Annotated in this window: 56 protein-coding genes and 2 tRNA genes (1 of these 58 only partly in view); 44 read left to right on the top strand and 14 right to left on the bottom strand. The window is 72.1% G+C overall.

The genetic code is table 11. The features are described 5' to 3' along the window. From FKN01_RS26910 to FKN01_RS26900, 3 genes are all read right to left on the bottom strand, one after another. On the bottom strand, positions 1–105 hold the beginning of the coding sequence (locus FKN01_RS26910) for a DUF742 domain-containing protein (RefSeq protein WP_018521347.1). Its footprint begins 303 nt before the window's first position; the window shows 105 of its 408 coding nt (coding positions 1–105); the start codon lies at positions 103–105; its stop codon lies beyond the left edge, outside the window. 127 nt (positions 106–232) lie between these two features. Then, positions 233–646 carry a roadblock/LC7 domain-containing protein gene (locus tag FKN01_RS26905; RefSeq protein ID WP_143625015.1) on the bottom strand — a complete coding sequence of 138 codons (414 nt, stop codon included), beginning with the start codon at positions 644–646 and terminating at the stop codon, positions 233–235. A gap of 9 nt (positions 647–655) precedes the next feature. Beyond that, positions 656–4,456 (bottom strand): nitrate- and nitrite sensing domain-containing protein, encoded by a 3,801-nt coding sequence (locus FKN01_RS26900; RefSeq protein ID WP_143625013.1) that lies wholly within the window; start codon positions 4,454–4,456, stop codon positions 656–658. Positions 4,457–5,039: 583 nt separating this feature from the next. Between FKN01_RS26900 and FKN01_RS26895 the strand changes: the two genes are divergently transcribed. The 6 genes from FKN01_RS26895 (at position 5,040) to FKN01_RS26870 (ending at position 8,627) form a co-directional block, all read left to right on the top strand. Beyond that, complete coding sequence (locus tag FKN01_RS26895; protein WP_143625011.1) at positions 5,040–5,228, top strand: hypothetical protein; 189 nt, start codon at positions 5,040–5,042, stop codon at positions 5,226–5,228. An 89-nt stretch (positions 5,229–5,317) separates the two neighbouring features. After that, positions 5,318–6,094, top strand: coding sequence for a fumarylacetoacetate hydrolase family protein (locus FKN01_RS26890; RefSeq protein ID WP_143625009.1), 777 nt, complete (start codon positions 5,318–5,320; stop codon positions 6,092–6,094). Next, positions 6,087–7,559 carry a glutamate--tRNA ligase gene (gene gltX, locus FKN01_RS26885; protein ID WP_143625007.1) on the top strand — a complete coding sequence of 491 codons (1,473 nt, stop codon included), beginning with the start codon at positions 6,087–6,089 and terminating at the stop codon, positions 7,557–7,559. Before FKN01_RS26890 ends, gltX begins: the two co-directional genes overlap by 8 nt. 91 nt (positions 7,560–7,650) lie before the next feature. Further along, positions 7,651–8,370 (top strand): HAD family hydrolase, encoded by a 720-nt coding sequence (locus tag FKN01_RS26880; protein WP_143625005.1) that lies wholly within the window; start codon positions 7,651–7,653, stop codon positions 8,368–8,370. An 85-nt stretch (positions 8,371–8,455) separates the two neighbouring features. Further along, positions 8,456–8,527, top strand: a tRNA-Gln gene (locus FKN01_RS26875). Between the two features lie 27 nt (positions 8,528–8,554). Further along, a tRNA-Glu gene (locus tag FKN01_RS26870) sits at positions 8,555–8,627 on the top strand. Positions 8,628–8,802: 175 nt separating this feature from the next. On the opposite strand, the gene ndgR is transcribed toward FKN01_RS26870, so the two are convergent. Then, positions 8,803–9,519 (bottom strand): IclR family transcriptional regulator NdgR, encoded by a 717-nt coding sequence (gene ndgR, locus FKN01_RS26865; RefSeq protein ID WP_026237628.1) that lies wholly within the window; start codon positions 9,517–9,519, stop codon positions 8,803–8,805. Between the two features lie 174 nt (positions 9,520–9,693). Here ndgR and leuC point away from each other — a divergent pair, with 174 nt between their 5' ends. The 4 genes from leuC (at position 9,694) to FKN01_RS26845 (ending at position 12,848) form a co-directional block, all read left to right on the top strand. Continuing rightward, the gene (gene leuC, locus FKN01_RS26860) at positions 9,694–11,121 is read left to right on the top strand and encodes a 3-isopropylmalate dehydratase large subunit (protein WP_143625003.1); all 1,428 of its coding nucleotides are present in this window, start codon (positions 9,694–9,696) and stop codon (positions 11,119–11,121) included. A 2-nt stretch (positions 11,122–11,123) separates the two neighbouring features. Then, a complete protein-coding gene (gene leuD / locus FKN01_RS26855) occupies positions 11,124–11,717 on the top strand; it encodes a 3-isopropylmalate dehydratase small subunit (protein WP_143625000.1) in 594 nt (197 codons plus the stop codon). A gap of 104 nt (positions 11,718–11,821) precedes the next feature. Further along, complete coding sequence (locus tag FKN01_RS26850; protein WP_143624998.1) at positions 11,822–12,049, top strand: hypothetical protein; 228 nt, start codon at positions 11,822–11,824, stop codon at positions 12,047–12,049. A gap of 142 nt (positions 12,050–12,191) precedes the next feature. Further along, positions 12,192–12,848, top strand: a complete 657-nt coding sequence (locus FKN01_RS26845; RefSeq protein WP_143624996.1) for an HU family DNA-binding protein — start codon at positions 12,192–12,194, stop codon at positions 12,846–12,848. Between the two features lie 99 nt (positions 12,849–12,947). Here FKN01_RS26845 and FKN01_RS26840 read toward each other — a convergent pair whose 3' ends face one another. Both FKN01_RS26840 and cofC read right to left on the bottom strand, forming a co-directional pair. Beyond that, positions 12,948–13,151: a hypothetical protein gene (locus FKN01_RS26840; protein WP_018102423.1), complete on the bottom strand. Its 204-nt coding sequence runs from the start codon at positions 13,149–13,151 to the stop codon at positions 12,948–12,950. Positions 13,152–13,160: 9 nt separating this feature from the next. Next, positions 13,161–13,841, bottom strand: coding sequence for a 2-phospho-L-lactate guanylyltransferase (gene cofC, locus FKN01_RS26835; RefSeq protein WP_143624994.1), 681 nt, complete (start codon positions 13,839–13,841; stop codon positions 13,161–13,163). 162 nt (positions 13,842–14,003) lie between these two features. On the opposite strand from cofC, the gene FKN01_RS26830 reads away from it, so the two are divergent. The 3 genes from FKN01_RS26830 (at position 14,004) to FKN01_RS26820 (ending at position 17,000) form a co-directional block, all read left to right on the top strand. Next, positions 14,004–14,756 (top strand): 1-acyl-sn-glycerol-3-phosphate acyltransferase, encoded by a 753-nt coding sequence (locus FKN01_RS26830; protein ID WP_143624992.1) that lies wholly within the window; start codon positions 14,004–14,006, stop codon positions 14,754–14,756. After that, entirely contained in the window at positions 14,753–15,763 is a 1,011-nt protein-coding gene (locus tag FKN01_RS26825) for an NAD(P)H-dependent glycerol-3-phosphate dehydrogenase (RefSeq protein ID WP_143624990.1), read from the top strand. The genes FKN01_RS26830 and FKN01_RS26825 overlap by 4 nt, the downstream gene beginning before the upstream one ends. A gap of 79 nt (positions 15,764–15,842) precedes the next feature. Next, positions 15,843–17,000, top strand: a complete 1,158-nt coding sequence (locus FKN01_RS26820) for a D-alanine--D-alanine ligase family protein (RefSeq protein WP_143624989.1) — start codon at positions 15,843–15,845, stop codon at positions 16,998–17,000. A gap of 47 nt (positions 17,001–17,047) precedes the next feature. Here FKN01_RS26820 and FKN01_RS26815 read toward each other — a convergent pair whose 3' ends face one another. Together FKN01_RS26815 and FKN01_RS26810 are read right to left on the bottom strand one after the other, a co-directional pair. After that, positions 17,048–17,533, bottom strand: a complete 486-nt coding sequence (locus FKN01_RS26815; protein ID WP_185992998.1) for a DUF3515 domain-containing protein — start codon at positions 17,531–17,533, stop codon at positions 17,048–17,050. 20 nt (positions 17,534–17,553) lie between these two features. Next, complete coding sequence (locus tag FKN01_RS26810) at positions 17,554–17,787, bottom strand: Lrp/AsnC family transcriptional regulator (RefSeq protein ID WP_143624987.1); 234 nt, start codon at positions 17,785–17,787, stop codon at positions 17,554–17,556. 240 nt (positions 17,788–18,027) lie between these two features. On the opposite strand from FKN01_RS26810, the gene FKN01_RS26805 reads away from it, so the two are divergent. Both FKN01_RS26805 and thiD read left to right on the top strand, forming a co-directional pair. Continuing rightward, positions 18,028–18,999 (top strand): thiamine-phosphate kinase, encoded by a 972-nt coding sequence (locus tag FKN01_RS26805; protein WP_143624984.1) that lies wholly within the window; start codon positions 18,028–18,030, stop codon positions 18,997–18,999. A gap of 10 nt (positions 19,000–19,009) precedes the next feature. After that, positions 19,010–19,819 carry a bifunctional hydroxymethylpyrimidine kinase/phosphomethylpyrimidine kinase gene (thiD, locus tag FKN01_RS26800; protein WP_143624982.1) on the top strand — a complete coding sequence of 270 codons (810 nt, stop codon included), beginning with the start codon at positions 19,010–19,012 and terminating at the stop codon, positions 19,817–19,819. 82 nt (positions 19,820–19,901) lie between these two features. On the opposite strand, the gene rpmB is transcribed toward thiD, so the two are convergent. Continuing rightward, a complete protein-coding gene (gene rpmB / locus FKN01_RS26795) occupies positions 19,902–20,087 on the bottom strand; it encodes a 50S ribosomal protein L28 (protein ID WP_026171429.1) in 186 nt (61 codons plus the stop codon). A 280-nt stretch (positions 20,088–20,367) separates the two neighbouring features. On the opposite strand from rpmB, the gene FKN01_RS26790 reads away from it, so the two are divergent. The 9 genes from FKN01_RS26790 (at position 20,368) to mutM (ending at position 29,462) form a co-directional block, all read left to right on the top strand. After that, positions 20,368–22,005, top strand: a complete 1,638-nt coding sequence (locus tag FKN01_RS26790; protein WP_143624980.1) for a DAK2 domain-containing protein — start codon at positions 20,368–20,370, stop codon at positions 22,003–22,005. 63 nt (positions 22,006–22,068) lie between these two features. Further along, positions 22,069–24,333 (top strand): ATP-dependent DNA helicase RecG, encoded by a 2,265-nt coding sequence (gene recG, locus FKN01_RS26785; protein WP_143624978.1) that lies wholly within the window; start codon positions 22,069–22,071, stop codon positions 24,331–24,333. A 112-nt stretch (positions 24,334–24,445) separates the two neighbouring features. Further along, positions 24,446–25,030 (top strand): 16S rRNA (guanine(966)-N(2))-methyltransferase RsmD, encoded by a 585-nt coding sequence (rsmD, locus tag FKN01_RS26780; protein ID WP_143624976.1) that lies wholly within the window; start codon positions 24,446–24,448, stop codon positions 25,028–25,030. A 26-nt stretch (positions 25,031–25,056) separates the two neighbouring features. Beyond that, positions 25,057–25,536, top strand: coding sequence for a pantetheine-phosphate adenylyltransferase (gene coaD / locus FKN01_RS26775; protein WP_185992999.1), 480 nt, complete (start codon positions 25,057–25,059; stop codon positions 25,534–25,536). A 110-nt stretch (positions 25,537–25,646) separates the two neighbouring features. Further along, positions 25,647–26,699: an ATP synthase F0 subunit B gene (locus FKN01_RS26770; RefSeq protein WP_143624972.1), complete on the top strand. Its 1,053-nt coding sequence runs from the start codon at positions 25,647–25,649 to the stop codon at positions 26,697–26,699. Positions 26,700–26,890: 191 nt separating this feature from the next. Further along, entirely contained in the window at positions 26,891–27,499 is a 609-nt protein-coding gene (locus FKN01_RS26765) for a DUF177 domain-containing protein (RefSeq protein WP_073963736.1), read from the top strand. A 2-nt stretch (positions 27,500–27,501) separates the two neighbouring features. Then, positions 27,502–27,675, top strand: a complete 174-nt coding sequence (rpmF, locus tag FKN01_RS26760; protein WP_003965982.1) for a 50S ribosomal protein L32 — start codon at positions 27,502–27,504, stop codon at positions 27,673–27,675. 19 nt (positions 27,676–27,694) lie between these two features. Next, entirely contained in the window at positions 27,695–28,519 is an 825-nt protein-coding gene (gene rnc / locus FKN01_RS26755) for a ribonuclease III (protein ID WP_026171428.1), read from the top strand. An 82-nt stretch (positions 28,520–28,601) separates the two neighbouring features. Beyond that, positions 28,602–29,462, top strand: coding sequence for a bifunctional DNA-formamidopyrimidine glycosylase/DNA-(apurinic or apyrimidinic site) lyase (gene mutM / locus FKN01_RS26750; RefSeq protein ID WP_143624970.1), 861 nt, complete (start codon positions 28,602–28,604; stop codon positions 29,460–29,462). Here mutM and FKN01_RS26745 read toward each other — a convergent pair. Beyond that, complete coding sequence (locus FKN01_RS26745; protein WP_143624968.1) at positions 29,459–29,860, bottom strand: helix-turn-helix domain-containing protein; 402 nt, start codon at positions 29,858–29,860, stop codon at positions 29,459–29,461. The genes mutM and FKN01_RS26745 overlap by 4 nt on opposite strands. Before the next feature lie 98 nt (positions 29,861–29,958). Then, positions 29,959–30,972: a CAP domain-containing protein gene (locus FKN01_RS26740; RefSeq protein ID WP_185992997.1), complete on the bottom strand. Its 1,014-nt coding sequence runs from the start codon at positions 30,970–30,972 to the stop codon at positions 29,959–29,961. 142 nt (positions 30,973–31,114) lie between these two features. Here FKN01_RS26740 and FKN01_RS26735 point away from each other — a divergent pair, with 142 nt between their 5' ends. From FKN01_RS26735 to FKN01_RS26715, 4 genes are all read left to right on the top strand, one after another. Further along, positions 31,115–31,396, top strand: a complete 282-nt coding sequence (locus tag FKN01_RS26735) for an acylphosphatase (protein WP_026242487.1) — start codon at positions 31,115–31,117, stop codon at positions 31,394–31,396. A gap of 436 nt (positions 31,397–31,832) precedes the next feature. Then, positions 31,833–32,042, top strand: a complete 210-nt coding sequence (locus FKN01_RS26725) for a hypothetical protein (RefSeq protein ID WP_018102403.1) — start codon at positions 31,833–31,835, stop codon at positions 32,040–32,042. A 227-nt stretch (positions 32,043–32,269) separates the two neighbouring features. Then, complete coding sequence (smc, locus tag FKN01_RS26720; protein WP_143624966.1) at positions 32,270–35,842, top strand: chromosome segregation protein SMC; 3,573 nt, start codon at positions 32,270–32,272, stop codon at positions 35,840–35,842. Positions 35,843–35,943: 101 nt separating this feature from the next. Then, positions 35,944–37,368, top strand: a complete 1,425-nt coding sequence (locus FKN01_RS26715; RefSeq protein ID WP_143624964.1) for a sugar porter family MFS transporter — start codon at positions 35,944–35,946, stop codon at positions 37,366–37,368. Here the strand turns inward: FKN01_RS26715 and FKN01_RS26710 are convergent. Next, on the bottom strand, positions 37,365–38,744 hold the full coding sequence (locus FKN01_RS26710) for a cytosine permease (RefSeq protein WP_143624962.1): 1,380 nt from the start codon (positions 38,742–38,744) through the stop codon (positions 37,365–37,367). The genes FKN01_RS26715 and FKN01_RS26710 overlap by 4 nt on opposite strands. Positions 38,745–38,868: 124 nt before the next feature. Here FKN01_RS26710 and ftsY point away from each other — a divergent pair, with 124 nt between their 5' ends. Continuing rightward, positions 38,869–40,068, top strand: a complete 1,200-nt coding sequence (gene ftsY, locus FKN01_RS26705) for a signal recognition particle-docking protein FtsY (protein WP_143624960.1) — start codon at positions 38,869–38,871, stop codon at positions 40,066–40,068. Between the two features lie 81 nt (positions 40,069–40,149). Here the strand turns inward: ftsY and FKN01_RS26700 are convergent, their stop codons facing one another. Continuing rightward, a complete protein-coding gene (locus FKN01_RS26700) occupies positions 40,150–40,812 on the bottom strand; it encodes a bifunctional DNA primase/polymerase (protein ID WP_143624958.1) in 663 nt (220 codons plus the stop codon). A gap of 361 nt (positions 40,813–41,173) precedes the next feature. On the opposite strand from FKN01_RS26700, the gene FKN01_RS26695 reads away from it, so the two are divergent. The 5 genes from FKN01_RS26695 (at position 41,174) to ffh (ending at position 48,861) form a co-directional block, all read left to right on the top strand. Then, positions 41,174–42,646: a hypothetical protein gene (locus FKN01_RS26695; RefSeq protein WP_143624956.1), complete on the top strand. Its 1,473-nt coding sequence runs from the start codon at positions 41,174–41,176 to the stop codon at positions 42,644–42,646. A gap of 376 nt (positions 42,647–43,022) precedes the next feature. Continuing rightward, entirely contained in the window at positions 43,023–44,372 is a 1,350-nt protein-coding gene (locus FKN01_RS26690; RefSeq protein WP_143624954.1) for an ammonium transporter, read from the top strand. After that, positions 44,369–44,707, top strand: a complete 339-nt coding sequence (locus FKN01_RS26685; RefSeq protein WP_018102395.1) for a P-II family nitrogen regulator — start codon at positions 44,369–44,371, stop codon at positions 44,705–44,707. Before FKN01_RS26690 ends, FKN01_RS26685 begins: the two co-directional genes overlap by 4 nt. A gap of 51 nt (positions 44,708–44,758) precedes the next feature. Further along, positions 44,759–47,212, top strand: coding sequence for a [protein-PII] uridylyltransferase (locus FKN01_RS26680; protein ID WP_143624952.1), 2,454 nt, complete (start codon positions 44,759–44,761; stop codon positions 47,210–47,212). Between the two features lie 98 nt (positions 47,213–47,310). Then, positions 47,311–48,861 (top strand): signal recognition particle protein, encoded by a 1,551-nt coding sequence (ffh, locus tag FKN01_RS26675; protein WP_143624950.1) that lies wholly within the window; start codon positions 47,311–47,313, stop codon positions 48,859–48,861. A 69-nt stretch (positions 48,862–48,930) separates the two neighbouring features. Here ffh and FKN01_RS26670 read toward each other — a convergent pair whose 3' ends face one another. Continuing rightward, complete coding sequence (locus FKN01_RS26670; protein WP_143624948.1) at positions 48,931–49,776, bottom strand: class I SAM-dependent methyltransferase; 846 nt, start codon at positions 49,774–49,776, stop codon at positions 48,931–48,933. 515 nt (positions 49,777–50,291) lie between these two features. Here FKN01_RS26670 and FKN01_RS26665 point away from each other — a divergent pair. The 10 genes from FKN01_RS26665 to lepB (FKN01_RS26620) all read left to right on the top strand — a co-directional run. Further along, positions 50,292–50,885 carry a hypothetical protein gene (locus FKN01_RS26665; protein WP_018521397.1) on the top strand — a complete coding sequence of 198 codons (594 nt, stop codon included), beginning with the start codon at positions 50,292–50,294 and terminating at the stop codon, positions 50,883–50,885. A gap of 157 nt (positions 50,886–51,042) precedes the next feature. After that, complete coding sequence (rpsP, locus tag FKN01_RS26660; protein WP_143624947.1) at positions 51,043–51,477, top strand: 30S ribosomal protein S16; 435 nt, start codon at positions 51,043–51,045, stop codon at positions 51,475–51,477. A 2-nt stretch (positions 51,478–51,479) separates the two neighbouring features. Beyond that, complete coding sequence (locus tag FKN01_RS26655) at positions 51,480–51,719, top strand: RNA-binding protein (RefSeq protein ID WP_005311361.1); 240 nt, start codon at positions 51,480–51,482, stop codon at positions 51,717–51,719. Positions 51,720–51,798: 79 nt separating this feature from the next. Continuing rightward, positions 51,799–52,386 carry a ribosome maturation factor RimM gene (gene rimM / locus FKN01_RS26650; RefSeq protein ID WP_143624944.1) on the top strand — a complete coding sequence of 196 codons (588 nt, stop codon included), beginning with the start codon at positions 51,799–51,801 and terminating at the stop codon, positions 52,384–52,386. After that, positions 52,386–53,207 carry a tRNA (guanosine(37)-N1)-methyltransferase TrmD gene (gene trmD / locus FKN01_RS26645; protein WP_143624943.1) on the top strand — a complete coding sequence of 274 codons (822 nt, stop codon included), beginning with the start codon at positions 52,386–52,388 and terminating at the stop codon, positions 53,205–53,207. The genes rimM and trmD overlap by 1 nt, the downstream gene beginning before the upstream one ends. Positions 53,208–53,335: 128 nt before the next feature. Next, on the top strand, positions 53,336–53,686 hold the full coding sequence (gene rplS, locus FKN01_RS26640) for a 50S ribosomal protein L19 (RefSeq protein WP_073963715.1): 351 nt from the start codon (positions 53,336–53,338) through the stop codon (positions 53,684–53,686). Positions 53,687–53,731: 45 nt separating this feature from the next. After that, a complete protein-coding gene (gene lepB, locus FKN01_RS26635; protein WP_143624941.1) occupies positions 53,732–54,514 on the top strand; it encodes a signal peptidase I in 783 nt (260 codons plus the stop codon). Further along, on the top strand, positions 54,507–55,568 hold the full coding sequence (gene lepB, locus FKN01_RS26630; protein ID WP_143624939.1) for a signal peptidase I: 1,062 nt from the start codon (positions 54,507–54,509) through the stop codon (positions 55,566–55,568). The genes lepB (FKN01_RS26635) and lepB (FKN01_RS26630) overlap by 8 nt, the downstream gene beginning before the upstream one ends. Beyond that, positions 55,450–56,376 (top strand): signal peptidase I, encoded by a 927-nt coding sequence (lepB, locus tag FKN01_RS26625; protein ID WP_143625023.1) that lies wholly within the window; start codon positions 55,450–55,452, stop codon positions 56,374–56,376. Before lepB (FKN01_RS26630) ends, lepB (FKN01_RS26625) begins: the two co-directional genes overlap by 119 nt. Beyond that, the coding region (gene lepB / locus FKN01_RS26620) for a signal peptidase I (RefSeq protein ID WP_143624937.1) at positions 56,373–56,733 on the top strand (361 nt) is incomplete at its 3' end. The genes lepB (FKN01_RS26625) and lepB (FKN01_RS26620), both read left to right, overlap by 4 nt.

Genomic DNA, 56,733 nt, shown 5'->3' with positions numbered 1-56,733 from the left:
GCCGGTCATGGCGTACGGACGGACCAGCGGCTGGTCGCCCTCACCTTCGTACGACGCGTGACTCGACGCGCCGTACGGATCGGGTGAGGCGGGTGGCGGGGTCATGAATCCTCCGGGCGTGACAGCAGGGTGTCGGCTTGCCGTCTGAAGGGGCCGGTGGGGGGCTGTAAGCGGCCGGACGGTCGAGGGTGGGTGGTCGGGTTGATCGTCTGTGTCACTGGTTCACGGCCGCCTAGTGGAGCAGGCTGCCCTGGAGCTCCGCGCGGAGGTCCGGGGTCAGGACGGTGCCCGCCCGGTCCACCAGCAGGGCCATCTCGTAGCCGACCAGACCGATGTCGGCGTCCGGGTGGGCCAGCACGGCCAGCGAGGAACCGTCCGAGATGGACATCAGGAACAGGAAGCCCCGCTCCATCTCCACCACGGTCTGGCTGACGGCGCCGCCCTCGAAGATCCGGGAGGCGCCGGCCGTCAGCGAGGTCAGCCCGGACGCGACGGCCGCCAGCTGGTCGGCGCGGTCGCGCGGGAAACCTTCGGACATCGCCAGCAGCAGCCCGTCCGCCGAGACCACCACCGTGTGCGACACCCCTGGGGTGTTGTCCACGAAGCTGGTGATCAGCCAGTTCAGATTCTGTGCGGCCTGACTCATCGGGCTCAACTAACGCTCCTGCTGGTGAGTGGGGCCGAGGGGGAAGCTACCGGTCTGACCGCTGCCCGCCTGACGCCCCTGCTGGATGCCCCGGCGGAGATTGGTCAGACGGCCGCGCACGTCATCGGGCGCGCGCGAGACCTGCGGACCGGACTGGTTGTTCTGCTGCTGGGCGGCGCCCGGCACCAGGTTGGCGCGCGGGACCCGGCGCGGCAGACCGGAGGTGGTGATACCGCCCGCCGCGGGCTTCTTCACCCGCTCCGCCTGCCGGACGATCTCATCGTTCGGCGACGCCCGCCAGGCGCTCGCCGCGCCGCTGTCGCCGAGGGTCCGCTGCGGCGCGGGAGCCGCGGGCTCCTGGGCCGGCTGCTGCGCGAAGTCCGGCGCCGGGGCGGCGGGAGGCTGCTGCGCACCCGGCTGCGCACCGCGGAACCAGTTGGTCTCCAGCGTGTCGTACAGCGGGGTGCGGCCGTCGCCGGGGCCGGCCGGCGGCAGCGCCTCGGGCTGCTGCGGCTGCTGCGGCAGGACCGGGCGGTACGGGGCCTCGGGGGCCTGACCCGCCATCGGCGGACGCGGCGCGCCGAAGTCCTGGTCGTCGCGCTGCCGGGGCGCGGGCTGCCGCGGGGCACCGAAGTCCGGGCGGGCGAACTGCGAGGTGCTCGCCGCGTCCGGGTCCTGCGGTCCGTCGCCGTACCCGCCGTTGTACTGGGGGGCGTTCGGCTGCGGTACGCCGTGCTGCGGGAGACCGGCCTGCGGTCCGTCGTGCTGCGGTCCGCTGCCCTGCGGCAGGCTCTGCTGCGGGGCGTTCGGCGCGCCGGGGGCGGGCGCCGAGAAGTCGGGCCGGGCGAACTCCGCCGTGGAGCCGGGCCCCTGGTGGTCGTCGGCCGGAAGGCGCGGCGCCCGCGGCTGCGGGAAGCGGCCCGTGGTCTCCGACTCCTCGTGACCGCGCGGCGCGTCGAGCGGGTCGCGCCGGGGCGCGGACGGCGCGTCGGCGCCCCAGCTCGTCGTCTGCGGGCGCTGCGGGGCGGGGAAGCCGCCACCCGGAGCGAGCTGGGCCGGGTTCTGGCCGGCGTTCGGGGCCGGCGAGCCACCGGGGAGCTCGGCGCGCGGACCGTCGGCCGGGGGCAGCCGGCGCTCGCCGAGCCCCGGACCGCGCGGCGGCTCGAAGGCGTCGCGCCCGTCCTGACCGCTCCGGCCCGCCTGGTCGAACCGGGCCTGCTGGGGCTGCGGGGCCTGCGGGGCGGCGGGGCCGTTCTGCTCGGGGCGCCGCTGGTCGAAGAGGCTGGGGCGGTTCGCGTCCGCTCCGCCGTCGCCCTGGCCGCGGGCGCCGAGCCGGGCACCGCCGAACGCGCCGGCCAGGCCGCCGCCCTGCCGGGGGCCGCCCTGCCGGGGGCCTTCCTGGGCGGCCGGGCGGCCCTGCGGCTTCTGGAACGCCGAGTCCGGCGCGCCGCCGGGTCCGCCCTGCGGGTTCTGCGGCCGGTTGCCGTCCCGGGCGGGCAGCGCGGCACGGGGGCCGGAGCCGGCGCCGACCTGGTCGCGCTGCGGACCGGGGCCCGCGGCGGGGCGCCCGCCCTGGGCCTGGGCGTCGTTGCCGCCGGCGAGCAGGCCACCGGGGGACTGCTGACCGGGCGTCTGCTTCGGGGCCGGCTGCCGGCCGCCGTGGGCGATGTCCACCGGGAGCATGACCAGCGCGGTGGTGCCCCCGGAGTCCGAGGGGCGCAGCTGGATGCGGATGCCGTGGCGCAGGGAGAGCCGGCCGACCACGAACAGGCCCATGCGGCGGGAGACCGAGACGTCCACGGTGGGCGGCGAGGCCAGCCGCTCGTTGATCGCGGCCAGGTCCTCCGGGGAGAGCCCGATGCCGGTGTCGTGGATCTCGACCAGCACCCGGCCGTCGGGCAGGGCGTGACCGGTGACCCGGACCTTCGTCTGCGGCGAGGAGAACGACGTGGCGTTCTCCAGCAGCTCGGCGAGCAGGTGCACGAGGTCGTTGACGACCCGGCCCGCGACCTCGGTGGCGGGCACCGCGGCCAGCTCGATGCGCTCGTACTGCTCCACCTCGGACGCGGCGGCGCGGAGCACGTCGACCAGCGGGACGGGGCGGGTCCACCGGCGGCCCGGCTCCTCACCGGCGAGGACGAGGAGGTTCTCGCCGTTCCGGCGCATACGGGTCGCGAGGTGGTCGAGCTTGAAGAGCGAGGAGAGCTGGTCCGGGTCGGCCTCGCGCGACTCCAGCTCGGAGATGAGCGAGAGCTGGCGCTGGATGAGGCCCTGCGAGCGGCGCGAGAGGTTGGTGAACATCGCGTTGACGTTGCCCCGCAGCAGGGCCTGCTCGGCGGCGAGACGGACCGCCTCGCGGTGCACGTCGTCGAAGGCCGCGGCCACCTTGCCGATCTCGTCGCGGGAGTGCACACCGACGGACTCGACCGAGGTGTCGACGTCCTGCGGGTCGGACTCGGAGAGCTGCTTGACGAGTTCGGGCAGCCGGTCCTGGGCGACGCGGGTCGCGGTGTCCTGGAGCCGGCGCAGCGAGCGGATCATGGACCGGGCGACGACGAAGGCGCCGACCAGCGAGACACCGAGCACGAGCAGGATCAGCGCACCGGAGATGATCGCCTCGCGCTGGGACTCCTCGCGCAGCTCGCGCGCCTTGCCCTCCATGTCGCTGAGGAGGGTCTCCTCGATCCGCTTCATGGCGGTGATCTTGATGGTGTCCTGGTCGTACCAGTTCATGTACGACCGGCGGGCCTTGGAACCGCCCATGGAGAGCGGGTTCTCCAGCATCTTCTGCGCGTACGTGTCCGCGGCCTTGATGTCCGGATTGCCCTCGTCCAGCGTCGAGGTCAGCTCGGCGGCGTCGTTGCCGGTGGAGGTGTAGATCGCCTCGAACGAGGTGCGGGCCGCCTGCTCCTTGCTCTTGGCGGCCAGGCCGAACTGCTGGTCGTTGCGGTCGAGGTCGGGCTTCTTGTCGTCGCTGGTGGGCAGCGAGGCGGCGATGATCGCGCGCTGGATCGAGGCGTACTCCTTGGCGGAGGAGAAGGCCGCCAGCGCACGGGTCCGCTTGATCATCTCGGGGCTGCTGGTCGCCTGCGCCATGTCCTGGGACAGGCTCAGCAGCGAGGTGATCAGCTGGCTGTAGGCGTCGACCGTCTGGAGGGCCGGACTGCCCTTCTCGTACGCGTGCTTGCGGGTGTCGCGGATGGAGCTGAGCCGCGTGGCGATCTGCTGGATGCTGGTGTGGATGCTCTCCAGCGTGTCGTCACCGGTGGTGTCGCCGATCTCGTTCGTGCTGTTGAGGAACGCCAGCTGCGCGCGGTCGGTCTTCTGCCGGGGCGTGGTGATCTTGAAGTCGGTGGCGGGCACGTTGTTCGACAGCGGACCGGCCGTCTGGTCGCGCTCCTCCTGGAGCGCCTGCGCCAGCGAGGTCGCCTGCTTCGTCATCTCGGTCAGCAGCTGCATGTGTTCCAGCTGCTGGATGTCGTTCAGGGAGTCGTTGATGCGCAGACCACCCAGCGTGGTCGCGGCGACCACGGGGAGGGCGAGCAGGGAGACCAGGCGGGTGCTGATGCGCCAGTTGCGCAGAGCCACGCGCGAGCCCGTGCCGACGGGGCCCCGGGGCTGCGGAGCGGCGGCCTGCTCGGGTTCGCCGCCGGCCGGAGCGGCGCCGGGGCGCCGGTCGCGGTCACCTTGGTCACCGGCCGCGGCCGATCCGGGGTTCTGGGCGTGCTGGGGTGAGGAGCCGCGGTCGGTCCCGCCGCGCGGCTCCTGTTCCGCCGCAGCGCTGCCATCCCTCTTGAAACGTCCCTGCACTAGCGTCGCAACCTCTGGACCAGGCGTTCCTCCGTCGTGAACGGAGAAAACGGTGTCGGCGTGGTGGGGCGTTGTCCCGCCCCCATGGTGGTCGTGAGTGACCGGCGCTCTTCCCCTTCCCGCCGCCACTCGGCGCTGCGTTGCGCCCCTGCGCGCCGGTTTGAAACCCGCGGCGGTGCGTGGAATTTCAGCACAGTGCTGGATCTCCAACAAGGGCCAGGTACCGGGCTGTGACCTGCGTGACACCGTGTGATGAAGGTGTAACAAGCGGTGGAGGCAGTTCGCGGACAATCCGGACCATTGGGGGCGAGTCCGATCGGGGCGCAGGGTGTCCCAGTCGCCATGATCAGGAGCGGAATAGACGGTTCGGGGGTGACATGTCCGTTTCGAAGGTCCAGACCCCGTGTCCGTATTGAGGCGATTGTCGGGGTGTTGGTGAGCAAACTCACATGAAGATCGTCGACTTTTCCGGGTCGGCGGAGGGAATTGCATGTTTAGCCTGACGCTTTACTGGGATGGCAGAACCGACAACCGGCGCCCCCTCTCGGACGGGCGGTGCCCCGACGACAGGGCCGTACGGCAGATGAACACGACGACGCTCCGCAACCTCGCCAACCCCCGCCGCACCACGCTGGCGCACCTCGAGGACGCCGAGGCGCTGAAGACGGCGGTACTCCCGGAGCACGCGGTCAAGCTGCCGGCGCAGACCGCCAACCCGCGCCGCACGATCCTCATGACGGCCCCCGCCGCCGCCCCCGCCGCCGCGGAGTGATCCCGCACGGAAGCGCCCCTCACCCGCGCTAGCCTGGAGCGTCAGTCTTTTCCAGGCACCCAGCAAGCAGTGAGGGGCGACAGCAACCCGTGCGCATCGCCAGGTTCTCCATCGACGGCAATGTCGCCTTCGGCGCGGTCGAGGGCGACGGGCCCGACGGTCTCGTCCTCGACATCATCAAGGGCATTCCGTACTCCGAGTTCGAGCTCTCCGGGACCAAGGTCCCGCTGAACAAGGTGCGGCTGCTGCCGCCCGTGCTCCCCAACAAGGTCGTGGCCATCGGCCGCAACTACGCCGAGCACGCCGCCGAACTCGGCAACGAGGTCCCCGACGTCCCCGTCGCCTTCTTCAAGCCCACCACCTCGGTGATCGGCTCCGGCGACGCCATCGAGTACCCCTCCTTCTCCGACGAGGTCCACCACGAGGCCGAGCTGGCCGTGGTCATCGGCCGGATGTGCCGCGAAGTGCCGCGCGAGCGGGTCAAGGACGTCATCTTCGGCTACACCTGCGCCAACGACGTCACCGCCCGCGACGCCCAGAAGCGGGAGAAGCAGTGGGCCCGGGCCAAGGGCTTCGACACCTCCTGCCCCCTCGGCCCCTGGGTGGAGACCGACCTCGACCCCGCCGACCTCGCCATCCAGGCCACGGTCAACGGCGAACAGCGCCAGCTCGGCCGGACGAGCGACATGATCCGGTCCATCGAGGACCTGGTCGTCCACATCACGGAGGCCATGACGCTGCTTCCGGGCGATGTGATCCTCACCGGCACTCCCGCGGGGGTCGGACCCCTCCATGTCGGCGACGAGGTCGCCGTCACCATCGAAGGCATCGGCACTCTCACCAACAAGGTGATCAAGCGTGGCTAACGCACCCGTACGCGTACGTTTCTGTCCCTCCCCGACCGGCAACCCGCACGTCGGCCTGGTCCGGACAGCCCTCTTCAACTGGGCCTTCGCCCGGCACCACCAGGGCACCCTGGTCTTCCGCATCGAGGACACCGACGCGGCGCGCGACTCCGAGGAGTCCTACGAGCAGCTCCTCGACGCGATGCGCTGGCTCGGCCTCGACTGGGACGAGGGCCCCGAGGTGGGCGGCCCGCACGCCCCGTACCGCCAGTCGCAGCGGATGGACATCTACCAGGACGTCGCTCAGAAGCTGCTCGACGGCGGTTACGCGTACCACTGCTACTGCACCACGGAGGAGCTGGACACCCGCCGCGACGCCGCCCGCGCCGCCGGCCGCCCCTCCGGCTACGACGGCCACTGCCGCGAGCTGAGCGAGGAGCGGAAGGCCGCGTACGAGGCGGAGGGCCGTACGTCGATCGTCCGCTTCCGGATGCCCGACGAGGCGATCACCTTCACGGACCTGGTCCGCGGCGACATCACCGTCCAGCCGGAGAACGTCCCGGACTACGGCATCGTCCGCGCCAACGGCGCCCCGCTCTACACGCTGGTCAACCCGGTGGACGACGCGCTGATGGAGATCACCCACGTGCTGCGCGGCGAGGACCTGCTCTCCTCCACCCCGCGCCAGATCGCCCTCTACCGGGCGCTCATCGAGCTCGGCATCGCCAAGGACACCCCCGCCTTCGGGCACCTGCCGTACGTCATGGGCGAGGGCAACAAGAAGCTGTCCAAGCGCGACCCGCAGGCTTCGCTCAACCTCTACCGCGAGCGCGGCTTCGTCCGCGAGGGGCTGCTCAACTACCTCTCGCTGCTGGGCTGGTCGATCGCCGAGGACCGCGACATCTTCGACATCGACGAGATGGTCGCCGCCTTCGACATCAAGGACGTCAACGCCAACCCGGCCCGCTTCGACCTCAAGAAGTGCGAGCACATCAACGCGGAGCACATCCGCCGCCTCGATGTGAAGACCTTCACCGAGGCGTGCGGCCCGTGGCTCCGGGCGCCGTTCGCCCCCTGGGCCCCGGAGTCCTTCGACGCGGCGGTCTTCGCCGAGATCGCCCCGCACGCACAGACCCGGGTCACGGTGCTCTCCGAGATCACCGCCAACGTGGACTTCCTGTTCCTCGACGAGCCGGTGCGCGACGAGGCGTCCTGGGCCAAGGCGATGAAGGAGGGCTCCGACGCCCTCCTCGTCACCGCCCGCGCCGCGCTCATCGCCGCCGACTGGAACGCGGACGCCCTGAAGGCCGCCGTCCTGGCCGCCGGCGAGCAGCACGGCCTGAAGCTCGGCAAGGCCCAGGCCCCGGTCCGGGTGGCCGTCACCGGCCGCACGATCGGCCTCCCCCTCTTCGAGTCCCTGGAGATCCTGGGCCGCGAGAGGACGATCGCCCGCATCGACGCGGCCCTGGCCAGGCTGGCCGCGTAACGCCTCATCCACGTACGGGACGGGCCCGGCAGCCGCGCAGCGCGGTCGCCGGGCCCGTCCCGCTGTGCGCGCTCGCGCGTAGAGTCGGGCCATGCCCATCAGAGCCGTCCTCTGGGACATCGACGACACGCTGTTCGATCACACGGCGGCCGCCGCCACCGGGATGGCCCGGCACATCGCGGCGGAGGGGCTGCCTCCGGGGTACGCCTCGGCCGAGGAGGCCGTCGAGGCGTGGCAGCGGCTCACGCGGCGCCACTGGGCGCGCTTCTCCGCCGGGGAGACCGACTGGCCCGGGCAGCGGCGGGACCGGGCCAGGGAGTTCCTGGGGCGGGCGCTGGACGACGACGAGGCCGATGCCTGGTTCGCCCGCCATGTCTCCCACTACGAGTCCGCCTGGGCGCTCTTCCCGGACGCCGTCCCGGCGCTCGACGCCCTGGCGGGGACGTACCGGCACGCCGTGCTGTCCAACTCGGCCCAGGGGCCGCAGCACCAGAAGCTGACGGTGCTCGGGGTGCGCGACCGGTTCGAGTCCCTGCTGTGCGCGGCGGAGCTCGGCGTCTCCAAGCCGGACCCGGGGGCGTTCCTGGCCTCCTGCGAGGCGCTGGGGCTCGATCCGCACGAGGTGCTGTACGTCGGGGACGAGCCCGACATCGACGCCGCCGGGGCCACCGCCGCCGGCCTCGCGGGCGTCTGGCTGGACCGGCGCGGCAGGGGCGGGCGGCCCGAGCTGGTCCGGATCACGGGGCTCGGCCAGCTGCCGGCGCTGCTCGCGGGCGATACCCGTTTTGGAGCGTCGGACACCTTCGGGTAATGTTCTTTCTGCGCCGCCCGAGCGGGCCGAAAGATCCGGCCGGGAAGCGCAGACAGAAACAAGACCCCCAGGGGTTGCGTTTCAGTGGGCTATGGTGTAATTGGCAACACTACGGTTTCTGGTACCGTCATTCTAGGTTCGAGTCCTGGTAGCCCAGCGCAGTACAGAGCACATCGCAAGACAAGCCCCCGTTGTGTAGCGGCCTAGCACGCTGCCCTCTCACGGCAGTAGCGCCGGTTCGAATCCGGTCGGGGGTACAACAGGCAAAAGGCGAAGGCCCTTCACTCCGGTGAGGGGCCTTCCGCTTGTACGCGACACCGGGCCGCCCCGCTCCATACCCGTACCGCCGGGCCGACTCCCTCTTCGTACGGGAGCGTTGAGAAGGGCCGCCACGACGCTGGGGCGGCCTCGGGGGATAGGGGTGCGGGGGGCTCAGCCGCTGCGGCGCAGCGCCTCGCTCAGCCGGGCGGCCGAGTCGATGACCGCCTGGGCGTGCATCCGGCCCGGGTGGCGGGTCAGCCGCTCGATCGGTCCGGAGACCGAGACCGCGGCGACCACGCGGTTCGACGGGCCGCGCACCGGGGCGGAGACCGAGGCCACGCCCGGCTCGCGCTCACCGATCGACTGGGCCCAGCCGCGCCGCCGTACGCCGGAGAGCGCCGTCGCCGTGAAGCGGGCGCCCTGGAGGCCGCGGTGCAGTCGCTCCGGCTCCTCCCAGGCCATCAGGATCTGCGCGGACGAACCGGCCTTCATGGTCAGCGTGGAGCCGACCGGCACGGTGTCCCGCAGTCCGGACAGCCGTTCCGCCGCCGCCACGCAGATGCGCATGTCGCCCTGGCGCCGGTAGAGCTGGGCGCTCTCGCCGGTGATGTCGCGCAGATGCGTGAGCACCGGCCCGGCCGTGGCCAGCAGGCGGTCCTCACCGGCCGCCGCCGCCAGCTCGGAGAGCCGGGGGCCGAGAATGAACCGGCCCTGCATGTCCCTCGCCACCATCCGGTGGTGTTCCAGTGCCACGGCCAGCCGGTGGGCCGTGGGTCGTGCGAGCCCGGTCGCCGCGACCAGCCCGGCGAGAGTGGCCGGCCCGGACTCCAGGGCGCTCAATACCAGAGCCGCCTTGTCGAGAACGCCGACGCCGCTAGAGTTGTCCATACGACGATACTTGCGTCTCACTCTGTGAAACGCAAGTTCAATTTTCCCGGGAAGTTGCGAACCTGTACCGGCGGCCCCACAACGGCCCGTAGCCACCGCCCCGCACGGGGGTCCGGACGGGGGCGCACCGAATCTCTAGTTGGGCCGGCGATGACGCCGGCCGGAGGGAAAGCGATGGGTAGGACACTCGCGGAGAAGGTCTGGGACGACCACGTCGTCCGGCGCGCCGAGGGCGAGCCCGACCTCCTCTTCATCGATCTGCACCTGCTGCACGAGGTGACCAGTCCGCAGGCGTTCGACGGCCTTCGGCAGGCCGGGCGCCGGGTGCGGCGGCTCGACCTCACCATCGCCACCGAGGATCACAACACCCCGACCCTCGACATCGACAAGCCGATCGCCGACCCGGTCTCCCGCGCCCAGCTGGAGACCCTGCGGAAGAACTGCGCGGAGTTCGGCGTCCGGCTGCACCCGCTGGGCGACGTCGAGCAGGGCGTCGTGCACGTGGTCGGCCCGCAGCTGGGCCTGACCCAGCCCGGCACCACCGTGGTCTGCGGCGACTCCCACACCTCCACGCACGGCGCGTTCGGCGCCCTCGCGTTCGGCATCGGCACCAGCCAGGTCGAGCACGTGCTGGCCACCCAGACGCTGCCGATGGCCCGCCCGAAGACGATGGCGATCACCGTCGACGGCGAGCTGCCCGAGGGCGTCACCGCCAAGGACCTGATCCTCGCGATCATCGCCCGGATCGGCACCGGCGGCGGCCAGGGCTACATCCTCGAATACCGCGGCTCCGCCATCGAGAAGCTCTCGATGGAGGCCCGGATGACCATCTGCAACATGTCGATCGAGGCCGGTGCGCGGGCGGGCATGATCGCCCCCGACCAGACCACCTTCGACTACCTGAAGGGCCGCGACCACGCCCCGCAGGGCGAGGACTGGGACGCCGCCGTCGCGTACTGGAAGACGCTGCGCACCGACGACGACGCGGTCTTCGACGCCGAGGTGGTCATCGAGGCCGCCGAACTGGCGCCGTTCGTCACCTGGGGCACCAACCCCGGCCAGGGCGCGCCGCTGTCGGCCAACGTCCCCGACCCGGCTTCGTACGAGGACGCCTCGGAGCGCAACGCCGCCGAAAAGGCCCTGGAATACATGGGGTTGACCGCGGGCCAGCCGCTGCGCGAGATCAGCGTGGACACCGTCTTCGTAGGCTCCTGCACCAACGGCCGCATCGAGGACCTGCGCAACGCCGCCGCGGTCCTGGACGGCCGCAAAGTCGCCGACGGCGTACGGATGCTGGTCGTCCCGGGCTCCGTCCGGGTCGCCCTCCAGGCGGTCGACGAGGGCCTGGACAAGGTCTTCACCGCCGCCGGAGCCGAATGGCGGCACGCGGGCTGCTCGATGTGCCTCGGCATGAACCCCGACCAGCTGGCCCCCGGCGAGCGCTCCGCCTCCACCTCGAACCGCAACTTCGAGGGGCGGCAGGGCAAGGGCGGCCGTACGCACCTGGTCTCCCCGCAGGTGGCCGCCGCCACCGCGGTGCTGGGCCACCTGGCCTCGCCCGCCGACCTGTCCGACACCCGTACGCCCGCCGGAGTCCGATAACCATGGAAGCCTTCACCACGCACACCGGCCGGGCCGTTCCGCTGCGCCGCAGCAACGTCGACACCGACCAGATCATCCCCGCCCACTGGCTCAAGAAGGTCACCCGGGACGGCTTCGAGGACGGCCTCTTCGAGGCGTGGCGCAAGGACGGGAACTTCGTCCTCAACCGCCCCGAGCGCCAGGGCGCGTCGGTCCTGGTGGCCGGCCCCGACTTCGGCACCGGCTCCTCCCGCGAGCACGCCGTCTGGGCGCTCCAGAACTACGGCTTCAAGGCCGTCATCTCCTCCCGGTTCGCCGACATCTTCCGCGGCAACTCGCTGAAGAACGGTCTGCTGACCGTGGTCCTGGACCAGAAGACCGTCGACGCCCTCTGGGAGCTGACGGAGGCCGACCCGACGGCCGAGGTGACGGTCGACCTGGAGGCCCGGCAGGTCCGCGCCGAGGGCGTCACCGCCGACTTCGAGCTGGACGAGAACGCCCGCTGGCGGCTGCTGAACGGCCTGGACGACATCAGCCTCACCCTCCAGAACGAAGCCGACATCGCGGCGTACGAGGCGGCCCGGCCGGCCTACAAGCCCCGCACAATTCCGGCCTGATCAGCGCGTTTTCAGGACTGCGCCCCCTGCCTTCTGGTAGGGGGCGCAGTCGTTTGTTGGGACCCCGTCGGGCGACAACTCGCCCCAGATGGCACAATCGGTGCATGGAACGCGACAGCCAACTCAAGATTTACGGCCAAGTCGCCGACCGATTGAAGGAAGCGCACTCCCGGGTGCGCGCACTGCAAGTCCCGGACGGCGTGAGGATGGCGTTGAACCGGAAGCTGTTGGTCGTCACGGCCGCGGCGAAGCACGATCTCCCGGGCGCGGCAAGGCGCCTGGACCGGTTGATGAAGGACCTCGACGAGGGCCGATTCCCCGAAGGTGACTGACTCCGCAGAACTGCGCAGCGGTCGACTTCGTTGCGGCACTAGGGTGATTAGCCCGTTTCGTGTTTGATTTGCGGTATATATCTGCCTAACGTGCGAAAAAGCCGGACAGATTCGTTCCGGCGATGTCTCCGAAGGGGAAGACGTGAACAAGGCGCAGCTCGTAGAAGCGATTGCCGACAAGGTCGGCGGCCGGCAGCAGGCCGCGGACGCAGTCGACGTGGTGCTCGACGCGATCGTCCGTGCGGTTGTCGCGGGGGACCGGGTCTCGGTCACCGGCTTCGGCTCGTTCGAGAAGGTCGACCGCCCCGCCCGCTACGCCCGCAACCCGCAGACGGGTGAGCGCGTGCGGGTCAAGAAGACCTCGGTGCCCCGCTTCCGCGCGGGCCAGGGCTTCAAGGACCTGGTCAGCGGCTCCAAGAAGCTCCCCAAGAACGACGTGGCCGTGAAGAAGGCCCCCAAGGGCAGCCTCTCCGGCGGCTCTTCCGCCCGTACGACGGCCAAGGCCGCCGCCAAGAAGGCCACCGCGAAGAAGGCCACCGCCAAGAAGGCCACCCCGGCGAAGAAGACCACCGCCGCGGCCAAGAAGACCACCGCGACGAAGACGTCGCCGGCGAAGAAGACCACGACGACGGCGGCGGCGAAGAAGGCCACCCCGGCGGCGGCGAAGTCCACGGCGGCCAAGAAGACCACCGCCGCCAAGACCGCGCCCGCCAAGAAGACCACGGCGAAGAAGGCGCCCGCGAAGAAGACCACCGCGCGCAAGACCACGGCCAAGAAGGCCGCCGCGCGCAAGAAGTGAGACCGGGCCGCACGGGCCCCCACACGCGCCGGGCCGGGCTCCCCTGGGGGAGCCCGGCCCGCGGGCTGTCCGGGACGGCCCCCGCGAGGCCCGGAAGGCTCAGAACGTCTGCAGCGTCACCAGGCTGATCCGCAGCCCGGCCCCCTCGCCCTCGCCCTCGATCCGCACCCGCTGCCCCGGCCGCAGCAGCCGCAGGCCGCCCGCGTCGAAGGCCGCCGCGTCGAAGTCCACCGGGGTCCCGTCGTCGAGCAGCACACTGCCGCTCCGCGTCTCGGGGTCGTACGTGTAGGAGGTCGCCTGCATGCCAGCAGACTAGGCCCTGCCGGCCGCCCCCGCCGCCCAGCGGACCGCCGTGAAAGGGCCGACACCCAGATCCAGCGCCACCCGCAGGTCCTCGCCGGTGTCCACGTCCCGGCGCACCGAATCGATCCCCGGCAGCGTGATTTCCACCGCGCCCGACGCCAGATGGCGCATCCGCGACGCACCGCCGAAAGCGGGCCGCAATTCCACCCCCGGAGCAGCCGACAGAAATGTCGTCCCGATTCCCGCCGCATCGGGAACAAATGCGCGGGGAAAAGCGGCGGAGAATTCGAGGACCCGGGACAATTCCGCCGGGCGCAGTGCGGGCAGATCCGCGTTGAGCGCGGCCAGCGGCGCCCCCGGCCTGCCCGCCCTGACCGCCCGCTCACCGTGCGCGAGGGCCGCGTTGAGCCCCGACCCCGGGGCATCGGGCACGACCAGGGCGCCGAGCGCGCCCAGCGCCGCCCCCGCCACCGCGTCGTCCGTGACGACCACCACATCCGCCACGTCCGGGCAGGACAGCGCGGCGGCCACCGTGTCGCGGGCGAAGGCGAGCGCGAGCCGGGGGCGCAGCAGCGCGCCGAAGGCGGGCGCCAGCCTGCTCTTGGCCCGCGCCAACGGCTTCAACGGGACGACCAGGGACCAGCGGCCGGCCGGGTCGGTGTTCGTGGCGGTCCCTCCCTCGATACGCATCGCCGCCTATTCTCGCCTGCCGGTGCGCCGACCCGGAGGGTCGCTCCCCGGGCCGAGGCGTACGGTGTTCTCGACAGAGCAGGGGCCTGGGGCGAGACTTGACCCTCGGTAGTCAGGCAGCAGACAGCTCCACGGTCTTGTTCACAGAGGAAAGGTGTCCGAGTGTCCCGCCGCAGAATCGGCTTCTGGTACCGCCTGGCGGCGGTCATCGCCAAACCGCCGCTGGTGGTTCTGTTCAAGCGCGACTGGCAGGGAACGGAACACATTCCGGCCGACGGCGGATTCATCACCGCGGTCAACCACAACTCGTATCTGGACCCGCTCTCCTACGGGCACTTCCAGTACAACACCGGCCGTGTGCCGCGCTTTCTGGCCAAGGCGGGGCTCTTCAAGGGCGCCTTCGTCGGCGCGATGCTGCGCGGCACCGGCCAGATCCCCGTCTACCGCGAGACCACCAACGCGATGGACGCCTTCCGGGCCGCCGTCGGCGCCATCGAGCGCGGCGAGTGCGTCTGCTTCTACCCCGAGGGCACCCTCACCCGTGACCCCGACATGTGGCCGATGGCCGGCAAGACGGGCGCCGCACGCGTCGCGTTGATGACCCGGGCCCCCGTCATCCCGGTCGCGCAGTGGGGCGCCAACGAGGTCATGCCGCCCTACGCCAAGGAGAAGAAGGTGCGCCTGCTGCCCCGCAAGACCCTCCGGGTCAAGGCCGGGCCGCCCGTCGACCTGACCCGCTTCTACGGCCAGGAGCCGACGCCCGAGGTGCTGCGCGAGGCCACCGAGGTGATCATGCGCGCGGTCACCGCGCAGCTGGAGGAGATCCGCGGGCAGCAGGCACCCGCCGAGCCCTACGATCACCGCAAGGCCCGGGCCGAACAGCGGCGCAGGGCCGAAGGAGAGGGACTCACGTGACGCACCCCGCGAAGGCCGCCGTCTTCGGAACCGGCTCCTGGGGTACCGCCTTCGCCGTCGTCCTCGCGGACGCGGGCTGCGAAGTGACCCTCTGGGGCCGCCGGGCCGAGGTCGCGGAGGCCGTCAACACCACCCGTACCAACCCCGAGTACCTGCCGGGCATCGAGCTGCCCGCCTCGGTCCGGGCCACCACGGACGCGGCCGAGGCGCTGCGCGGCGCCGACTACGCGGTGCTCGTCGTGCCCTCCCAGACGCTGCGTGCCAACCTCGCCGACTGGGCCCCGCACCTGGAGCCGCAGACGGTGCTCGTCTCCCTGATGAAGGGCGTCGAACTCGGCACCGCCAAGCGGATGAGCGAGGTCATCGAGGACGTCACCGGCGTTTCCGACGACCGCGTCGCCGTCATCACCGGGCCCAACCTCGCCAAGGAGATCGCCGAACGCCGCCCCGCCGCGGCCGTCGTCGCCTGCCGGGACGAGTCCGTCGCCCAGCGCCTCCAGGCTGCCTGCCACACCCCGTACTTCCGCCCGTACACCAGCACCGACGTGGTCGGCTGCGAACTCGGCGGCGCGGTCAAGAACGTCATCGGCCTCGCCGTCGGCATCGCGGACGGCATGGGGCTCGGCGACAACGCCAAGGGCTCGCTCATCACCCGGGGCCTCGCCGAGACGATCCGGCTGGGCGCGGCCATGGGAGCCGACCCGCTGACGTTCTCCGGACTCGCCGGGCTCGGCGACCTGGTGGCGACCTGCTCCTCGCCGCTCTCGCGCAACCACACCTTCGGCACCAACCTCGGCCGCGGCATGACGCTCCAGGAGACCATCGCCGCCACCAAGCAGACCGCCGAGGGCGTCAAGTCCTGCGAATCGGTGCTCGACCTGGCCCGCAGGCACGGCGTCGAGATGCCGCTGACCGAGACCATCGTCGGCATCGTCCACGAGGGCAAGCCGCCGAAGGTCGCGGTCAAGGAGCTCATGTCGCGCAGCGCCAAGGCCGAACGGCACTGAGGCCACCCGGGTCCCACCCGCCCCGGGCGGCCCGTGCCGCGCTGACGCGACCGGTACCAGCAGGTACGCTCATCGCGATATGAGCAGCGAGAACCTCCCCCAGAGCCCGGAGCAGCAGCTCCGCAAGCCGCGCGTGGCCGTCGTGTTCGGCGGCCGCAGCTCCGAACACGGCATTTCGGTGGTCACGGCCGGTGCCGTCCTGAACGCCATCGACCGGACCAAGTACGACGTCCTGCCGATCGGCATCACGACGGACGGCCGCTGGGCGCTCACCGCCGACGAACCCGAACGCATGGCCATCGCGAACCGGACCATGCCGGACGTGGCGCAGCTGGCCGAGTCCGAGGAGGGCGGGGTCGTGCTCTCCGTCGACCCCGGCAGCCGTGAAGTGGTCTACACCGAGCCCGGCGCGGTGCCCAAGGCACTCGGCGAGGTCGACGTCGTCTTCCCCGTCCTGCACGGCCCGTACGGCGAGGACGGCACCCTCCAGGGGCTCCTGGAGCTGTCCGGTGTGCCGTACGTGGGTGCCGGGGTCCTCGCCTCGGCCGTCGGCCAGGACAAGGAGTACATGAAGCGGGTCTTCACCTCCTTCGGCCTCCCGGTCGGCCCGTACCTGGTGGTCCGCCCCCGCGAGTGGGAGAACGACCCGGCCGCCGCCCGCGAGCGCATCACCGGCTTCGCCGCCGAGCACGGCTGGCCGCTCTTCATCAAGCCCGCCCGGGCCGGCTCGTCCATCGGCATCACCAAGGTCGAGGACGCCTCCGGACTCGACGCGGCCATCGAGGAGGCCCGCCGCCACGACCCGAAGTTCCTGGTCGAGTCGCTGCTGAGGGGCCGCGAGATCGAGTGCGGCGTCCTGGAGTTCGAGGACGGACCGCGCGCCAGCGTGCCGGCCGAGATCCCGCCGGTCACCGCGCACGACTTCTACGACTTCGAGGCCAAGTACATCGACGCCGCCTCCGGGATCGTGCCGGCGCCGCTCACCGAGGAGCAGACCGCCGAGGTCCAGCGGCTCGCCGTCGAAGCCTTCGACGCGTGCTCCTGCGAGGGCCTGGTGCGCGCCGACTTCTTCCTCACCGAGGACGGCGGCTTCGTCATCAACGAGATCAACACCCTGCCCGGCTTCACCCCGATCTCCATGTACCCGCGCATGTGGGAGGAGAGCGGCGTCAGCTACCCGCAGCTGGTGGACCGGCTCATCCAGGCCGCGCTGACCCGGCCGACCGGCCTGCGCTGACCCGGCGGAACACGGCGAAGGGTGTGCGCTCGCTCGGAGCGCACACCCTAGAACCGGTTCGGGATCGTCTTCTTCACCGCCGGGGCGAACGCCGCGAGCGGGGTCGTGTCGTGCGCGTACGCCTCCGAGAGCGACACCTCGACGTAGGTCTCGCGGAGGGTCGTCGTCAGCCGGGGGCCGTCGCCCTCCCGCTGCTCCAGCATCCAGTTGACCCCGCTCGCGGTGATGCCCTTCGACTGGTCGTCGTCCATCTTCGCGGGGCGCGCCACACCGCAGCGCAGTACGATCGCCCCGTCCCCCCACCCGGCGGTCAGCGGCGAGGCCGGCTCGGGGTCACTCCGCTCCAGACCGCCGACGGTGTCCGGCAGTTCCCCGTCGAGCGCGCGGCAGTAGGCTGCGGCTTCCGGGGACGGGGAGGGCACCGAGACCGACGCCGCCGCGTCGCCCCCGGAACAGCCCGCCGTCAGCAGCACCAGGACGGCGGACGGAGCGAGGAGCACGGGACGGAGGAGCCGGCGGCGGGAGTACGTCACCGGCCCAGCGTAGACGGGGGCTACAGGTGAACGACCGGGCAGGTCAGGGTTCGGGTGATGCCCTCCACTTGCTGGACCCGGGCCACCACCATGCGCCCGAGCTCGTCCACCGTGTCGGCCCGGGCGCGCACGATCACGTCGTAGGGACCGGTGACGTCTTCTGCCTGGATGACTCCCGGAAGCTCGGAGACGGTCTCGGCGACGGTCGACGCCTTGCCCACCTCGGTCTGAATGAGGATGTACGCCTGTACCACGGAACCTCCAGGGCGGCCACGAGGATCATGTGGGGGAAAGGGACGCCACGTTATCGCGTCGCCGCGCGGAGCGGGGAGACCCGCGGGCCGGATGACGTCCTCAGCGTGGCGTACGGAACGCGCAAGTTGACGTAGTTCTTGACAGTACCGACAGCCAAGACGGCACGCGACCGCGAGTGGGGCGGCGCGCACGGGGGACAGGCCGGAGGGTCCGGCCCGACAGATGAGAGGTGACACTCGGTGAAGGCAACCGTGGGCGAGTTGGGCGAGTTCGGGCTCATCAGGGAGCTCACGTCCCGGCTCACCACCACTCCGGCGGTCCGGCTCGGCCCGGGCGACGACGCGGCGGTCGTGACAGCCCCCGACCGCAGGGTCGTGGCCAGCACGGACATCCTGCTGGAGGGACGGCACTTCCGGCGCGACTGGTCGACGGCGTACGACGTGGGCCGCAAGGCCGCCGCGCAGAACCTCGCCGACATCGCCGCCATGGGCGCCGTGCCCACCGCGATCCTTCTCGGCCTCGTCGTCCCCGCCGAACTCCCGGTCACCTGGGCCGGCGAGCTGATGGACGGACTGCGCGACGAGTGCCAGGTCGCGGGGGCGGCCGTGGTCGGCGGGGACGTCGTGCGCGGCGACCTGATCACCGTCTCCATCACCGCGCTCGGCGACCTGCGCAACCACGAACCCGTCACCCGGGCCGGCGCCCAGCCCGGGGACGTCGTCGCCGTCACCGGCTGGCTCGGCTGGTCCGCCGCCGGATACGCCGTGCTCTCCCGGGGCTTCCGCTCACCGCGCGCCTTCGTCGAGGCCCACCGCCGCCCCGAGCCCCCCTACCACGCGGGGCCCGCGGCCGCCGGGCTCGGAGCCACCGCCATGACCGACGTCAGCGACGGGCTCGTCGCCGACCTCGGGCACATCGCCGAGGCCAGCAAGGTCCGCATCGACCTGCGGTCCGGGCTCATCGACGTGCCGTCCCAGATGTCGGACATCGGCCAGGCGGTCGGCGTCGACCCGATGCAGTGGGTGCTGACCGGCGGCGAGGACCACGCGATCGTCGCGACCTTCCCGCCCGACGTGAAGCTCCCGGCCCGCTGGAAGGTGATCGGCGAGGTCCTCAACCCCTCGGCGCTGCCCCAGGTGACGGTCGACGGCGCGCCCTGGACCAGCAAGAACGGCTGGGACCACTTCGGCGACATCGAGGACTCCCAGTAGATTGCGGCCCATGCCGATACCTCCCTCCGCACCTCCCCGCGTGCTCACCGTCGCCGGATCCGACTCCGGCGGCGGTGCGGGCATCCAGGCCGACCTCAAGACGATGCTCGCCCTGGGCACCCACGGGATGAGCGTGCTCACCGCCGTCACCGCGCAGAACTCCCTCGGCGTCCAGGGCGCCTGGGAACTGCCCGCCGAGGCGGTCCGCGCCCAGTACCGCGGCGTCGTCGACGACATCGGCGTCGACGCCGTCAAGACCGGGATGCTGGCCTCCGCCCCGCTCGTGGAGACCGTCGCCGAACTCCTCGCGGGCACCTCGGCGCCCGTCGTCGTGGACCCGGTCGGCGTCTCCAAGCACGGCGACCCGCTCCTCGCCGCCGACGCCCTCGCATCCGTCGTCACCAAGCTGCTCCCCGTCGCGACCGTGGCCACGCCCAACCTGGACGAGGTGGCGCAGCTCACGGGCATCACCGTCACCGACGAGGCCGGGATGCGCCGGGCCGCCGGCGCGCTGCTCGCCTTCGGGCCCCGCTGGGTCGTGATCAAGGGCGGCCACCTGCCCGGTGAGCCCGTCGACCTGCTCACCGACGGCAGCGAGGAGCACTGGCTGCGCGCCCCCCGCCACGACAACCGGCACACCCACGGCACCGGCTGCACCCTCGCCTCGGCCATCGCGAGCCATCTGGCGCGGGGCGCCGGGGTGCCGGAGGCGGTCCGGGCCGCGAAGGCCTACGTCACCGGGGCGATCGAGGCGGGCTTCCCGCTGGGCGCGGGCATCGGCCCGGTCCGCCACGGCTGGCAGTTGCGCGACGCGGGCTGACGTACGGGCACAGCAAAAAGCCGGTCCACCGAGGTGGACCGGCTTTTCGGGCAACCGGTAGGGCTGCGCTACGACGGGAACGTCAGCGCGCGACCTTGCCGGCCTTGATGCACGAGGTGCAGACGTTGAGCCGCTTCGGCGTCCGACCGACCACGGCACGCACGCGCTGGATGTTGGGGTTCCAGCGACGGGACGTACGGCGGTGCGAGTGCGAAATGTTGTTGCCGAAGCTCGGCCCCTTGCCGCAAACGTCGCAGTTGGCAGCCACGGGTCACTCCAAAGACTTCAGATGCACTTACAGTGAATTCCGGTACGCCGGATTCAAGGACTGAAGTGGCGGTACCGGGGGAATGGCCCGACTTTCATCGGGCAACCGAAGCAGCATACAACGCCTGCTCCGGAGATACGAAACTACCATGTCTTCCGCCCCCGCCCTCCCCGCCCCCGGACCGCCCGCACCCCCCGACCGGGACTAACCTGCGGTGCAGCCAGCCGCCCCGCCCCCGTCACGAGTCCCCGTTCCGAGCCCCGTCCGAGGAGGACCCGAGGTGCCGCAGACCGCCGACGAACCGGATGCCGTCGCGGTACGGAACTGGTGCTCGCTGGCCCTCGAAGCGCTCGGCCGGGAGCGGGCGGCGATCGACGCGATCAACGTCTACCCCGTCGCCGACGGGGACACCGGCACCAACCTCTACCTGACCGTGGAATCCGCGGCGGCCGCCGTCGAAGCGGTCTTCGCCGCCCACGAGACCGGCACCTCGGCCCCCTCCGCGGCGGACGCGGTACGGGCCATGGCCCACGGAGCCCTCATCGGCGCCCGCGGCAACTCCGGCACGATCCTGGCCCAGCTCCTGCGCGGCATGGCCGGCGTCCTCGCGGAGGGCACCGGCGGCGACCGGATGCGCCTCGCCCTCGGCCGGGCCGCCGCCTGGGCCCGCGAGGCGGTCGCCCACCCCGTCGAGGGCACCGTCCTCACCGTCGCGGACCGGGCCGCCGCCGCCGCCGGACGGGCCGCGCCCGGCGCGGACACGGCCGAGGTGGCCCGGGCCGCCTACGAGGGCGCCCGCACCGCGCTGGACGCGACGCCCGGACAGCTCCCCGCCCTCGCCAGGGCCGGGGTGGTCGACGCCGGGGGCCGCGGCCTGGTCACCCTCCTCGGCGCCCTGGTCGAAGCCGTCTCGGGACGGGCTCCGGAGCGGCCGTACCGGGCCCCCGCCCCGTCCGCCCCGGTGGGCGGCGGGGACACGGAGTGCCCGGCGGGCGACGAGGGGGACGGGGGCGGCCCCGCCTTCGAGGTCATCTACCTCCTCGAAGCGGGCGACGAGGCCGTCGAGCGGCTGCGCGCCCGGCTGGACGCCCTCGGCGACTCCCTGGTGGTGGTCGGCGGCGACGGCCTGTGGAACGTCCACGTCCATGTGGACGACGCCGGCGCCGCGGTCGAGGCGGGCGTCGAGGCCGGCCGCCCGTACCGCATCCGCATCACCCACTTCGCCGCCGACCGCGCCCGCGCCCGCCCCGAGCCCGCCCGGCGCGCGGTCGTCGTGGTCGTCCCGGGGGACGGTCTCGCCGCCCTCTGCCGGGAGGCCGGCGCGACGACCGTGCTCGCGCGGCCCGGCGAACCGCTCGCCAGCGGCGAACTGGCCGACGCCGTCCGGCGCGCCCACGCCCGCGAGGTGGTGCTCCTCCCAAACGACGCGGACCTGCGCCACACCGCTGCCGCCGCCGCCGAACAGGCCAGGGCCCAGGGCATCCGGGTCGCCGTCATCCCGACCCGGGCCGCCGTCCAGGGCATCGCGGCCCTCGCCGTCCACGAGCCGGACCGCAGCTTCGACGAGGACGTGGTCGCGATGACCTCGGCGGCCGGCGCCACCCGCTACGCCGAACTGGCCGTCGCCGAACGGCAGTCCTGGACCACGGCGGGCATCTGCCAGGCCGGGGACGTGCTGGGCCTCATCGACGGCGACGTGGCGGTCATCGGCCAGGACGTCCCCGGCACGGCCCGCAAGGTGCTGGACCGGATGCTCGCGGCCGGCGGCGAGCTGGTCACCCTGGTCCTGGCCGAGGACACCCCGCCCGCGCTGGCCGAAGCCCTGGAGCAGCACGTCCGCGACGGCCACCTGGCGGTGGACACCACCACCTACCGGGGCGGCCACCAGGGCGCGCCGCTGCTGATCGGCGTCGAATAGCACCCGGCGCGGCGACGGGCCCGGGCGGCGCCCGGCGGACGACTGTCACTGCCGTGGTGTGCAATGGATCGCGTGTCTGCGTTTGAAGAACCCCTCAGGAAGCTGCTCGGCGGACCCACCGCGAAGGTGATGGCCGAGCACCTCGACCTGCACACGGTCGGTGATCTCCTCCATCACTACCCGCGCCGGTACGAGGAGCGCGGCCGGCTCACGGCGCTGACCGACCTCCCGCTCGACGAGCACGTCACGGTCGTCGCCCAGGTCGCGGACGCCCGCGTGCTCACCTTCAACGGCGGACGCGGCAAGCGCCTCGAAGTGACCCTCACCGACGGCCACGGCCGCCTCCAGCTGGTCTTCTTCGGCCACGGCGTCCACAAGCCGCACAAGGACCTGCTGCCCGGCCGGCGCGCGATGTTCGCCGGCAAGGTCTCCGTCTTCAACCGGAAGACGCAGCTCGCCCACCCCACGTACCAGCTGCTCGACGCCGCCTCCGCGGACGACGCCGAGGCGGCCGAGGCGGTGGACGCCTTCGCCGGCAAGCTGCTGCCGATCTACCCGGCCTGCAAGCAGATCGACTCCTGGCGGATCGCCAAGGCGGTCGACGCGGTGCTGCCCAGCGCCCGCGAGGCAGTCGACCCGCTCCCCGGAGCCCTGCGCGAGGGCCGAGGCTTCATCCCGCTGCCCGAGGCCCTGCTGAAGATCCACCGCCCGGCCGCCAAGGCCGACGTGGCGGCGGCCCGGGACCGGCTCAAGTGGGACGAGGCGTTCGTCCTCCAGGTCGCCCTGGCCCGCCGCAGGTACGCCGACACCCAGCTCCCCGCCGTCGCCCGCAGGCCCGTCGCCGGCGGCCTCCTCGACGCCTTCGACGCGAAGCTCCCGTTCACCCTCACCGACGGCCAGCGGAAGGTCTCCGGCGAGATCTTCGACGACCTCGCCACCGAGCACCCCATGCACCGCCTCCTCCAGGGCGAGGTCGGTTCCGGGAAGACCATGGTGGCCCTGCGCGCCATGCTCGCCGTGGTCGACGCGGGCGGCCAGGCCGCCATGCTCGCGCCCACCGAGGTCCTGGCCCAGCAGCACCACCGGTCGATCACCGAGATGATGGGGGAGCTGGCCGAGCATTGGGGCCTGTGGCGCGAAGCGCCTCTCGATGAGGGGCGGTGGTCGGGCGACGGGCGGGCGCTCGGCGGGGCGGACCAGGGCACCAAGGTCGTCCTGCTCACCGGGTCCATGGGCACCGCCGCCCGCCGGCAGGCCCTGCTCGACCTGGTCACCGGTGAGGCCGGCATCGTCATCGGGACGCACGCCCTCATCGAGGACAAGGTCAAGTTCCACGACCTGGGCCTGGTCGTCGTGGACGAACAGCACCGCTTCGGGGTCGAACAGCGCGACGCCCTGCGCTCCAAGGGCAAGCAACCGCCCCACCTCCTCGTCATGACCGCGACGCCCATCCCCCGTACCGTCGCCATGACCGTCTTCGGGGACCTGGAGACCTCCGTCCTCGACCAGCTCCCGGCCGGCCGCTCGCCCATCTCCAGCCACGTCGTCCCCGCCAAGGACAAGCCGCACTTCCTCAGCCGCGCCTGGGAACGGGTCCGCGAGGAGGTGGAGAACGGCCACCAGGCGTACGTCGTCTGCCCCCGCATCGGGGACGACGAGGACGACCCCGCCAAGAAGAAGGGGAAGAAGGAGGCCGGGGAGGAGGGCGACAAGCGGCCCCCGCTCGCCGTCCTGGAGATCGCCGAACAGCTCGCCAAGGGCCCCCTGACCGGACTGCGCGTCGAGGTGCTGCACGGCAGGATGCAGCCCGACGACAAGGACGACGTGATGCGCCGCTTCGCCGCGGGCGACGTCGACGTCCTGGTCGCCACCACGGTCATCGAGGTCGGCGTCAACGTCCCCAACGCCACCGCCATGGTCATCATGGACGCCGACCGCTTCGGCGTCTCCCAGCTGCACCAGCTGCGCGGCCGGGTCGGCCGAGGCTCCGCCCCCGGGCTCTGCCTGCTGGTCACCGAGGCCCACGAGGCGAGCCCCGCCCGCGCCCGGCTCTCCGCCGTCGCCGCCACCCTGGACGGCTTCGAGCTCTCCCGCATCGACCTCGAACAGCGCCGCGAGGGCGATGTGCTCGGCCAGGCCCAGTCCGGGGTGCGCTCCTCGCTGCGCGTCCTCAGCGTCATCGACGACGAGGAGGTCATCGCCGCCGCCCGCCAGGAGGCCGTCGCCGTCGTCGCCGCCGACCCCGGCCTGGAGCACCTGCCCGCGCTGCGCACCGCCCTGGACGCCCTCCTCGACAAGGAGCGCGAGGAGTATCTGGACAAGGGATGAGCCCGCCCGCCCCGGGAAGCCCCGGGCGCCCCGTCCGCCCCGACGCCATATCGTGGGAGGTACGGCGCCCACGGCTCCCCGCGCGCCGCCCCGACCCGAGGACCAGACACCCATGACCCGCGTGATCGCAGGCGTGGCCGGCGGACGCCGCCTGGCCGTCCCGCCCGGCACCGGCACCCGGCCCACATCCGACCGCGCGCGCGAGGGGCTGTTCTCCACCTGGCAGGCGCTCCTGGGCACCCTGGACTCCGTCCGGGTCGCCGACCTCTACGCCGGCTCCGGCGCCGTCGGCCTCGAAGCGCTCTCCCGGGGCGCCGCCCACGCCCTGCTCGTGGAGGCCGACGCCAAGGCCCTGCGCACCGTCAAGGAGAACGCCCGCACCCTCGGCCTGCCCGGCGCAGAGGTCCGCGGCGGCAAAGCGGAACAGATCGTGACGGGCCCGGCCCCCGCGGAACCGTACGACGTGGTCTTCCTGGACCCGCCGTACGCCGTCACCGACGACGATCTGCGCGAGATCCTCCTCACACTCCGTACGCAGGGGTGGCTCACGAGCGACGCACTCGTCACCGTGGAACGCAGCACCAGAGGCGGAGAATTCAGCTGGCCCAAGGGTTTCGAGCCGTTGCGGGCCCGTCGCTACGGCGAGGGAACGTTTTGGTACGGTCGCGCCGCCGCCACGTGCGAAGACGCACGATGACCGGACCGGAGAGCGAGGGAACCAAGTTGCGCCGCGCCGTATGCCCGGGGTCGTTCGACCCCATCACCAACGGACATCTCGACATCATCGGCCGAGCCTCGAAGCTGTACGACGTCGTGCACGTCGCGGTGATGATCAACCAGTCCAAGAAGGGCCTGTTCACGGTCGAGGAGCGGATCGGGCTCATCCGCGAGGTCACCGCCGAGTTCGGCAACGTCGAGGTCGAGTCCTTCCACGGCCTGCTCGTGGACTTCTGCAAGCAGCGCGACATCCCGGCGATCGTGAAGGGCCTGCGCGCCGTCAGCGACTTCGACTACGAACTCCAGATGGCCCAGATGAACAACGGCCTCTCCGGCGTCGAGACGCTCTTCGTGCCGACCAACCCCACCTACAGCTTCCTGTCGTCCTCCCTGGTCAAGGAGGTCGCGGCGTGGGGCGGCGACGTCTCCCACCTGCTGCCGCCGGTCGTCCAGCGGGCCCTGACCGAACGCCTCGCCCAGCGCTGAACCACTGACGGCGCGTCAGCGTCACGCACCGCAGGTGTCGGGCGGGCGCCGACTGGCCGTACAGTCGTCCCGTCCGTCTCCAACCGGCAGTAGAGAGTGGCGAGCACACGGTGGACGTGCAGAAGAAGCTGGACGAGATCGTCGCGACGGTCGGGAGCGCCCGGTCCATGCCCATGTCGGCGTCCTGCGTGGTCAACCGCGCCGAACTGCTCGCGATGCTCGAAGAGGTGCGCGAGGCCCTGCCCGGCTCGCTCGCCCAGGCCGCGGAGGTCATCGGCGGCCACGAGCAGCTGGTGGAGCAGGCCCGCCAGGAGGCCGGCCGCATCATCGACAGCGCCCGCGCCGAGCGCACCGCCCTGATCGCCGACACCGAGATCGCCCGGCGCTCCCAGGCCGAGGCGGACCGCATCCTCGCCGAGGCCCGCAAGGAGGCCGACGAGGTCCGCGCCGAGGCCGACGAGTACGTCGACAGCAAGCTCGCCAACTTCGAGGTCGTCCTCACCAAGACCATCGGCTCCGTCGACCGGGGCCGCGAGAAGCTCCTCGGCCGCGGCCAGGGCTACGACGAGCAGGGATACGAGGACCCGGACTTCGCCGAGGCGCCCGAGCGCAGCACCGACCCGGACACGCTCCGCGAGCGCGCCGACGCGTACGTGGACACCAAGCTGGGCGCCTTCGAGGCGGTGCTCGCCAAGACCCTGGAAGCCGTCGGCCGGGGCCGGCAGAAGCTGCACGGCCGGGTCGCCACCGACGAGCTCGGCGCGCACATCGCCGCCCAGGACGCGGCCGGTGACCGGGTCCACACCAGCGACGAGGACCACTGGGCCGGACTGGCCGAGGCCGCCGCCCCGCAGCCGCTCCCGATCCCGCACCAGACCGAGCCGCAGTACGGCGGCCCGGAAGCGCAGTACGCCCAGGGCTACGGCTACCAGGACCAGCAGCAGGACGCGTACCAGGCGCCCCAGCCCCAGCAGGACGTCTACGGCTACCAGCAGCAGCCCGACCCCTACGCGGGCTACCAGCAGCAGGGCTACGACGCCTGGCAGCAGCCCCAGCAGCCCCTCCCGCAGCAGCACGGCGACGCCGCCCTGGACGAGACCAGCCTCTTCGACACCAGCATGATCGACCTGGACCAGCTGCGCCGCTACGAACAGGGGCGCTGACCGCCGCACGGCCCGGATTGGGAGCTGGGCGGTGTGTCCAGTATCCTGGCTCTTCGGTCGCGCGTATGTCCGCGATCCCGGCTGCCCGCTTCGACTCCGGACGGGCCGGCCCCCTCCCACCAGCGCGTGACGCGTTCGATCCGAAAGCAGGAGAAGCCCTGAACGGCCACCTCGACCACCGAAACCCCCTCGTGTTCGACACGCACGAGCTGGGCCGGCGTCCCGGTGCCATGAAGCGGCTGACCCGCACGGCGGACGCCCCCGCCGACCTCGGTGTCGGCGGCGTCATCGGAGTGCCGGAAGGCGCACCGGTGGAGCTGGACCTCCGTCTCGAATCCGTCATGGAGGGCGTGCTCGTCACCGGGACCGCCCGTGCGACGGTCGAGGGGGAGTGCGTAAGGTGTCTGGAGCCGCTGAGCCGCGAGGTCGAGGCGGACTTCCAGGAGATGTTCTCGTACCCTGACGCCGATGACCGGAACCACGGCAAGCCCGCGGACCCGGCCGACGACGCCGAGGACGACGAGGACAGGCTTTTCCTCGAGGACGGCCTGTTCGACCTCGAGCCGGTGCTGCGTGATGCGGTGGTGCTCGCACTGCCGATGCAGCCGGTGTGCAAGGAATCCTGTGCCGGTCTGTGCTCCGAGTGCGGAGTCAGGCTGGACGAGAATCCCGGCCACCACCACGATGCCGTCGACGCTCGTTGGGCGGCACTGCAAGGACTCGCCGAGACCATTCAGGACGGCGAGAAGGACAACATGGGCGGCGCCGCACCCGGCGTCGACAAGAAGCAGGAGAAGTAGCCGTGGCTGTTCCGAAGCGGAAGATGTCGCGCAGCAACACGCGCCACCGCCGGTCGCAGTGGAAGGCTGCGGTCCCCACCCTGGTTTCGTGCGAGCGCTGCCAGGAGCCGAAGCTGCAGCACATCGCGTGCCCCAGCTGCGGCACGTACAACAAGCGCCAGGTCCTCGAGGTCTGAGCGGCTGGTGAGAGGCCCGATGTCTGAGTTGTCCCACGCCAAGAAGCAGGCAGACAACGTCAACACAGCCTCGTCCCACACGCTTCTGGAAGGGCGGCTCGGGTACCAACTCGAGTCCGCCCTTCTGGTGCGTGCGCTGACCCACCGTTCGTACGCGTACGAGAACGGCGGCCTGCCCACCAACGAGCGGCTGGAGTTCCTCGGGGACTCCGTGCTCGGTCTGGTGGTCACGGACACGCTGTACCGCACCCACCCCGATCTGCCCGAAGGCCAGCTGGCCAAGCTGCGGGCCGCGGTGGTCAACTCGCGTGCGCTTGCTGAGGTGGGCCGCGGCCTCGAACTCGGCTCCTTCATCCGGCTCGGCCGCGGTGAAGAGGGCACGGGGGGCCGGGACAAGGCGTCCATCCTCGCCGACACCCTGGAAGCGGTGATCGGCGCGGTCTATCTCGATCAGGGCCTCGACGCGGCGTCCGAGCTGGTCCACCGGCTCTTCGACCCGCTGATCGACAGGTCCTCGAACCTCGGCGCCGGCCTGGACTGGAAGACCAGCCTCCAGGAACTCACCGCGAGCGAGAGCCTCGGAGTCCCCGAGTACCTCGTCACGGAGACCGGCCCGGACCACGAGAAGACCTTTACTGCTGCTGCTCGCGTCGGTGGTGTCTCGTACGGCACCGGCACCGGCCGTAGCAAGAAGGAAGCGGAGCAGCAGGCGGCCGAGTCCGCCTGGCGCGAGATCACCGCCGCCGCCGAGGCGCGGGAGGCAGCGGCGAAGGCCGCCGCCGACGGAGGGGCCGCCGACACCCCTGCCGACCCCGCGCCGTCCACGGACGTCGCTCCCGCCTGACCTGCCGAGAACCCCCCGGCGCCGCCGTGCGCCGGGGGGTTCTCTCTTTCTCTGTACGCTCTCTCCTCCCAGGAGCCTGTCCGTGCCCGAACTGCCCGAGGTCGAAGTCGTCCGCCGAGGTCTGGAACGCTGGGTCGCCGGGCGGACGGCCGGTGAGGTCGAGGTCCTGCACCCGCGCGCGGTCCGCCGCCATCTCGCGGGCGGCGCGGACTTCGCGGCCCGGCTCACGGGGACGCGGTTCGGGACGGCGATGCGGCGGGGCAAGTACCTGTGGGTGCCGCTGGACGAGGCGGCCGGTTCGCTCCTCGGCCACCTGGGCATGAGCGGTCAGCTGCTCGTCCAGCCCGAGGGGGCGCCGGACGAGAAGCATCTGCGGGTCAGGATCAGGTTCGCCGACGCGGTCGGCACCGAACTGCGCTTCGTGGACCAGCGCACCTTCGGCGGCCTCTCGCTCCACGAGAACACCCCGGACGGGCTGCCCGACATCATCGGGCACATCGCCCGCGACCCCCTGGACCCGGCGTTCGACGGCGCCGCTTTCCACACGGCGCTGCGGCTGCGCCGTACGACGATCAAGCGCGCGCTGCTCGACCAGTCGCTGATCAGCGGGGTCGGCAACATCTACGCGGACGAGGCGCTGTGGCGCGCCCGGCTGCACTATGACCGGCCGACCGCGACGCTCACCCGCCCCAGGTCCGCCGAACTCCTCGGCCACGTCCGCGACGTGATGAACGCCGCGCTGGCCCAGGGCGGCACCAGCTTCGACAGCCTCTATGTCAACGTCAACGGCGAGTCGGGCTACTTCGACCGCTCGCTCGACGCCTACGGGCGCGAGGGCGAGCCCTGCCACCGCTGCGGTACGCCGATGGCGCGGCGCCCCTGGATGAACCGGTCCAGCTACTACTGCCCCCGCTGCCAGCGCCCGCCGCGCGTGCGCCCCTAGTCTTCCCGCGCGTCGTAGCGCGCCCGGGCCGCCAGGACCTCGGGCATCCGGCCCTCCACGAAGTGGATCAGGCCGAGCAGCCGCTCCGCGACCTCGCGGCCGAGCGGGGTGAGCTCGTAGTCCACCCGGGGCGGGTTGGTGAGCTGGGCCTCACGGTGCACGAGGCCGTCCCGCTCCAGCGCGTGCAGCGTCTGGGACAGCATCTTCTCGCTCACCCCGCCGACCTTGCGGCGCAGCGCGTTGAACCGCAGGCTCTCCTCGTACAGGGCACCGAGCGTGAGGGCGCCCCAGCGGCCGGTGGCGTGTTCGAGCAGGCCGCGCGAGGGGCACTGCTTCGAGAACACGTCGAAGGCCAGGTCGTCCGTCTCCGACGTCTCCGGTGCGGTGCTCAGGTCCATGAAACCAGCGTACGCCCGCACAGCGCTTTCCCTCAGTCAGTGTGACCCGGGGGAGGCGAGCGGGGCGTACGAGGTGGCACGTGCGGCGGTGGTACGGGTCAGAAGCCGAAGTCCTGGGTCCACCAGGGGCCGCCGGCTCCGTAGTGGACGCCGACGCCGAGCGTCTTGTAATCGCAGTTGAGAATGTTTGCCCGGTGGCCGTCGCTGTTCATCCAGGCGTCCATCACGGCCTGCGCGTCGGCCTGTCCGCGGGCTATGTTCTCGCCGCCGAGGCCCGAGACGCCGGCCGCGTCCGCCCGGTCCCAGGGGGTCTTGCCGTCGGGGTCGGTGTGGTCGAAGAAGCCGCGTGCCGCCATGTCGTCGCTGAAGTCCTGGGCGAGCGAGGCGAGCGAGGCGCTCGCGGTGACCGGGCTGCATCCGACCTTGCCGCGCTCCTCGTTGACGAGGGCCAGGATCGCGGCCTGGGCCGAGGCGGCGGTGGTCTTCGGCGCGCTGCTGCTGGACGGGGCCGGCGCGGAGGACTTCGGGGCGGCCGGCGCCGAGCGCTTCGCGGCCGGGGCCTTCGATGTCGAGGAGGAGGGCCGGGCCGGCTCCTTCTTCTTGGCCGGTGCCTTCTCGCCGGACGCGGTCTTCGACGGCGACGCGGATGTGGAGGACGCGGCGGACTTCGAGGGCGACGCGGAAGCGGAGTGCGAAGCGGAGGGCGAGTGGGAGGCGCTGGGGGAGGCCGACTCGGAGGGCTTCGACGTCGCGGAAGGCGACTTCTTGGGCGCGGCGGGGCGGTCCGTCCCCCGGCTCGCCGGGGTGGAAGCGGAGGAGCGTTCGGAGGGCGATGCGGTAGCTCCCCCCTGGGTGAGCAGGTCCGGGGCGGCCTGGGAGCGGACCTGTTCGGCGGCCGGACCGCCGCTCACGGTGCGGCTGTCCCCGCCGGGCAGCAGACCCGACGCCACGGCGACGGCGCCGACGGCCACGGCCGCCGAGACGCCTATGAGTCCGGTGCGCACGGGGATCGCGGACCGCTTCCGGCGGCCCGTCCCGCGGTGCCCGGCCGAGACCCCGTCCGCGTGTTCCTCGGCGGCGGGGGCTGCGGCGCTGCGTCGATGGCGTCCCATCTGCTGTGCCCTTCTGACGACCTGGACGCCGTTTTCGGCGCCCGTGCTCACCCGAACGAGTGAAGCTTTTGCGAGGGGACTGTACGCCATGGCGATTCGCCGGGACGTGCTCCGAACGCAAGGGGACCGATAGCGTTCGGGCATGAACGAAGATGTCCGGCTCACCGCTTGGGTACGCGGCCGAGTACAGCAAGTAGGGTTTCGCTGGTTCACCAGGGCAAACGCTTTGGAGATCGGTGGCCTCACCGGTTTCGCCCTCAATCTGGACGATGGCCGGGTGCAGGTCGTGGCGGAGGGCCGGCGTGAGAATTGCCACCGTCTTCTCGACTGGCTCCGCTCCGACGACACACCCGGCCGTGTCGACGGCGTCACTGAGATATGGGACACGCCGCGCGGCGGATACGAGGGATTCGCGATCCGCTGAGACCGCTCCCGAAAGGCCCTCGCAAGGGCCCGCGTCCGGCCCGTGTCCGATGCGCGGCGGGCGGTGACCGGATGCGCTCCCGTCGCGCATACACATGAAATGACCTGCGGAATGTCCTGATGGTTGCCAAGAATCGGTTGGCGTGCCAGGCTGCCGCCCTAAGGATGATCTCCGTACCCCTGAGGGCCCCGTCGGAGAGCCGCGCCGCATGATCGTCCCGCCGCGCGCCCCCGGGACGCCCGCCTCTGTGGGGTGTGATCGTGTTGACCGTCAAACTTTTTGGTGAGACTCTGAAATCCCCGCGCACCTCAGCTGTTCGGCAGAGCTGGTAGGCAGCAGGACAGCAGTGACAGTGAGCACTGCCGAACACCGCGGGTGCGATCCCTCACGACCCACACCGCATCGGTCGGTCACTCATTGTGGAGGACCATCCATCATGGCAAAGGCGCTTCTCGGTTACGTCGGCGGTTCCGACCCGCGACTCCTCGCCGAGATGCGACGGCTCCAGCAGCGCGTCCAGGACCTCGAATCCGAGCTCGTACGGATTCAGGAGGAGAACGACGCGCTCAACGCCGCCGCCCAGCACCAGTCGCTGCTCGACAGCATCGACATCGACGTACCCCAGGCGGAGCCGGCACTCACCTGATCCGCACGGCGACCTGACCCGCACGGCACACCCGCATTCTCCGTCAGGCCGCGGGTACGTGTGCGACACCGCCTGATCCGCAGAATCACAGGGACGCTTCGGCGTCCCTTCTTTCTTTTTCCCGCCCCGCGCAGGCCCTGCCCCGGACGTACACCCCTTCCCTTACCGTCTGATGTGCCCTGCACCTTCATCAGCGAAACCGAGAGCGAAAGGTAGAGTCCGGCGGCGTGCACCTCAAGGCCCTGACCCTGCGCGGTTTCAAGTCGTTCGCCTCCGCCACGACGCTGCGATTCGAACCCGGCATCACCTGCGTCGTCGGGCCCAACGGGTCGGGCAAATCCAATGTGGTGGACGCGCTCTCCTGGGTCATGGGCGAACAGGGCGCGAAATCCCTGCGCGGCGGCAAGATGGAAGACGTGATCTTCGCCGGGACCACCGGCCGGCCGCCGCTCGGCCGGGCCGAGGTCTCGCTGACCATCGACAATTCCGACGGCGCCCTGCCCATCGAGTACGCCGAAGTCACCATTACGCGGATCATGTTCCGCAACGGCGGCAGCGAATACCAGATCAACGGCGACACCTGCCGGCTGCTGGACATCCAGGAACTCCTCTCCGACTCCGGCATCGGCCGCGAAATGCACGTCATCGTCGGCCAGGGCCAGCTGGACTCCGTCCTGCACGCCGACCCCATGGGCCGCCGCGCCTTCATCGAGGAGGCGGCTGGCGTCCTCAAGCACCGCAAGCGCAAGGAGAAGGCGCTGCGGAAGCTGGACGCGATGGGGGCGAACCTCGCCAGGGTCCAGGACCTCACCGACGAACTGCGCAGACAGCTGAAGCCCCTCGGCCGGCAGGCGGCCGTGGCCCGCCGCGCCGCCGTCATCCAGGCCGACCTGCGCGACGCCCGGCTGCGCCTGCTCGCGGACGACCTCGTGACGCTGCGCACCGCCCTGCGCAGCGAGATCGCCGACGAGGCCGCGCTCAGACAGCGCCGGGAGGCCGCCGAGGCGGAGCTCAAGGCCGCCCTCGCCCGGGAGGCCGAACTGGAGGACCAGGTCCGGCGCCTGACCCCCCGGCTCCAGCGCGCCCAGCAGACCTGGCACGAGCTGTCGCAGCTCGCCGAGCGGGTACGCGGCACGATCTCGCTGGCCGACGCCCGGGTGAAGAGCGCCACCGCACCGCCCGAGGAGGAGCGCCGGGGCCGCGACCCCGAGGACATGGAGCGCGAGGCCGCCCGCATCCGCGAGCAGGAGGCCGAGCTGACCGCCGCCCTGGAAGCGGCGGAACACGCGCTGGACGACACCGCCTCCCACCGCGCCGGACTCGAACGCGCCTTGGCCGCCGAGGAGCGCCGCCTCAAGGACGCCGCCCGGGCCCTGGCCGACCGCCGCGAAGGGCTCGCCCGGCTGCACGGCCAGGTCAACGCCGCCCGCAGCCGCGCCGGTTCGGCCCAGGCGGAGATCGACCGGCTCTCCGCCGCGCGCGACGAGGCCCGGGAGCGGGCCGTCGCCGCCCAGGCGGAGTACGAGGAGCTGAAGGCCGAGGTCGACGGCCTGGACGCCGGGGACACCGAGCTCGGCGAGCAGCACGAGGCCGCCCGTCGCGCGCTGAAGGAGGCCGAGGCGGCGCACTCCCGGGCCCGCGAGGAGGCCACCGCCGCCGAACGCCAGCGCGCCGCCGTGGCGGCCCGGCACGACGCGCTCGCCCTCGGGCTGCGCCGCAAGGACGGCACGGGAGCACTGCTCACGGCCCGCGACCGGCTCACCGGCCTGCTCGGGCCCGCCGCCGAACTGCTGACGGTGGCCCCGGGCCACGAGGTCGCGGTGGCGGCGGCCCTGGGCGCGGCGGCGGACGCCGTCGCGGTCACCGACCCGGCCACGGCGGCCGAGGCGATCCGGCTGCTGCGCAAGCAGGACGCGGGCCGCGCGGCCCTGCTCCTGGGCGGGGTGCGGCGGGCCGACGACCGGGCACCGGAGCCCGTGGCGCCGGGCGGCACCCCCGCCGTCGCCGATCTCGTCGACGGACCCGCCGGACTGGTGGCCGCCGTGCGCAGGCTGGTGCGGGACATGGTGGTCGTCGCGACGCTGGAGGACGCCGAGGACCTGGTCGCCGCCCACCCGGAGCTGACCGCGGTGACCGGCGAGGGCGACCTGCTCTCCGCCCACTTCGCGCACGGCGGCTCCGCCGGGGCACCCAGCCTCCTCGAAGTGCAGGCGTCCGTGGACGAGGCCGCGGCCGAGCTGGCCGGGCTCGCCGTCCGGTGCACCGAACTGGCCGAGGCCCAGCGGCTCGCGGCCGGCCGGCGGAACGGGGCGGCGGCCCTGGTCGAGGAGCTGGGGGAGCGGCGCCGGGCCGCCGAGCGGGAGCGCTCCGGGGTCGCCCAGCAGCTCGGACGGCTGGCCGGACAGGCGCGGGGCGCCGCCGGTGAGGCCGAGCGCATGGACGCCTCCGCCGCGCGGGCCCAGGAGGCGCTGGAGCGGGCCACCGAGGAGGCGGAGGAGCTGGCCGAGCGGCTGCTCGTCGCCGAGGAGGCGGCCGGGGACGGCGCCGACGACGAACCGGACACCGGCGTGCGCGACCGGCTCGCGGCCGACGGCGCCAACGCCCGCCAGACCGAGATGGAGGCCCGTCTCCAGGTCCGTACGCACGAGGAACGCGTCAAGGCCCTCGCCGGGCGCGCCGACTCGCTGGACCGGGCCGCGCGCGCCGAGCGCGAGGCGCGGGCCCGGGCCGAGCGGCGGCGCGCCCGGCTGCGCCACGAGGCGGAGGTGGCGGCGGCCGTGGCGTCGGGGGCCCGGCAGCTCCTGGCGCACGTCGAGGTGTCCGTCGTACGGGCGGAGCGGGAGCGGGCGGCGGCCGAGGCGTCCAAGGGGGAGCGGGAGCGCGAGCTGGCGGCGGAGCGGCTGCGGGGCCGGGACCTCAAGGGGGAGCTGGACAAGCTGACGGACTCGGTGCACCGGGGCGAGGTGCTGGGGGCCGAGAAGCGGCTGCGGATGGAGCAGCTGGAGACCAGGGCGCTGGAGGAGCTGGGCGTCGAGCCGGCCGGTCTGGTGGCGGAGTACGGGCCCGACCAGCCGGTCCCGCCCTCGCCGCCCGCCGAGGGCGAGGAGCTGCCGGAGGACCCGGAGCATCCGCGTAACCGGCCGAGGCCGTTCGTCAGGGCCGAGCAGGAGAAGCGGCTCCGGTCGGCCGAACGGGCGTATCAGCAACTCGGGAAGGTGAATCCGCTCGCCCTCGAGGAGTTCTCGGCGCTGGAGGAGCGGCACAAGTTCCTGTCCGAGCAGCTGGAGGACCTGAAGAAGACCCGGGCCGATCTGCTCCAGGTCGTCAAGGAGGTCGACGAGCGGGTCGAGCAGGTGTTCACCGAGGCGTACCGGGACACGGCGCGCGAGTTCGAGGGCGTCTTCTCGCGCCTCTTCCCGGGCGGTGAGGGACGGCTGATCCTGACCGATCCCGACCACATGCTCACCACCGGGGTGGATGTCGAGGCCCGGCCGCCGGGCAAGAAGGTCAAGCGGCTCTCCCTGCTGTCCGGCGGCGAAAGGTCCCTGACGGCGGTGGCGTTGCTGGTCTCGATCTTCAAGGCGAGGCCCAGCCCGTTCTACGTCATGGACGAGGTCGAGGCGGCGCTGGACGACACCAACCTCCAGCGGCTGATCCGGATCATGGAGGAGCTCCAGGAGAGCTCCCAGCTCATCGTCATCACGCACCAGAAGCGGACGATGGAGGTCGCCGACGCCCTGTACGGGGTGTCGATGCAGGGCGACGGCGTCTCGAAGGTGATCAGCCAGCGTCTTCGCTGAGCGCGGGGGTACCCGAGTGGTGGCGGGGCCGAAGTTGTGCGCCACTTGAGATCAGCTCACCCCATGTCCGATGCCGCGGCCCCGCCCCAGGGAGGCCTTACGTGACCAGTACATCGCCAGGATCCGGACCGGAGTCCGGGGCCCGTTCGGCCCACCCGGACCACCTCGGCCATGTCATCTTCATCACCGCCGCGGCCGCGATGGGCGGTTTCCTGTTCGGCTACGACAGCTCCGTGATCAACGGCGCCGTCGAGGCGATCCGCCACCGTTACGACATCGGTTCGGGAACGCTCGCCCAGGTCATCGCCATCGCGCTCATCGGCTGCGCGATCGGCGCCGCCACGGCCGGCCGGATCGCCGACCGGATCGGGCGCATCCGCTGCATGCAGATCGCCGCCGTCCTGTTCACCATCAGCGCCGTGGGCTCCGCGCTCCCCTTCGCGCTCTGGGACCTGGCGATCTGGCGCATCATCGGCGGCTTCGCGATCGGCATGGCCTCGGTGATCGGCCCCGCCTACATCGCCGAGGTCTCACCGCCCGCCTACCGGGGCCGCCTCGGCTCCTTCCAGCAGGCCGCGATCGTCATCGGCATCGCCATCTCCCAGCTCGTCAACTACGGCATCCTGCAGATCGCCGACGGCGACCAGCGCGGCAAGATCGGCGGACTCGAAGCCTGGCAGTGGATGCTCGGCGTGATGGTCGTCCCCGCCGTCCTCTACGGGCTGCTCTCCTTCGCGATCCCCGAGTCGCCGCGCTTCCTGCTCTCCGTCGGCAAGCGGGAGCGGGCCCGGGAGATCCTCGAAGAGGTCGAGGGCAAGGGCGTCGACCTGGACGCCCGGGTCGAGGAGATCGAGACGGCGATGCGCCGTGAGCACAAGTCGACCTTCAAGGACCTGCTCGGCAGCCGCTTCGGCTTCCTGCCGATCGTCTGGGTCGGCATCGGCCTGTCGGTGTTCCAGCAGCTCGTCGGCATCAACGTGGCGTTCTACTACTCCGCGACGCTGTGGCAGTCCGTCGGCATCGACCCGACCGACTCCTTCTTCTGGTCGTTCACCACGTCGATCATCAACATCATCGGCACCGTCATCGCGATGATCCTGGTGGACCGCGTCGGCCGCCGCCCGCTCGCCCTCGTCGGCTCCTGCGGCATGGCGGTCGCCCTCGCCTTCGAGGCGTGGGCCTTCTCCGCCGCCCTGGTCGACGGGAAGCTGCCGACCGCCCAGGGCGCGGTCGCCCTCGTCGCCGCGCACGTCTTCGTGCTCTTCTTCGCCCTGTCGTGGGGTGTGGTGGTCTGGGTCTTCCTCGGCGAGATGTTCCCCAACCGCATCCGCGCCGCCGCGCTCGGCGTCGCCGCCTCCGCGCAGTGGATCGCCAACTGGGCGATCACCGCCAGCTTCCCGAGCCTCGCGGACTGGAACCTCTCGGGCACGTACATCATCTACGCCTGCTTCGCGACGCTCTCGATCCCCTTCGTCCTCAAGTTCGTGAAGGAGACCAAGGGCAAGGCGCTGGAGGAGATGGGCTAGGACCCTTCGTCGGGGCGGCCCGGGCGCGGCAGCAGCGCGTACAGGCCGCCCGAGACGAGGGCCGTGGCCGCCCAGCCCAGGCCGCTGCGGCCCGGCCAGGTATCGGCCAGCGGACCGGTGAACCACTGCACGCCGGTGAACAGCAGCCCCACCGCGAGCCCCGCGCCCCACGCGGCGAGGGCGGGCCAGGCCACGCCTCCCGTGTACCAGTACGCGTCCCCCCGGCCGGTGTCCATGAGCCCCACCGGGTCGTAGGCACGGCCGCGCAGCATGTCCGCGGCGAAGACCCCGATCCACGCCGAGAACGTCACCGCGAGCAGGCGCAGGAACGACACGAAGGCGTCGATGAAGCTGCTGGCCACCATCATCAGGAGCGCGCCCAGGAACAGACTGATCGCCGCGTTCACCCCGACGGCCCAGGCGCGCGGCACGGTGAAGCCGAGGGTCTGCGCGGTGAAGCCGGCCGAGTACATCGACAGCGCGTTGATCAGCACCATGCCCGTGACCGCGACGGCCAGATACGGGACGGAGAGCCAGGTCGGCAGCAGGGCGCCGATGAAGGAGACCGGATCACGGGTCAGCGCGAGCTCCGGCGTCCGCACCGCCATCACCGCCCCCATCACCACCAGCGGCACCAGCACCACCAGCGCCCCGCCCACCGTCGCCGCGACCATCGCCCGGCCCGAGGAGGCGCGCGGCAGATAGCGGGTGAAGTCCGGACCGGACGGCGCCCAGCTGATCCCCCCGGCCGTCAGCGTGCCGATGCCCGCGACCACCATCGACACCGGCCCCGCCGGCCGGTCCAGCACGGCGCGCCAGGGCACCGCCACGACGAGATGCGCCAGCACCAGGACGCTGAAGGCGCCGAAGAGGTACGCCGACCAGGTGCAGCACACCCGCAGCGCCCGCAGCCCGAGCCCCGACAGCAGAAAGCTGCCCGCCACGAAAGCGACCAGGGTCGCCATGATCAGCGTCGGCGTGCTCCGGACCCCGAACAGCACATCGCCCACGGTCAGCAGGGCGTACGCGCCGGTGACCGCGTTCATCGTCTCCCAGCCCCACCGCGCCACCCAGATCAGCGCCCCCGGCGCCAGATTGCCCCGCACGCCGAAGACCGCCCGCGACAGCGCCAGGCCGGGGGCACCGCCGCGCTTTCCGGCCAGCGAGACGAAGCCCACCAGGCCGAACGAGATCAGCGGCGCCACCACCGAGGCCACCAGCACCTGCCAGAAGCTCAGCCCGTTCAGCACGACGAGCCCCGCGCCCACCGTGAGGAGCAGCACGGTCATGTTGGCCGTGGCCCAGGTGGGGAAGAGGGCGCGGACCCGGCCGGTGCGCTCCTCGTCGGGCACGGGGTCCAGGCCACGGGTTTCCACGGCCAGGATCGTACCTTTCCGGCATACCGGGCCTCACGACCGCGAGACGGCGCGAGCCCGCGAGTCCGTGCCGCACCCGTCCCTTCCCCGATTGCCGGTCCGGGTGACTGATACTGGGTGGGTTATGGAATTCGTCATCCTTGCTGTAGTCATCGCCCTGGTCGCGGTCGGCGTGATCAGCGGGCTCGTGGTCAGCAGCCGCAAGAAGAAGCAGCTGCCCCCGGCACCGTCGAGCACGCCGACCATCACACCTCCCGCCGAGCCCCGTGTCGGCGAGGAGGCCGAAGAGCCGCGCGAGGAGTCGCGCCGCACCATCGAGGACGTCGCGGCCCCGCCCGCCGAGGCCGAGCCGGAGACCGTGGCGCCCGAGGCGCCCGCCGCCCCCGCGCTCGACGTGCCCGAGCCCACCGCCGGCCGGCTCGTCCGGCTGCGCGCCCGCCTCGCCCGCTCGCAGAACACCCTCGGCAAGGGGCTCCTCGCGCTCCTGTCCCGGGACAATCTGGACGAGGACACCTGGGAGGAGATCGAGGACACCCTCCTCACCGCCGACGTCGGCGTCGCCCCCACCCAGGAACTGGTCGAGCGCCTCCGCGAGCGCGTCCGCGTGCTCGGCACCCGCACGCCCGAGGAGCTGCGCGGCCTGCTCCGCGAGGAGCTGCTCGCCCAGCTCGGCACCGACTTCGACCGTGCCGTGAAGACGGAGGGCGGCCTGGAGACCCCCGGCGTCGTGATGGTCGTCGGCGTCAACGGCACCGGCAAGACCACCACCACCGGCAAGCTGGCCCGGGTGCTCGTCGCCGACGGCCGCAGCGTCGTGCTCGGCGCGGCCGACACCTTCCGGGCCGCCGCCGCCGACCAGCTCCAGACCTGGGGCGAGCGCGTCGGCGCGCGTACCGTGCGCGGTCCCGAGGGCGGCGACCCGGCGTCCATCGCCTTCGACGCCGTCAAGGAGGGCATCGCCGAGGGCGCCGACGTGGTGCTCATCGACACCGCCGGCCGGCTGCACACCAAGACCGGCCTCATGGACGAGCTGGGCAAGGTCAAGCGGGTCGTGGAGAAGCACGGCCCGCTGGACGAGGTGCTGCTCGTCCTGGACGCCACCACCGGACAGAACGGCCTGGTGCAGGCGCGGGTCTTCGCCGAGGTGGTCGACATCACCGGCATCGTCCTCACCAAGCTGGACGGCACCGCCAAGGGCGGCATCGTCATCGCCGTCCAGCGCGAGCTGGGCGTCCCGGTCAAGCTCGTCGGGCTCGGCGAGGGTCCGGACGACCTCGCCCCGTTCGAGCCGGAGGCGTTCGTGGACGCGCTGATCGGGGACTGAGCCCCACCGGACAGCTCCGAAGCCCGGCCGTTTCGCGCGGCCGGGCTTCTCGCTGTCCGGACGGTACGCGGCGTACGCGGCTCAGCCGCAGGGCGCCGCCCACCGATGGCAGAGGTACGCCAGCGTGCCCAGCAGCAGCCGGGCCTCCGGAGGCGTCGCGCTGTCGGGCCCGGGCGCCCGCAGCCAGCGGACCGGTCCGAGCCCGCCCCGGTCCGAGGGCGGCGCCGTGATGTGGCTGCCCGGGCCGAGCCCCCGCAGATCGAGCCCCGCGTCGTCCCAGCCCATCCGGTACAGCAGCCGGGGCAACTGGTCGGCGGCCCCCGGCGCGACGAAGAACTGCGCCCGGCCCTGCGGGGTCACCGAGACCGGGCCCAGCGGCAGGCCCATCCGCTCCATCCGCACCAGGGCCCGGCGCCCGGCCCCCTCCGCCACGTCCAGCACGTCGAAGCTCCGGCCCACGGGGAGCATCAGCGGGGCGCCCGGCACCTCGGCCCAGGCGCGTGCCGCCGCGTCGAGCGTCGCCCCGGCGGGCACCTCCCGGGCGGACTCCAGCGGATGCGCGCCCGGGGCGGCGCAGCTGGGGGCCCCGCAGGAGCAGAGGCCGCCCGCCGCGCGGGCACCGGGCACCACGGCCCAGCCCCACAGTCCGGTGTACTCCGCCACCTCCGTACCGCCGGCGGCGGCCGAGCGGGCGCGGCGCCGCGCGCCGGTGCGCATCTCGCGGATTCCGATCGTGAAGCCCATGCCCCCTCCAACGGGTCCGGTTCGCCGGTGGTTACGAAGAGGAGCGTGCAACCGCCCGCGCGCCCCCGGGCGCTTCCTCGCGCCCGTGCGAATCGTCCTGTCAAGTGAATCGCGGCCCACCGGGGTGGCGTTCAATCGAAGGGGTGGCGAATGGTGGCGATTTCGCGCAGGGCCTCGCGGGGCCGGTGATCGCGGGATTACCGTCGGTACACGAACCGTGGAAGTATGTGCGCCCGTGGGTATGCCGCAGGCAACCCGGCTTTCTGTTCGAGCGGGCCCAACGCCCGTGCGGGCACCATGAGTTCGGAGCATTCTGATAGTGCTTCGCGCGACACGTATTCGGCGGGATGGGGGCTTATCCGTGAGTGGCAGCGGCGCAGGCGAGACGAATGCCGGCAAGCGCCCGAACGGGCAATTGGGATCGTGGTTCGTGCGCAGCGGCTGGTCGAAGGGCGAGCTGGCGCGGCAGGTGAACCGCCGGGCGCGCCAGATGGGCGCGCACCACATCAGCACCGACACCTCCCGGGTGCGGCGCTGGCTCGACGGCGAGCAGCCGCGCGAGCCGATCCCGCGCATCCTGTCCGAGCTGTTCTCGGAGCGCTTCGGCAGCGTCGTCGCCGTGGAGGACCTGGGGCTGCGCACCCCGCACCAGGCACCCTCCGTGGCCGGTGTGGACCTGCCGTGGGCGGGCCCGCAGACCGTGGCCCTGCTCAGCGAGTTCTCGCGGAGCGACCTGATGCTCGCCCGCCGGGGCTTCCTCGGCAGCTCCCTCGCACTCGCCGCCGGCCCCGCGCTCATCGAGCCCATGCAGCGCTGGCTGGTTCCGGTCGCGGCCGCCCCCGCCGCCGAGCCGGAAGCCGATGTCGCCCGCCGCCCGTCCCGGCTCTCCGACCCCGAGCTGGACCTGCTGGAGTCGACCACCGCGATGTTCCGCCAGTGGGACGCGCAGTGCGGCGGCGGCCTGCGCCGCAAGGCCGTCGTCGGCCAGCTCCACGAGGTCACCGACCTGCTCCAGGAGCCCCAGCCCGCCGCCACCTCCAAGCGCCTGTTCCGCTGCGCCGCCGAACTGGCCGAGCTGGCGGGCTGGATGAGCTACGACGTCGGCCTCCAGCCCACCGCCCAGAAGTACTTCGTGCTCGCCCTGCACGCCGCCAAGGAGGCCGGCGACAAGCCGCTCGGCTCGTACGTCCTGTCCAGCATGAGCCGGCAGATGATCCACCTCGGCCGCCCCGACGACGCCCTGGAGCTGATCCACCTCGCCCAGTACGGCAGCCGTGACTGCGCGACCCCGCGCACGCAGGCCATGCTGTACGCGATGGAGGCCCGCGCCTACGCGAACATGGGCCAGCCCAGCAAGTGCAAGCGGGCGGTCCGCATGGCCGAGGACACCTTCCTGGACGCCGGCGTCGACGGCGAGCCCGAGCCCGACTGGATCCGCTTCTTCTCCGAGGCCGAGCTCAACGGCGAGAACTCCCACTCGTACCGGGACCTCGCCTATGTGGCCGGCCGCAGCCCCACGTACGCCTCGCTGGCCGAGCCCGTCATGCGGAAGGCCGTCCAGCTCTTCGGCGAGGACGACGAGCACCAGCGCTCCTACGCGCTCAATCTGATCGGCCTCGCCAGCGTCCACCTCCTCAAGGGCGAGCCCGAGGCGTCGACGGTGCCGGCCGAGCAGGCACTGCGCGTCGCCAAGAAGGTGCGCTCCGAGCGGGTCAACACCCGGCTCCGCAAGACCGTCGACACCGCCGCCAGGGACTTCGGGGACGTGCCCGAGGTCGCCCGGCTCACCGAACTCCTCATCGAACAGCTGCCCGAGACCGTGGAAACCGTCTAGCGACGGCCACCGGGCCCTTCGACCCCGGCCACGACGATCACCCAGCACAGACCGACTTCGGCTCCCCCCATTGCCAGGTCAACGGGTGATCGCCGTGGCCGGTTCGTGTGGTCGTTCCCCTGCCGGAGCGTCGTAACCGCACCGTATGCGGCCCAGGCCGCACAGTGGGCGCGAGCGCGGGTACGGCCTGCGCGGTTCATGGGGACGTAACACGTCGCTTCCCTTCGTCACTGCCGCGAAACATCGCGGCGCACCGGCCGAAACGGCGCTGGGCGAACCTCATGGCCCATAACAGGCCCGCACGTTCCCCAGTGGTCCCGCAGTGGTTGTGCCCCCACCGCCCGCACGCGGCCGCACCGACGACGAGGAGACGCCGATGCCCCCAGGCATCACGACGCTTGCCGCAGACACCCCGACGCTGTCTGCCGCCAACACCGGCTTCATGCTCATCTGCTCGGCCCTGGTGATGCTCATGACCCCGGCCCTCGCCTTCTTCTACGGAGGCATGGTCCGCGTCAAGAGCACCCTCAACATGCTGATGATGAGCTTCATCAGCCTCGGGATCGTCACGGTCCTGTGGGTGCTGTACGGCTTCAGCCTCGCCTTCGGGACCGACGCCGGATCGGTCATCGGCTGGAGCCAGGACTTCGTCGGCCTCAGCGGGATCGGCGTCACGGAGCTCTGGGACGGCTACACCATCCCGGTCTACGTCTTCGCCGTGTTCCAGCTGATGTTCGCCGTCCTCACGCCGGCCCTGATAAGCGGTGCCCTCGCCGACCGGGTCAAGTTCACCTCCTGGGCCCTGTTCATCACGCTGTGGGTCACCGTCGTCTACTTCCCGGTCGCGCACTGGGTGTGGGGCGCGGGCGGCTGGCTGTTCGAGCTCGGCGTCATCGACTTCGCCGGCGGCACCGCCGTCCACATCAACGCGGGCGCCGCCGCCCTCGGCGTGATCCTGGTGATCGGCAAGCGCGTCGGCTTCAAGAAGGACCCGATGCGTCCGCACAGCCTGCCGCTGGTCATGCTCGGCGCCGGTCTCCTCTGGTTCGGCTGGTTCGGCTTCAACGCCGGCTCCTGGCTCGGCAACGACGACGGCGTGGGCGCGGTCATGTTCGTCAACACGCAGGTCGCCACCGGTGCGGCGATGCTCGCCTGGCTCGCGTACGAGAAGATCCGCCACGGCGCCTTCACCACCCTGGGCGCCGCCTCCGGCGCGGTCGCCGGACTCGTCGCCATCACCCCGGCCGGCGGCGCGGTCAGCCCGCTCGGCGCCATCGCGGTCGGCGCGATCGCCGGTGTGCTGTGCGCCATGGCCGTCGGCCTCAAGTACACCTTCGGCTACGACGACTCCCTCGACGTCGTCGGCGTCCACCTCGTCGGCGGCATCGTCGGCTCCCTGCTCGTCGGCCTCTTCGCCACCGGCGGCGTCCAGTCCGACGCCAAGGGCCTCTTCTACGGCGGCGGGCTCGACCAGCTCGGCAAGCAGGCCGCCGGCGTCTTCGCGGTCCTCGCGTACTCTCTCGTCGTCTCCGCGCTGCTCGCCTTCCTGGTCGACAAGATCCTCGGGATGCGCGTGGACGAGGACGCCGAGGTCTCCGGCATCGACCAGGTCGAACACGCCGAGACCGCGTACGACTTCAGCGGCGCCGGCGGCGGCACGGCCTCCCGCACCGCGGCCCCCGCCCCCGGCCCGGCCGCCCCGACGAACAAGAAGGTGGACGCATGAAGCTCATCACCGCGGTCGTGAAGCCCCACCGCCTCGACGAGATCAAGGAAGCCCTCCAGGCGTTCGGCGTCCAGGGCCTCACCGTCACCGAGGCCAGCGGCTACGGACGCCAGCGCGGCCACACCGAGGTCTACCGGGGCGCCGAGTACACCGTCGACCTCGTTCCCAAGATCCGCATCGAGGTCCTGGTCGAGGACGAGGACGCCGAACAGCTCCTCGACGTCGTCGTCAAGGCCGCCCGCACCGGCAAGATCGGCGACGGCAAGGTCTGGACCGTCCCCGTCGAGACGGCCGTCAGGGTCCGTACGGGCGAACGCGGCCCGGACGCCCTCTGACCGGCCCCGCCGGCTGTTTCGCACGGCTCCGCACACGGAAAGGGCAGCTTGGTGACGAGCACCGAAGCGACCACCGAATCCGAGGACTCGCGCCCCAGCGGCTACGCGGCGGCCCGGCTGCTCCTTCTCCAGGAGAAGGAACGGCCCGGGCCGCCGCGCCGTGCGGCCCTCGCCGCCCTCACCGACGACTGGCTCACCGCCCTCTTCACCGGCGCCGCCCGGCACGCCGGGGTCCGGGGCGCCGCCCTCGTCGCCGTCGGCGGCTACGGCCGCGGCGAACTCTCCCCGCGCAGCGACCTCGACCTCCTCCTGCTGCACGACGGCACCGCCGACGCCACGGCCGTCGCCGCCCTGGCCGACCGGATCTGGTACCCCGTCTGGGACCTGGGCCTCGCCCTCGACCACTCCGTACGCACCCCCGCCGAGGCCCGGAAGGCCGCCGCCGACGACCTCAAGGTCCAGCTCGGCCTGCTGGACGCCCGCCCCGTCGCCGGCGACCTCGGCCTCGTCGCCTCCCTGCGCACCGCGATCCTCGCCGACTGGCGCAACCAGGCCCCCAAGCGCCTGCCCGGCCTCCGGGAGCTCTGCCGCGAACGCGCCGCACGCCACGGTGAGCTGCGGTTCCTCCTGGAACCCGACCTCAAGGAGGCCCGCGGCGGCCTGCGCGACGTCACCGCCCTGCGCGCCGTCGCCGCCTCCTGGGTCGCCGACGCCCCCCGCGAAGGACTCGCCGACGCCCGCCGCGTCCTCCTCGACGCCCGCGACGCCCTCCACCTCACCACCGGCCGCGCCACCGACCGCCTCGCCCTCCAGGAACAGGACCAGGTCGCCCAGGCCCTCGGCCTCCTCGACGCCGACGCCCTGCTCCGCCAGGTCTACGAGGCCGCCCGCACCGTCTCGTACGCCGCCGACGTCACCTGGCGCGAGGTCGACCGGGTCCTGCGCGCCCGCTCCGCCCGGCCCCGGCTGCGCGCCCTGCTCGGTGGCGGCCGGACCCCCGCCCCCGACCGGACCCCGCTCGCCGACGGCGTCGTGGAGGCCGACGGCGAGGCCGTGCTCGCCCGCACCGCCCGGCCGGAACGCGACCCGGTGCTCGTCCTGCGCGCCGCCGCCGCGGCCGCCCAGTCCGGACTGCCCCTCTCCCGCCACGTCGTACGCCACCTCGCCACCACCGCCCAGCCGCTCCCGGTGCCCTGGCCGGCCGAGGCCCGCGAGGAGCTGGTCACCCTGCTCGGCGCCGGCGAGGCCACGATCCCCGTCTGGGAGGCCCTGGAGGCCGAAGGGCTGATCACCCGCCTGCTGCCCGACTGGGAACGCGTCCACTGCCGCCCCCAGCGCAACCCGGTCCACACCTGGACCGTCGACCGCCACCTGGTCGAGACGGCCGTCCGCGCCGCCTCGCTCACCCGCCGCGTCGGCCGCCCCGACCTGCTGCTGGTCGCCGCCCTGCTGCACGACATCGGCAAGGGCTGGCCCGGCGACCACTCCGTGGCCGGTGAGGTCATCGCCCGCGACATGGCCGCCCGCATCGGCTTCGACCCGCACGACGTGGGCGTCATCGCCGCCCTCGTACGCCATCACCTCCTGCTCATCGAGACCGCCACCCGGCGCGACCTGGACGACCCCGCCACCGTCCGCGCCGTCGCCGACGCCCTCGGCAGCACGGCCACCCTGGAGCTGCTGCACGCCCTCACCGAGGCCGACGCCCTGGCCACCGGGCCCGCCGCCTGGTCCGCCTGGCGCGCCTCCCTCGTCACCGAACTCGTCGCACGCGTCGCCCAGGTGCTGGCCGGAGAGGCCCCCGAGGAGCCCGAGCCCGCCGCCCCGAGCGCCGAGCAGGAACGCCTCGCGATCGAGGCGTTGCGCACCGACGCCCCCGTCCTCGCCCTGCACACCCGGCCCGAGACCCCGCACGACGAGGACGGCCCGGCCCCGGTCGGCGTGGAACTCCTCATCGCGCTCCGCGACCGGCCCGGCGTGCTGCCCGCCGCCGCCGGGGTCCTCGCCCTGCACCGCCTCACCGTCCGCGCCGCCGACCTGCGCGCCGTGGAGCCGCCCGCGGAGCTCGGCGACTCCGCGGACCTGCTGCTGCTCAGCTGGCGGGTGGCCGCCGAGTACGGCTCGCTGCCCTCGGCGGACCGGCTGCGCGCCGACCTCGTACGCGCCCTGGACGGCACCCTGGACATCCCCGCCCGCCTCGCCGAGCGGGAGGCGGCCTACCCCCGGCGACGCGGGGTGAAGGCCCCGCCGCCCCGGGTGACGGTGGCCCCGGCGGGCTCCCGGCTCGCCACGGTGATCGAGGTCCGCGCGCAGGACGCCCCGGGGCTGCTGCACCGCATCGGGCACGCGCTGGAGCAAAGCGCCGTACGGGTGCGGAGCGCGCACGTGTCGACGCTGGGGGCGAACGCGGTGGACACGGTCTACGTCACGGACGCGGAAGGGGAGCCGCTGTCGGCGCAGCGGGCGGCGGAGCTGGCCCGGGAGCTGGAGAAGGCCCTCGGGTGAGGCAGGTCCCGGGCGAGGTCTTGGCGTTCTCCGGCGTCCGGATACCCTGGGAACCTACTGACCCGACCCGCCCCCGACCCTGAGGACCGACGAGCGCCGTGTTCGATACTCTCTCCGACCGCCTTGCCGCGACTTTCAAGAACCTCCGGGGCAAGGGCCGCTTGTCCGAGGCGGACATCGACGCCACGGCTCGCGAGATCCGTATCGCCCTGCTCGAAGCCGACGTGGCGCTGCCCGTCGTCCGGTCCTTCATCGCCAATGTCAAGGAGCGGGCGCGCGGGGCCGAGGTCTCCCAGGCCCTCAACCCCGCCCAGCAGGTCGTCAAGATCGTCAACGAGGAGCTCATCTCCATCCTCGGCGGCGAGACCCGGCGGCTGCGGTTCGCCAAGAACCCGCCCACCGTGATCATGCTCGCCGGCCTCCAGGGTGCCGGTAAGACGACCCTCGCCGGAAAGCTCGGCCTCTGGCTCAAGGGCCAGGGCCACTCCCCGCTGCTCGTCGCCTGCGACCTCCAGCGCCCCAACGCCGTGAACCAGCTGAGCGTCGTCGCCGACCGCGCCGGTGTCGCGGTGTACGCCCCCGAGCCGGGCAACGGCGTCGGCGACCCGGTCCAGGTCGCCAAGGACTCCATCGAGTACGCGAAGACCAAGGTCCACGACATCGTGATCGTGGACACCGCCGGCCGCCTCGGCATCGACCAGGAGCTGATGCGGCAGGCCGCGGACATCCGCGACGCCGTCAGCCCGGACGAGATCCTGTTCGTGGTCGACGCGATGATCGGTCAGGACGCGGTCAACACCGCCGAGGCGTTCCGCGACGGCGTCGGCTTCGACGGCGTGGTGCTCTCCAAGCTCGACGGCGACGCCCGCGGTGGTGCCGCCCTGTCGATCGCCCACGTCACGGGCAAGCAGATCATGTTCGCGTCGAACGGCGAGAAGCTGGACGACTTCGACGCGTTCCACCCGGACCGCATGGCGTCCCGGATTCTCGACATGGGTGACCTGCTCACCCTGATCGAGCAGGCGGAGAAGACCTTCAGCCAGGAAGAGGCCGCCAAGATGGCCTCCAAGCTGGCATCCAGCAAGGGCAAGGACTTCACCTTCGACGACTTCCTGGCCCAGATGGAGCAGGTCAGGAAGATGGGCTCCATCTCCAAGCTGCTCGGCATGCTGCCCGGCATGGGTCAGATCAAGGACCAGATCAACAACATCGACGAGCGCGACATCGACCGCATGGCCGCGATCATCAAGTCGATGACCCCGAAGGAGCGCGCCGACCCGACGATCATCAACGGCTCGCGCCGGGCCCGTATCGCCAAGGGTTCCGGTTCCGAGGTCTCCGCCGTCAAGGGGCTGGTCGAGCGGTTCTTCGAGGCCCGCAAGATGATGTCGAAGATGGCGCAGGGCGGCGGCATGCCGGGGATGCCCGGGATGCCGGGCATGGGCGGCGGCCCGGGCCGGCAGAAGAAGCAGGTCAAGCAGGCCAAGGGCAAGCGCAAGAGCGGCAACCCGATGAAGCGCAAGGCCGAGGAGCAGGCCGCGGCGGCCCGCCGCGAGGCCGCGCAGAACGGCGGCGCTCCCGGTCTGCCCGCCGGCCAGAGCGGTCAGAACTTCGAGCTGCCGGACGAGTTCAAGAAGTTCATGGGCTGACGACCGCGTCGCTCGTGCCGGAGGGGCGCCCGCCCCGTGTCGTGTGGTGGGCGCCCCTCCGGCGTACGGTCACGTCGTGCAGACCAGGTACCGGAACACGTTGGACATCCACACCGTGCCGTCCGGGCGCCGGTGCGGGTGCAGGGCCTCGGCGAGCTCCTTCTCCACCTGCCACCGGTCCGTCGCCCGGACCGCCGCCTCGAACAGCCGGGTCGACAGCAGGCCGCGGACCGCGCTGTCCATGTCCGCGTAGCCGAACGGGCAGGCCACCCGGCCGGAGCCGTCCGGCCGCAGCCCGGACCGGAAGGCCACGTCCTCCAGATCGTCGCGGCGCGGTCCGCGCCAGCCGCCGCCCGGTCCGCGCCCGTCGTCGGCGAGCCGCCCGGCCACCCGGAGCACCGCCTCCGTGGCGCACCGCTCCGGCGGGCCCCAGCCGGTCAGGACGACCGTGGCGCGCCGGTCCGCCGACGGCACGGCGGTCTCCAGCGCCCGCACCAGATCCTCGCCGTCGCCCGCCTCGCAGCCGATCGGGGTGAACGCGGTGATCAGGTCGTGCGGCCCGGCGTCCGCCGCGGCGGCGACGCTGTCCGTGAGCAGCGGGGCGGCGGCGGGCGCGCCGCGGTCCTCCGGTGCGGGGAGCAGCCGGGTCCGGGCGAGGGCGAGCCGGTCGGGGTCGGTGTCCACGCCGGTGACCCCGGCGCCCCGGCCCACGGCCATCAGCAGCGCCAGGCCGGAGCCGCAGCCGAGCGAGAGCATCCGCGTGGCGGGCCCCACCTCAAGGCGTGTGTACACCGCTTCGTACAGCGGTGCCAGCATCCGTTCCTGGATCTCCGCCCAGTCGCGGGCGCGGGAGGCGCCGTCCGCGGGGGCGGACGACTCCGTGTGCCGGTGGTGCCGAACGAGCGTTGGTGTCATGGAATGCGCCCCAATCCGCCGAGGTTGCCGGTTCTGCCGATCGGTCGTGCCCGAGTGGACGGCCGTCCCGTCCAGTGACGCGCGCTTCCCCCGTATGCCAGAGAACTGCGCATCCGCCGCCGCGTCCAGAGGTCTGCGGAACGTGGTTGTCCGCGCTGCCGTCCGGCGCACGACGGCACCGGCGCACCCGGACGGCGGGGACGCCCCGGGGGGCCGTCCCGTCCTCTGCCGGTCCAGTCTCACCCGACACGCCGGTGGGGGCACGTCGAGCACGTCAGGGCGGTGCGGGTATCCTCGCCCCCTGCCGGCCGCGCCCGCAGGGGGCGCGTACCGCGTCTACGCGCGCAGGCGTACGCGCCGCTACGTACCGGCTTGGTGCGAGCTGTGCGGCTTCTCCGCAGATCAGCGCACCCGCCCTCGTCGCGACGCATGAAGGTCAACCGACTGGTACGTGCAAATTATTTGGGATGGCCCGGAATCGGAACACCGAGGGCCCCGCGCTCGTTGGTCACGACGTGAGCACGACACCACCTGTACTTGCCGCAGAGCTGGCGCAGGCGTGGGCCGACATTCAGCGGTACCACCCCGAGCTGCCCGATCTCGCCGCACCCGAGTCCCTGATCGGAGAGTCCTCGTCCGCCTGTGGCGCCGAGCTCTCCTTCGAGCGACTGCTCCACGAGGCAGTCCACGGCATCGCCGCCGCCCGAGGTGTCCGCGACACCTCGCGCGCCGGCCGCTATCACAACCGACGATTCCTGGCGATCGCCGAGGAGCTGGGCCTCGACCATGCCGAGGAGCCCCATCCCAGCAGCGGCTTCTCGCTGGTCACGCTCAATCCCGAGGCCAAGCGCCGCTACCGGCCGACGACGGAACGGCTGCAGCGCGCCCTCAAGGCGCACACCGTGGCCACCGCCGCCGACACCAAGCGCTCCTTCCGCGGCCCGGCCGCCCGGCACGGCTCCTCCGGAGGGGGCGTGCGGGTCAAGGCCGTCTGCGACTGCGGGCGCAACGTGCGCGTGGTCCCCTCGGTCCTCGCCCAGGCGCCGATCGTCTGCGGCGGCTGCGGCAAACCGTTCAGAATCCCGGAGACCGCGGTCGCGGTGGGGTGAGCCGATGGGGTGTGGCACAATGGCTAGCTGTACTCGACAGTCGCACAGGACCCCTCTCTCCTCCGGCTGACGCGTCCATCGGGCACCCGAGTACCGCAACCCCACGTGGCATTTTCGTTGTGCCCAACCACGTCATAGACCAGGAGACACCACTTCCGTGGCAGTCAAGATCAAGCTGAAGCGTCTGGGCAAGATCCGTTCGCCTCACTACCGCATCGTCGTCGCCGACTCCCGCACCCGCCGTGACGGCCGGGCCATCGAGGAGATCGGTCTGTACCACCCGGTGCAGAACCCGTCGCGCATCGAGGTCAACTCGGAGCGTGCGCAGTACTGGCTGTCCGTCGGCGCCCAGCCGACCGAGCCGGTTCTCGCGATCCTGAAGCTCACCGGCGACTGGCAGGCGCACAAGGGCCTCCCGGCCCCCGCGCCGCTGCTGCAGCCGGAGCCCAAGGCCGACAAGCGCGCCCTGTTCGACGCCCTCTCCGGCGACGGTGAGGAGTCGAAGGGCGAGGCCATCACGCCGAAGGCGAAGAAGGCCGACAAGAAGGCGGACGAGGCTGCTGCCGCCTCCGCCGAGTCGACCGAGGCCTGAGCATGCTCGAGGAGGCTCTCGAGCACCTCGTGAAAGGCATCGTCGACAACCCCGACGATGTGCAGGTCGCCTCGCGCAACCTGCGCCGTGGCCGCGTGCTGGAGGTCCGGGTCCACCCCGACGACCTCGGCAAGGTGATCGGCCGCAACGGCCGCACCGCACGCGCGCTGCGTACCGTCGTGGGCGCCATCGGCGGCCGTGGCATCCGTGTCGACCTCGTCGATGTGGACCAGGTTCGCTGACAGAGTTGAACACCGGCACGGGCCGGGGAGGGCCAAGCGCCCGCCCCGGCCCGTCGTCGTACGACAGGAGAGAAATCAGGTGCAGTTGGTAGTCGCGCGGATCGGTCGCGCCCACGGCGTCAAGGGCGAGGTCACCGTCGAGGTGCGCACGGACGAACCGGAGCTGCGGCTCGCGCCCGGCGCCGTCCTGGCCACCGATCCCGCCACGGCGGGCCCGCTGACGATCGAGACCGGCCGGGTGCACAGCGGCAGGCTGCTGCTGCGCTTCGCGGGCGTCAAGGACCGTACGGCCGCCGAGGCGCTGCGCAACACCCTGCTGATCGCCGACGTGGACCCGGCGGAGCTCCCGGAGGACCCCGAGGAGTTCTACGACCACCAGCTGATGGACCTCGACGTGGTCCTCGCGGACGGCACCGCGATCGGGCGGATCACCGAGATCACGCACCTGCCCTCGCAGGACCTCTTCATCGTGGAGCGGCCGGACGGCAGCGAGGTGATGATCCCGTTCGTGGAGGAGATCGTCACCGAGATCGACCTGGAGGAGCAGCGCGCGGTGATCACCCCGCCGCCCGGCCTGATCGACGCGAGCGAGGCGGTCGTCGCCTCCGCGCGCGAGGAGTCGGCGTCCGGGTCCGAGGCCCCCGGGGCGAAGGCCGAGGACGCCTGATGCGGCTCGACGTCGTCACGATCTTCCCCGAGTACCTGGAACCGCTGAACGTCTCCCTGGTCGGCAAGGCCCGCGCGTCCGGCCGCCTCGACGTCCAGGTGCACGACCTGCGCGACTGGACGTACGACCGGCACAACACCGTGGACGACACCCCGTACGGCGGCGGCCCCGGCATGGTCATGAAGACCGAGCCGTGGGGCGAGGCGCTGGACGAGGTCCTGGCCGACGGCTACGAGGCCGGCGCGCACTCCCCGGTCCTGGTGGTGCCCACACCGAGCGGCCGGCCGTTCACGCAGGAGCTCGCCGTCGAGCTCTCCGAGTGCCCCTGGCTGGTCTTCACCCCGGCCCGCTACGAGGGCATCGACCGGCGCGTCACCGAGGAGTACGCCACCCGGATGCGGGTGGTCGAGGTGTCCATCGGCGATTACGTGCTGGCGGGCGGGGAAGCCGCGGTGCTGGTGATCACCGAGGCGGTGGCCCGGCTGCTGCCCGGCGTCCTCGGCAACGCGGCCTCCCACCAGGACGACTCCTTCGCCCCCGGCGCGATGGCCAATCTGCTGGAGGGCCCGGTCTACACCAAGCCGCCCGAGTGGCGCGGCCGGGGCATCCCCGACGTGCTGCTCAGCGGCCACCACGGGCGCATCGCCCGCTGGCGGCGGGACGAGGCGCTGCGGCGTACGGCCGCCAGCCGGCCCGATCTGATCGAGCGGTGCGAGGCGTCCGCCTTCGACAAGAAGGACCGGGAGATGCTCTCCATCCTCGGCTGGTCCCCGGAGCCGGGCGGCCGATTTTGGCGCAGGCCCGAGGCCGTGGAAGAATAGGCTGCTGCTGTCCGTCCGGCGTGCGCCCCTGCCACAGGGGGACACGACGCCCGTCCGACGCGATCGGCCCCTAGCATTCATCACTCTCCCGTCGATGACCTGTGGCATCGGCGAAGAAAGCAGACAACATGGCTTCCCTGCTCGACGACGTCAATGCCGCGTCGCTGCGTACCGACATCCCGGCCTTCCGCCCGGGTGACACGGTCAACGTCCACGTCCGCGTGATCGAGGGCAACCGCTCCCGTGTCCAGCAGTTCAAGGGCATCGTCATCCGCCGCCAGGGCGCGGGCGTCAGCGAGACCTTCACGGTCCGCAAGGTCTCCTTCAGCGTCGGCGTCGAGCGCACCTTCCCGGTGCACAGCCCGATCTTCGAGAAGATCGAGCTCGTGACCCGCGGTGACGTCCGTCGCGCCAAGCTGTACTTCCTCCGTGAGCTGCGCGGCAAGGCCGCGAAGATCAAGGAGAAGCGCGACCGCTGAGCTGACTGCCTGGTCCACAGGGTGTCCGGTTAAGCTCTGGCCCCGATGGACACGCAAGCAGAACTCCAGGAGCGCGATCCCTCCTCCGCACCCGATACGGGGCCGGGGGAGGGGTCGCGCTCCTCGCGTGTCCGGGACCGGCTCAGCGGGCTGCCGTCGTGGCGGCTGTCCTGGCGGGGCACGCTCGGGCTCGGCGCCGTCTGCGCGGTGTTCGCGCTCCTCTTCAGCACCTTCGTGGTGCAGCCCTTCCTGATCCCCAGCGGTTCGATGGAGCGGACGCTCCGGGTGGGCGACCGGGTGCTCGTCAACAAACTCGCGTACCGTTTCGGCGCCGTCCCGCGCCGCGGTGACGTGGTGGTCTTCGACGGCACCGGCTCGTTCGTACGCGAGGGGGCGGAGCGGAACCCCGTCTCCGCGCTGCTGCACGGGGCCGCCGCGTCCCTCGGGCTCGCCGAGCCCGCCGAGACCGACTTCGTGAAGCGGGTGGTGGGCGTGGGGGGCGACCGGGTGGTCTGCTGCGACGCACGGGGCCGGATCGAGGTGAACGGCCGGCCGCTGGACGAGGACTACCTCTTCCCCGGGGACGCGCCCTCGAAGGTCCCCTTCGACATCGTGGTGCCGGAGGACACCCTGTGGATGATGGGCGACCACCGTGCCCGCTCCCGGGACTCCCGCGACCACCTGGGAGAGCCGGGCGGCGGCATGGTGCCGGTGGACCGGGTGATCGGGCGGGTCGACTGGTTCGGCTGGCCGCTCGGCCGGGCGGGCTCGCTGCCGGGGACCGACGCCTTCGACTCCGTACCGGCGCCCGGCCCGTCCCATGGGTAGCCACGGGCGCCACGGTGTCCCGGCGGCGGACAAAGGCCCGCGCTCCCTGCCCACCCGGGCCGAGCGGCGCAAGCTGGCCCGCAAGGTCAAGCGCAAGCGGCGCGGATCGGCCGTACGGGAGATCCCGCTGCTGATCACGGTGGCACTGCTGATCGCCCTCGTCCTCAAGACCTTCCTCGTACAGGCGTTCGTGATCCCGTCCGGGTCGATGGAACAGACCATCCGGATCGGCGACCGGGTGCTCGTGGACAAGCTGACGCCCTGGTTCGGATCGAAGCCGCGGCGCGGCGACGTCGTGGTGTTCCGCAACCCCTCGGACTGGCCGCCGCCGAACCCGGAGAGCTCCGAAGAGCCACCCGTCGTCGTCAAGCAGGTGAAGCAGGTGCTCACCTTCGTCGGGCTGCTGCCGTCGGACGACGAGCAGGACCTGATCAAGCGGGTCGTGGCCGTCGGCGGCGACACCGTGAAGTGCTGCGGGACGGACGGGAGGCTCCTCGTCAACGGCGTGGCGGTCGAGGAACCGTACATCTATCCCGGGGACGCACCCTCCACCGTCAAATTCGAGGTAAAGGTTCCGGAGGGCCGCCTCTTCGTCATGGGGGACCACCGCTCCAATTCCGCCGATTCGCGCTTCCACATGGACAAGACGGCGCACGGCACGATCTCCGAGGACGCGGTCGTGGGACGGGCCAAATGGATCGTCTGGCCCTTCGGACACTGGGCCGGCCTCGAAAAGCGCTCGGCCTTCGCCTCGGTCCCGGACGCGCGCGCCGGTACGGGGGCCGCCTCGGGGCCGTCGAATAGTGTGTCCAGTGATCCAGGCGGATTGACGCGGCTCCCGACCCCTGCGGAACTCCCGCTCGTTATGGGAGTGGTGGGCCTGCGTCGGCTAGGACGCGGGCGGTGGCACGGAATAAGGAGTGGATGTGGGGGATTTGGCGGTCGGCGCACGATCCGGACACGACGAACCCGAGGACCGGCCGGGCCGTTCGGCACATTCCGAGTCCGCCGGTGCGGCGGAGGACGGGACGACGGTGAGCGGGACGGACAGTGACGGCGGCGCGTCCGGGGGCGGCACGGCCCGGAAGAAGAATCCCCGCCCGTTCTGGAAGGAGCTGCCGCTCCTCATCGGTGTCGCCCTGGTGCTGGCGCTGCTGATCAAGACGTTTCTGGTGCAGGCGTTCTCGATTCCCTCGGATTCGATGCAGAACACGTTGCAGCGGGGTGACCGGGTCCTGGTGGACAAGCTGACGCCGTGGTTCGGTTCGGAGCCGGAGCGCGGCGAGGTCGTCGTCTTCCACGACCCGGGCGGCTGGCTGGAGGACAGCCAGGCCCCCGAGCCGAACGCGGTGCAGAAGTTCCTCAGCTTCATCGGCCTCATGCCCTCGGCCGAGGAGAAGGACCTGATCAAGCGGGTCATCGCGATCGGCGGTGACACCGTGGAGTGCAAGAAGGGCGGCCCGGTCCAGGTCAACGGCAAGGCGCTGGACGACAAGTCCTTCATCTTCGAGGGCAACAGCGCCTGCGACGACGAGCCGTTCGGGCCGATCAAGGTGCCCAAGGGCCGGATCTGGGTCATGGGCGACCACCGGCAGAACTCCCTGGACTCCCGTTACCACCAGAACCTGCCGGGCGGCGGCACCGTCTCCAACGACGAGGTGGTCGGCCGGGCCATCGTGATCGCCTGGCCGGTCAGCCGCTGGGCGACCCTCCCGGTCCCGAAGACCTTCGACCAGCCCGGCATCAACGCCGCCGCCGCGGCGGCCCCCGGGGTGATCGGCCTCGCGGGCGCGGTGCCCCTGGTGCTCTGGCGCAGGCGGCGCCGGGCCACGACCGCCGGCACAGTGAGGAACGACGCGTGAGCGATCTGGCAGACGGACGGTCCGAGCGGGAACAGTCCACGCGTGAAGCGGAGCCTGCCGCCGTCCCGGCCCCGGCTTCCGCCCCCGACGACAGCACCGGTGGCACCGACAGCACCGACGCCGCCGCGGACAAGAAGAAGAACAACCGGCCGTTCTGGAAGGAACTGCCGCTCCTCATCGGCATCGCGCTGGTCCTGGCCCTGTTCATCAAGACGTTCCTGGTGCAGGCGTTCTCGATCCCCTCGGATTCGATGCAGAACACGTTGCAGCGGGGCGACCGGGTCCTGGTGGACAAGCTGACGCCGTGGTTCGGTTCGGAGCCGGAGCGCGGCGAGGTCGTCGTCTTCCACGACCCGG

This window comes from Streptomyces sp. 130 (assembly GCF_007096885.1).
GTDB lineage: Bacteria > Actinomycetota > Actinomycetes > Streptomycetales > Streptomycetaceae > Streptomyces.
Note: the sequence above shows the minus strand (reverse complement) of the source record. Positions and strands in the feature narration are given on the sequence as shown.

Excerpts from the sequence above, each read along its gene's own strand:
- FKN01_RS26740 (WP_185992997.1), bottom strand. The coding sequence starts at position 30,972 with ATGGGACGCCATCGACGCAGCGCCGCAGCCCCCGCCGCCGAGGAACAC.
- FKN01_RS26690 (WP_143624954.1), top strand. The coding sequence starts at position 43,023 with ATGCCCCCAGGCATCACGACGCTTGCCGCAGACACCCCGACGCTGTCT.
- FKN01_RS26700 (WP_143624958.1), bottom strand. The coding sequence starts at position 40,812 with ATGGGCTTCACGATCGGAATCCGCGAGATGCGCACCGGCGCGCGGCGC.
- leuC (WP_143625003.1), top strand. The coding sequence starts at position 9,694 with ATGGGTAGGACACTCGCGGAGAAGGTCTGGGACGACCACGTCGTCCGG.
- FKN01_RS26685 (WP_018102395.1), top strand. The coding sequence starts at position 44,369 with ATGAAGCTCATCACCGCGGTCGTGAAGCCCCACCGCCTCGACGAGATC.
- FKN01_RS26840 (WP_018102423.1), bottom strand. The coding sequence starts at position 13,151 with ATGCAGGCGACCTCCTACACGTACGACCCCGAGACGCGGAGCGGCAGT.
- recG (WP_143624978.1), top strand. The coding sequence starts at position 22,069 with ATGGATCGCGTGTCTGCGTTTGAAGAACCCCTCAGGAAGCTGCTCGGC.
- rsmD (WP_143624976.1), top strand. The coding sequence starts at position 24,446 with ATGACCCGCGTGATCGCAGGCGTGGCCGGCGGACGCCGCCTGGCCGTC.
- FKN01_RS26670 (WP_143624948.1), bottom strand. The coding sequence starts at position 49,776 with ATGACACCAACGCTCGTTCGGCACCACCGGCACACGGAGTCGTCCGCC.
- trmD (WP_143624943.1), top strand. The coding sequence starts at position 52,386 with ATGCGGCTCGACGTCGTCACGATCTTCCCCGAGTACCTGGAACCGCTG.
- FKN01_RS26745 (WP_143624968.1), bottom strand. The coding sequence starts at position 29,860 with ATGGACCTGAGCACCGCACCGGAGACGTCGGAGACGGACGACCTGGCC.
- FKN01_RS26735 (WP_026242487.1), top strand. The coding sequence starts at position 31,115 with ATGAACGAAGATGTCCGGCTCACCGCTTGGGTACGCGGCCGAGTACAG.
- FKN01_RS26850 (WP_143624998.1), top strand. The coding sequence starts at position 11,822 with ATGGAACGCGACAGCCAACTCAAGATTTACGGCCAAGTCGCCGACCGA.
- ftsY (WP_143624960.1), top strand. The coding sequence starts at position 38,869 with ATGGAATTCGTCATCCTTGCTGTAGTCATCGCCCTGGTCGCGGTCGGC.
- lepB (WP_143624939.1), top strand. The coding sequence starts at position 54,507 with ATGGGTAGCCACGGGCGCCACGGTGTCCCGGCGGCGGACAAAGGCCCG.
- FKN01_RS26880 (WP_143625005.1), top strand. The coding sequence starts at position 7,651 with ATGCCCATCAGAGCCGTCCTCTGGGACATCGACGACACGCTGTTCGAT.
- leuD (WP_143625000.1), top strand. The coding sequence starts at position 11,124 with ATGGAAGCCTTCACCACGCACACCGGCCGGGCCGTTCCGCTGCGCCGC.
- ndgR (WP_026237628.1), bottom strand. The coding sequence starts at position 9,519 with ATGGACAACTCTAGCGGCGTCGGCGTTCTCGACAAGGCGGCTCTGGTA.
- FKN01_RS26655 (WP_005311361.1), top strand. The coding sequence starts at position 51,480 with ATGCTCGAGGAGGCTCTCGAGCACCTCGTGAAAGGCATCGTCGACAAC.
- FKN01_RS26725 (WP_018102403.1), top strand. The coding sequence starts at position 31,833 with ATGGCAAAGGCGCTTCTCGGTTACGTCGGCGGTTCCGACCCGCGACTC.
- FKN01_RS26905 (WP_143625015.1), bottom strand. The coding sequence starts at position 646 with ATGAGTCAGGCCGCACAGAATCTGAACTGGCTGATCACCAGCTTCGTG.
- FKN01_RS26820 (WP_143624989.1), top strand. The coding sequence starts at position 15,843 with ATGAGCAGCGAGAACCTCCCCCAGAGCCCGGAGCAGCAGCTCCGCAAG.
- cofC (WP_143624994.1), bottom strand. The coding sequence starts at position 13,841 with ATGCGTATCGAGGGAGGGACCGCCACGAACACCGACCCGGCCGGCCGC.
- lepB (WP_143624941.1), top strand. The coding sequence starts at position 53,732 with ATGGACACGCAAGCAGAACTCCAGGAGCGCGATCCCTCCTCCGCACCC.
- thiD (WP_143624982.1), top strand. The coding sequence starts at position 19,010 with ATGCCGATACCTCCCTCCGCACCTCCCCGCGTGCTCACCGTCGCCGGA.
- FKN01_RS26895 (WP_143625011.1), top strand. The coding sequence starts at position 5,040 with ATGAACACGACGACGCTCCGCAACCTCGCCAACCCCCGCCGCACCACG.
- rplS (WP_073963715.1), top strand. The coding sequence starts at position 53,336 with ATGGCTTCCCTGCTCGACGACGTCAATGCCGCGTCGCTGCGTACCGAC.
- rnc (WP_026171428.1), top strand. The coding sequence starts at position 27,695 with ATGTCTGAGTTGTCCCACGCCAAGAAGCAGGCAGACAACGTCAACACA.